Below are 56,473 nucleotides of genomic sequence, written 5' to 3' on the forward strand. Positions count from 1 at the left end.
GCGGAACATGCCTCATGTGGCGGCCAGGACGGCCAGCCGGGATCGGGATACTGGTCGTTACCAGAGCCACCGACCCGAGCAAACCCTTCTCTATCAGATCGTTGACGAGTATTACCCGGCATTCGCTGCGCTTATGGCAGAGCAGGGAAAGGAATTGCCGGGCTATGTGCAACGGGAATTTGAAGAATTTCTCCAATGCGGGCGGCTGGAGCATGGCTTTCTACGGGTTCGCTGCGAGTCTTGCCACGCCGAGCACCTGGTCGCTTTCAGCTGTAAGCGTCGCGGTTTCTGCCCGAGCTGTGGGGCGCGGCGGATGGCCGAAAGTGCCGCCTTGCTGGTTGATGAAGTACTGCCTGAACAACCCATGCGTCAGTGGGTGTTGAGCTTCCCGTTTCAGCTGCGTTTCCTGTTTGCCAGCCGGCCCGAGATCATGGGGTGGGTGCTGGGCATCGTTTACCGCGTCATTGCCACGCACCTGGTCAAGAAAGCGGGCCATACCCACCAAGTGGCCAAGACGGGCGCGGTCACCCTGATCCAGCGTTTTGGATCGGCGCTCAATCTGAATGTTCACTTCCACATGCTGTTTCTCGACGGTGTGTATGTCGAGCAATCCCACGGCTCAGCGCGTTTCCGCTGGGTCAAGGCGCCGACCAGCCCAGAGCTCACCCAGCTGACGCACACCATCGCCCACCGGGTGGGTCGCTATCTGGAACGGCAAGGCCTGCTGGAACGGGATGTCGAAAACAGCTATCTGGCCTCGGATGCGGTGGATGACGACCCGATGACACCCCTGCTGGGGCACTCGATCACTTACCGTATCGCTGTCGGTTCACAGGCGGGGCGAAAGGTGTTCACTTTGCAAACTCTGCCGACCAGTGGTGATCCGTTCGGTGACGGGATTGGCAAGGTAGCCGGGTCCAGCCTGCACGCCGGCGTGGCGGCCAGGGCCGATGAACGCAAGAAGCTCGAACGGCTGTGCCGGTACATCAGCCGCCCGGCGGTATCCGAGAAGCGGCTGTCGTTAACACGAGGCGGCAACGTGCGCTACCAGCTCAAGACGCCGTACCGGGACGGCACCACGCACGTCATTTTCGAACCATTGGATTTCATTGCAAGGCTGGCCGCCCTGGTACCGAAGCCCAGAGTCAACCTAACCCGCTTCCACGGGGTGTTCGCACCCAACAGTCGGCACCGGGCGTTGGTCACGCCGGCAAAACGGGGCAGGGGCAACAAGGTCAGGGTGGCTGATGAACCGGCAACACCAGCACAACGGCGAGCGTCGATGACATGGGCGCAACGGCTCAAGCGTGTTTTCAATATCGACATCGAGACCTGCAGCGGCTGCGGCGGCGCCATGAAAGTCATCGCCTGCATTGAAGACCCTATAGTGATCAAGCAGATCCTTGATCACCTGAAGCACAAAGCCGAAACCAGCGGGACCAGGGCGTTACCCGAAAGCCGGGCGCCACCGGCTGAGCTGCTCCTGGGTCTGTTTGACTGACGAGCCTGAAGGCCAACGATACCAATCAAAATGCTGCGTTCACAGCGCCGCGGCAGGGATCCGCCGTGCTGGTTGTCGGAAAAGGAGCCGCTAGTGGGAAAGAGGAGGGTAAATTTTCAGCGTTGCTGGCTCCCCGTCAGCCGGATTGGGTTGCATCGCAGGGGTGTCGAAAGAGTCAACTGCGGTCCAAAGCTGTTGGACTTGGGTGAAAAGGGCGTTTATTCTTCCTATACGTGCCGCGTTCCAGGCGGCGACTATGAGGGCTATGTCGATGCCCATGTGCGCCGGCTGGAGGCGCTACGCCGGGCCGGTATCGTCGAGCGGATCGACGCCGACCAATGGCGCATCCCCGATGATCTGGTCAGCCGTGCCGCCGCCCATGACGCCGGCCGAGACAGTCAGGCCAGCGTTCGCGTCCTTTCCCCGGTCGATCTGAACAAACAGATCGGATCGGACGGCGCGACCTGGCTGGACCGGCGGCTGATCCACGGCGAGACGGCCGACCTTGCGCCAACCGGCTTCGGGCAACAAGTCCGCGAAGCCATGGACCAGCGCCGCGAGCACCATATCGAACAGGGCGACGCCACCCGCAGCCGGGACAGCCGCGTCTTCTACCGGCGCAACCTTCTCGCCATCCTGCGGGAGCGCGAGGTAGCCGGCGTCGGATCGGATATGGCTTTGAGTAAGGGCCTGCCGTTCCGCGCCGCCACGGACGGCGAGAGCGTCAGCGGCAAGTTTACCGGAACCGTGCATCTATCGAGCGGCAAGTTCGCCGTGGTCGAGAAATCCCATGAGTTCACCCTTGTCCCGTGGCGGCCGATCATCGACCGCCAACTCGGCCGCGAGGTTATGGGCATCGTGCAGGGCGGGTCGGTGTCGTGGCAGTTAGGGCGGCAGAGGGGGCTGGAACGCTGAGTGCGCCCATGCCGCATTGCGAAGCAAAAGATAATCGGATAAAATGTAGCAATTCATATTCGTAAGCGTGGAGTAATCAGATGGGAAATTCCAAGTCAGCAGACAAGTAAGCCGCAACAACCAGTATTGTTGTTGCGGCGCTCTGTAAGGCTAGTCTCATCTGATTGCTGACGAGCAGACGTCGCCCGGTATTCCTTAATCGAGGGTTGATTCGTCATGACCACCACACGCCCCGCGTGGGCCTATACGCTGCCGGCAGCACTGCTGCTGATGGCTCCTTTCGACATCCTCGCTTCACTGGCGATGGATATTTATCTCCCTGTCGTTCCAGCGATGCCCGGCATCCTGAACACGACGCCCGCTATGATCCAACTCACGTTGAGCCTCTATATGGTGATGCTCGGCGTGGGCCAGGTGATTTTTGGTCCGCTCTCAGACAGAATCGGGCGACGGCCAATTCTACTTGCGGGCGCAACGGCTTTCGTCATTGCGTCTCTGGGAGCAGCTTGGTCTTCAACTGCACCGGCCTTTGTCGCTTTCCGTCTACTTCAAGCAGTGGGCGCGTCGGCCATGCTGGTGGCGACGTTCGCGACGGTTCGCGACGTTTATGCCAACCGTCCTGAGGGTGTCGTCATCTACGGCCTTTTCAGTTCGATGCTGGCGTTCGTGCCTGCGCTCGGCCCTATCGCCGGAGTATTGATCGGCGAGTTCTTGGGATGGCAGGCGATATTCATTACTTTGGCTATACTGGCGATGCTCGCACTCCTAAATGCGGGTTTCAGGTGGCACGAAACCCGCCCTCTGGATCAAGTCAAGACGCGCCGATCTGTCTTGCCGATCTTCGCGAGTCCGGCTTTTTGGGTTTACACTGTCGGCTTTAGCGCCGGTATGGGCACCTACTTCGTCTTCTTCTCGACGGCTCCCCGTGTGCTCATAGGCCAAGCGGAATATTCCGAGATCGGATTCAGCTTTGCCTTCGCCACTGTCGCGCTTGTAATGATCGTGACAACCCGTTTCGCGAAGTCCTTTGTCGCCAGATGGGGCATCGCAGGATGCGTGGCGCGTGGGATGGCGTTGCTTGTTTGCGGAGCGGTCCTGTTGGGGATCGGCGAACTTTACGGCTCGCCGTCATTCCTCACCTTCATCCTACCGATGTGGGTTGTCGCGGTCGGTATTGTCTTCACGGTGTCCGTTACCGCGAACGGCGCTTTGGCAGAGTTCGACGACATCGCGGGATCAGCGGTCGCGTTCTACTTCTGCGTTCAAAGCCTGATAGTCAGCATTGTCGGGACATTGGCGGTGGCACTTTTAAACGGTGACACAGCGTGGCCCGTGATCTGTTACGCCACGGCGATGGCGGTACTGGTTTCGTTGGGGCTGGTGCTCCTTCGGCTCCGTGGGGCTGCCACCGAGAAGTCGCCAGTCGTCTAACCGACGACTGGTAGCAGGCCCGCTCCGATGCGGCGCACTAACCATCGAAACCTCGTGAATGTCGGTATCCTGTCTGGCAGGATACCGCTCATTTCCCTTGTTCAGTTCATCGCCGTCGCCGAGCATCTGAATTTTCGGCATGCGGCCAAGGCACTTGGTATCAGCCAGTCGAGCGTCAGCGCGCGTGTGAAAGCGCTGGAGGATAACCTTGGTGTCCTGCTATTTGAGCGCCATGCGCGGGGCGTTCGGCTAACAGACGCAGGCAGGCACTTCATGGAGCGTGTCACGGCGGGTGTCGATCAACTCGATCACGCAGTGAAGACCGCGGAGTGACGGGCACTGGCTGGCAATGTCTAGCAACGGCAGGCATTTCGGCTGAGGGTAAAAGAACTTTCCGCTAAGCGATAGACTGTATGTAAACACAGTATTGCAAGGATGCGGAACATGCCTCATGTGGCGGCCAGGACGGCCAGCCGGGATCGGGATACTGGTCGTTACCAGAGCCACCGACCCGAGCAAACCCTTCTCTATCAGATCGTTGACGAGTATTACCCGGCATTCGCTGCGCTTATGGCAGAGCAGGGAAAGGAATTGCCGGGCTATGTGCAACGGGAATTTGAAGAATTTCTCCAATGCGGGCGGCTGGAGCATGGCTTTCTACGGGTTCGCTGCGAGTCTTGCCACGCCGAGCACCTGGTCGCTTTCAGCTGTAAGCGTCGCGGTTTCTGCCCGAGCTGTGGGGCGCGGCGGATGGCCGAAAGTGCCGCCTTGCTGGTTGATGAAGTACTGCCTGAACAACCCATGCGTCAGTGGGTGTTGAGCTTCCCGTTTCAGCTGCGTTTCCTGTTTGCCAGCCGGCCCGAGATCATGGGGTGGGTGCTGGGCATCGTTTACCGCGTCATTGCCACGCACCTGGTCAAGAAAGCGGGCCATACCCACCAAGTGGCCAAGACGGGCGCGGTCACCCTGATCCAGCGTTTTGGATCGGCGCTCAATCTGAATGTTCACTTCCACATGCTGTTTCTCGACGGTGTGTATGTCGAGCAATCCCACGGCTCAGCGCGTTTCCGCTGGGTCAAGGCGCCGACCAGCCCAGAGCTCACCCAGCTGACGCACACCATCGCCCACCGGGTGGGTCGCTATCTGGAACGGCAAGGCCTGCTGGAACGGGATGTCGAAAACAGCTATCTGGCCTCGGATGCGGTGGATGACGACCCGATGACACCCCTGCTGGGGCACTCGATCACTTACCGTATCGCTGTCGGTTCACAGGCGGGGCGAAAGGTGTTCACTTTGCAAACTCTGCCGACCAGTGGTGATCCGTTCGGTGACGGGATTGGCAAGGTAGCCGGGTCCAGCCTGCACGCCGGCGTGGCGGCCAGGGCCGATGAACGCAAGAAGCTCGAACGGCTGTGCCGGTACATCAGCCGCCCGGCGGTATCCGAGAAGCGGCTGTCGTTAACACGAGGCGGCAACGTGCGCTACCAGCTCAAGACGCCGTACCGGGACGGCACCACGCACGTCATTTTCGAACCATTGGATTTCATTGCAAGGCTGGCCGCCCTGGTACCGAAGCCCAGAGTCAACCTAACCCGCTTCCACGGGGTGTTCGCACCCAACAGTCGGCACCGGGCGTTGGTCACGCCGGCAAAACGGGGCAGGGGCAACAAGGTCAGGGTGGCTGATGAACCGGCAACACCAGCACAACGGCGAGCGTCGATGACATGGGCGCAACGGCTCAAGCGTGTTTTCAATATCGACATCGAGACCTGCAGCGGCTGCGGCGGCGCCATGAAAGTCATCGCCTGCATTGAAGACCCTATAGTGATCAAGCAGATCCTTGATCACCTGAAGCACAAAGCCGAAACCAGCGGGACCAGGGCGTTACCCGAAAGCCGGGCGCCACCGGCTGAGCTGCTCCTGGGTCTGTTTGACTGACGAGCCTGAAGGCCAACGATACCAATCAAAATGCTGCGTTCACAGCGCCGCGGCAGGGATCCGCCGTGCTGGTTGTCGGAAAAGGAGCCGCTAGTGGGAAAGAGGAGGGTAAATTTTCAGCGTTGCTGGCTCCCCGTCAGCCGGATTGGGTTGCATCGCAGGGGTGTCGAAAGAGTCAACTGCGGTCCAAAGCTGTTGGACTTGGGTGAAAAGGGCGTTTATTCTTCCTATACGTTGTCGGCAGCGGGCCAAAAAGGAATACGTCCATGCCCATCGAGGTGAAACCGGCTGTGAGCGCGGGTTCAAGCATATAGCCCGACAGGCGCGTATCCTTGCCGATCACGACACGATGGCGGTGGTCACCGCGACGAAAGACACGGCCAGCCGCCATGCCGACGCGCAAGGCGGTTTCCGCCGTCATCGCGCCTTCGTTGGCTTTGCCACGAATACCGTCTGTGCCGAAATATTTGCGCACCATAAGGTCGATTATCCTGTCGTCGGGTCGCCCTCAAAGGGGACATGCCTGCTGAACCGCGAATATAGAGAAATATCCCGAATGTGCAGTTAACGAATTCTTGCGGTTTCTTTCAGCGCCGCCAATACCGCCAGCCCGTCGCGCAAGGGGCGCGGCTCGTGTGTGCGGATGAAGTCAGCTCCACCTGCGGCGGCGGCAAGCTCTGCAGCGAGTGTCGCGGCCCCGACATCCCCCGGACCACGGCCTGTGAGCGCGCGCAGAAAGGATTTGCGCGAAACAGACAGAAGCACCGGCAAATCGAAGCGCAGCCGCAATTCATCGAACCGCGCCAGCACCGAGAGCGAGGTTTCGGGAGCAGCCCCCAGAAAAAACCCCATGCCGGGATCAAGGACAAGGCGGTTGCGTTTGATACCGGCACCCGTCAGCGCCGCGATGCGCGCGTCAAAGAACGCCGCAATGTGATCCATGATGTCGCCAGCGGGTGCCTCGCGCCGATCTGCCTGCCCGTCTTGCACCGAATGCATAACGACGAGTTTGGCAGATGATTTCGCCAATTGCGGATAGAACGCAGCGTCTGGAAAACCGCGAATATCATTGAGATAGGCCACACCACGCGACAAGGCATAGGCTTGCGTCGCGGGTTGATAACTGTCGAGCGAGACGGGAATGCCATCTGCCTTGAGCGCGTCCAGCACCGGCGCGATACGCGCGATTTCTGTGTCGGACGAAACAGGCGCGGCGTCGGGATTGCTGGATGCCGGACCGAGGTCGATCACATCTGCCCCCTCGGCCATCAGCTTACGCGCCTGCGCAATGGCTGCGTCTGGCGCCAGATACCGGCCTCCATCGGAGAAACTGTCCGAGGTTATGTTGACGATGCCGAAAATGATGAGCGATTTATTCATGGGGGCTTCTATAATAATAATAATCGAGCATGAGTCTCATACGGATGCTCGGGTCGAAAGGGAATCCCCAGGCGAGTAACCTGTTTGCGGTGATCCATTAGCTGCAGGAGCAGAAGAGCATACATCTGGAAGCAAAGCCAGGAAAGCGGCCTATGGAGCTGTGCGGCAGCGCTCAGTAGGCAATTTTTCAAAATATTGTTAAGCCTTTTCTGAGCATGGTATTTTTCATGGTATTACCAATTAGCAGGAAAATAAGCCATTGAATATAAAAGATAAAAATGTCTTGTTTACAATAGAGTGGGAGTAGGGCGCCTCTGGACGCCCTCGTTCAGAACGCCCAGGTCAGCAGCAGCGCCGCGCGGCCGTCGGCCAGGCGCGAGTCGCCCACGGACTCCGCCAGCAGCTCGCTGTAGCCGGCGGTGTCGGTGTACTGCAGCCTGGCGTTGATCGGCCCGAAGTCGCGATCGAGCGACACCAGCCAGTCGCTGTAGCTGTCGCCGGCGGCGTCGTCCAGGTCGTAATGGCCGGCCTGCGCGCCCAGGGCGAAGCCGCTGTCACCGAGCGGGAACGCGGCGCCTGCGTAGTAGTACCAGCCCCTGCCGCCGAGGTTGAAGATGTCCGGCGAGTACGCCACGCCGACGCGGTAGTTCTCCGCGAAGCCCAGCGTCGCCTCGATCTCGGTGTAGTCGATGTCGTAGTCGGCGCCGTTGTGGCCGGGGTAGGCCACGCGCGACAGGAACACGTCGAGATCGGCGCCGCCGCCGAGTTCGCCGGCCCAGCCGATGTAGGCGTTGACCTCATGGTCGATGCCGTCGTCGCTGTCGCCGAAGTCGACGTTGGAGGCGAACGCGCCCGCGTAGAAGCCGCTCTGGTGCTCGACATAGCCCTCAAGCTGCAGCGCCGGGTCTTCCATGGTCTGGGAGACGCCCCGCCAGACATAGTCGCTGGCCGCGACCACCTCGCCGCCGAACGACCAGGCGCCCTCGGCGGCGCTTTCAGCCTCCTGCGCCTGGGCGGGCAGGGTGCAGGCGAGGGCGGCCGCGAGCGCGGCGCACAGCGGGAACTTGCGCATTTCTTCCATCTCCGGGGCCTGTTCGCGGGCAAGGCGCGGGAAGATACCGCATTGCGAGCCTGATGCGGGTCAATCCCGTTGACACCGTCCGGACGCGCTACGAACAATGCTCTGCTTCCACACCGTTCCGGAGAACCGCCGTGTCCCTGCGCCTCGCACCGCTCGCCTGTGCACTGATCCTTGCCGCCTGCGGTGGCAGCCAGACCGGCGATGCCGGCGGCAACGCGCCGGCGGGTGCCGAGGAAAAGGTGCTCAACGTCTACAACTGGTCGGACTATGTCGCCGACGACACCATCGCCAACTTCGAGGCGGCCACCGGCATCAAGGTCAATTACGACGTCTACGCCGACAATGAAACGCTGGAGACCAAGCTCACCGCCGGCGGCTCCGGCTACGACGTGGTGTTCCCGTCCGCGCGCCCCTTCGCACAGCGCCAGATCCGCGCCGGCCTGTACGCGGAGCTGGACAAGTCGAAGCTGCCCAACCTGCAGCACCTGGACACCGCGATCATGGACGGCCTGTCCGATATCGATCCGGGCAACGCCCACGCGGTGCCCTATATGTGGGGCACCACCGGCCTGGGCGTGAACGTGGACAAGGTCCGGGCCGCCCTGGGCGACGGCGCGCCGCTGGACTCCTGGAGCCTGTTGTTCGACCCCGCCAACGCGGCGAAGCTGGCGTCCTGCGGCATCCACGTCCTCGACGACGACCAGGAGACCTTCGGCGCGGCGCTGCTGTGGCTGGGCCGCGACCCGAACGCGGGCGCCGCCGACGAGATCGACGCGGTCAGGCAGGTCTATGCCGCGATCCGGCCGCACATCCGCACCTTCAACAATGCCGAATACAAGGACGCCCTGGCCAACGGCGACGCCTGCCTTGTGATGGGCTATTCGGGTGACATCGGCCAGGCCCGCGACGTCGCGGCCGAGGCCGCGGAAGCGACCGGAAAGCCCGTCCCCGACATCCGCTACGTGATCCCGAAGGAGGGCGCGATCCGCTGGACCGACCTGGTCGCGATCCCCACCGATGCGCGCCACCCGGGCAACGCCCACGCCTTCGTCAACTACCTGATGGAGCCCGAGGTGATTGCCGCGATCACCGACCACGTTGCCTACGCCAACGCCAACCAGGCGGCCACGGCGCTGATCGACCCGGAGATTGCCGGCGACACGGGCGTGTATCCGCCGGACGACGTGCGCGCCAAGCTGGTCGACCCGACGTCGCTTCCGGAAGACGTGCAGCGCCAGCGCGTGCGCGCCTGGACCGGCATCAAGAGCGGCCGCTAGGCGATGCCGGTCCCCGTGCGGAGCCTGGCGTCCGAACCCTGGCGTGACCCGGCGGCACAGCCCTTCGTGCGCATCGAGGGGGTCACGCGGACCTTCGGCAAGGTCTATGCCTGCGACGACGTCACCCTGGACATCTACCGCGGCGAGTTCTTCGCGCTGCTGGGCGGCTCCGGCTCCGGCAAGAGCACCCTGCTGCGGATCCTGGCCGGTCTGGAGGCACCCGACCAGGGGCGCATCCTGATCGACGGCGTGGACGTGACCGACCTGCCGCCCTACCAGCGGCCGGTCAACATGATGTTCCAGAGCTACGCGCTGTTCCCGCACATGAGCGTGGCGCAGAACATCGCCTTCGGCCTGCGCCAGGACCGGCTACCCGCTAGCGAGATCCGCGAGCGCGTGCAGGCGATGCTGGAGCTGGTGCGCATGCCGCAGCTGGCCAACCGCAAGCCGCACCAGCTGTCGGGCGGCCAGCGCCAACGCGTCGCGCTCGCCCGCGCGCTGGCCAAGCAGCCCAAGCTGCTGCTCCTGGACGAACCGCTGGGCGCGCTCGACCGGCGCCTGCGCGAGCACACCCAGTTCGAACTGGTGAACATCCAGGAGCGCGTCGGCACCACCTTCATCATGGTCACCCACGACCAGGAGGAGGCGATGACGATGTCGTCGCGCATCGCGGTGATGGACACCGGACGCATCGTCCAGGTGTCCACGCCGGCGGTGCTGTACGAGTATCCGGCCACGCGCTTCGTGGCCGAGTTCATCGGCGGCATCAACATCTTCGAGGGCCGCGTGCTGGGCAGCGACGAGGCCACGGGCCAGGTGCGGGTCCAGTGCGATGCGCTCGACGCCGAACTGCTTGCGCGCCACAGCGACCCGCTGCCCGAAGGCACCGCGGTCAGCGTGGCCGTGCGCCCGGAGAAGATCGACGTGCACGAGGCGCCGCCGCCGCGCGGCAGCGTGGCCACCGAGAACGTGGTGGTCGGCAAGGTCCGCGACATCGCCTACCTGGGCGATGTCTCGATCTACCAGGTCGAGACGGAGGCCGGCGCCATCGTGCGCGTGCAGGAGACGCACGTCGCCCGCAGCTCCGAGCCGCACTACGACTGGGACGACACCCTGTGGCTCAGCTGGGAAGCGGCCAGCTCAGTGGTGCTGACGGCATGAACCAGGTCCGCAACGCGGGGCTGTGGGACTTCTGGTTCGACGTGGTGCGCAACCTGTTCGGCTGGTTCCGCGCGGTCGGCCACGAATTCCGCACCCGCCGCGGCCGCTTCCTGGTCACCGCGCTGCCGATGCTGTGGCTGGGGCTCTTCTTCCTGGTGCCGTTCCTGATCGTGCTCAAGATCAGCTTCGCGCAGGCGGTGTTCGGGCAGGCACCGCCGTACACGGCCCTGGTCGAGACCGCGGCCGACGGCGCGGCCTCGTTGCGCCTGCACGTCTCCAACTACGCGATGCTGCTGTCCGACCCGCTGTACGTGTCGGCCTATCTCAAATCGCTGCTGTTCGCGTCGGTGTCCACCGTGTTCTGCCTGCTGCTGGGCTATCCGATCGCCTATGGCATCGCACGCGCCACGCCGGCGAAGCGCCTGCTGCTGCTGGTGCTGGTGATCCTGCCGTTCTGGACCAGCTCGCTGCTGCGCACCTATGCGCTGATCGGCATCCTGAAGGCCAATGGACTGCTGGCCCAGGCGCTGATGGCGGTCGGGCTGGCCGGCCCGGACTTCGCGCTGCTGCACACCGACATCGCGGTCTACATCGGCATCGTCTACAACTACCTGCCGTTCATGATCCTGCCGCTGACCGCCACGCTGATGCGGCTGGACTTCACCCTGCTGGAAGCCGCCGAGGACCTCGGCGCCAAGCCATGGCACGCGTTCCTGCGAGTGACGCTGCCGCTGTCGATGCCGGGCATCATCGCCGGCTCGCTGCTGGTGTTCATCCCCGCGGTCGGCGAGTTCGTGATCCCCGACATCCTCGGCGGCCCCGACGCGCTGACCATCGGCCGGGTGCTGTGGATCGAGTTCTTCACCAACCGCGACTGGCCGCTGGCGGCCGCGGTGACCATCGCCATGCTGGTGATGATCGTGCTGCCGACGCTGCTGTTCGAATACTTCGAGAACCGGCGCAGCGAACGCGAGGCGGAGGCATGAAGCGCAATCCCTTCCTGCTCTACACCGCCATGGTGCTGGGCTATGCCTTCCTGTACATCCCGATCCTCTCGGTGGTGGCGTACTCGTTCAATGCCTCGCGCGTGGCGACGGTGTGGGGCGGCTTCTCGACCCGCTGGTACAGCGCGCTGCTGGCCAACGACCAGCTGCTGGATGCGGTGCAGCGCAGCTTCCTGATCGCCGGGATCACCGCGACCGCCGCCGTGTTCCTGGGCACCGCCTGCGGCCTGGCGCTGTCGCGCTTCGGCCGTTTCCCGGGGCGCGGCCTGCTGAGCCTGATGAACTCGGCGCCGATGGTCATGCCCGACGTGATGATGGGGCTGTCGTCGCTGCTGCTGTTCGTGACCCTGCAGCAGGCCTTCGGCTGGCCCGACCGCGGCATGGTCACGATCACGCTGGCGCACATCACGCTCACCGCCTGCTACGTCACCGTGGTGGTGCGCTCGCGCATGGCGGGCATGGACGACAGCCTGGAAGAGGCGGCCATGGACCTGGGCGCGAGGCCCTGGCGGGTGTTCTTCGTGATCACCCTGCCGCTGATCGCACCGGCGCTGCTGGCAGGCTGGCTGCTTGCCTTCACGCTGTCGCTGGACGACCTGGTGATCGCAAGCTTCACCTCCGGCCCTGGTGCAAGCACCATGCCGATGGTGATCTATTCCAAGGTCAAGCTCGGCGTGACACCGGAGATCAACGCGCTGGCCACGATCATCGTGGTGCTGGTCGCGGCGGGCGTGAGCGTCGCAGGGGTGTTGATGCATCGCAGGCAGGGCGCGGGCTGATCCGCACCGCACGCGCGTGGATCAGGCCTCCGGCGCCGGGTCGGGGAAGACCAGCATTTCGGCGCTGCCGGCGGCGCGGGTGGTGGCCAGGACTTCAAGCACGCGGTCGCAGGCGCGCCTGGCTGCATCGGCAACGCCGCATCCGGCAAGCCGGTGTCCGGCGAGGGTCGCGCTGAACAGGTCCCCGGTTCCCTTGGGCGTGCTGTCCAGGCGCGGGTGCTCGATGACTTCGACGGACTCACGGGTCACCACGGCCACCCGCATCGTGCCGGCCCGCCAGCTGGCCGGCGCCGCGCTGGTGGCGACCACGCAGCGGGTTCGTCCGCCGAGCAGGGCGCGCGCCGCATCCACGACCTCGTCGACGCTTGCCACCGGCCGACCGGCCAGGAGCCCGAGCTCGAAGCCGTTGGGCACCAGGCCGTCGGCCAGCGGCAGGAGATGGGTGCGATAGGCCTCGACCATGCCCGGATCGACGTACACGCCGACGTCTTCATCGCCGATCACCGGATCGATGAAGAGCTGGATGCCCGGGCGCTCGTGCACCAGGGCCTCGATCCAGCGTGCAAGCGCCCTGGCCTGGGCGGGACCGCCGAGGTAACCCACGACCACGGCTTTCAGGCGCCGCAGCGAGTCGCGCGCGTGCAGGTCCGCCAAGTAGCCTTCGAACCACTCCAGCGGGATCGCGCCGCCATGGATCGTCGGATGGTGCGGTGTATTGCTCAGCACCACCGTCGGCACGGCGGCCACGCGCAGGCCCAGCGCCTGCAGCGTCGGCACCGCGATGGTGTTGCCGACCTGGCCATAGACGACCTGCGACTGCACCGAGACGACGTCGACCTGCATCGGCCGCAGTGGTGCCTGTCCGCCATGCCCGGACGGCGCGGGTGCGTTGCCTGTGTCCATCCGCTGATTCTAGGCCCCGCGGCTGCGGGTGCCGCTGATGCCGGTCAGGTCCGGGCCATCTAGAATGCGCGGGATGCACCCGGATGACGCCAGCAGCCCCGACGAACGCGACCAGGCCTGGATGCGCCATGCACTGGCGCTGGCCGACCGCGCCGAGCGCGAGTTCGACGAGATCCCGGTGGGCGCGGTGCTGGTGGGGCCGGAGGGCGAGGTCGTGGCCGAAGGCTGGAACCGGAACATCGGCGAGCACGACCCCAGCGCGCACGCCGAAATCGTGGCCATGCGCAAGGCCGGCCAGGCGCTGGGCAACCACCGGCTCATCGGCTGCACGCTGTACGTGACGCTGGAGCCCTGCGCGATGTGCGCGATGGCGATGGTCCACGCCCGCATCGCACGCGTGGTCTACGGGGCCGCCGATCCCAAGACCGGCGCCGCCGGCAGCGTCTTCGACCTGCTGGCCGATGCGCGCCACAACCACCGCGTCGAGGTGAGCGGCGGCGTGCTTGACGTGGAGGCCGGAACCCGGCTGCGCGACTACTTCCGGCGCAAGCGCGGGCGCGCCGCGGGCTGAGACAGCTGCAGGCGCCACGTTATGATGTGGGATTGCCGCGCCGGGCCCCGCATGCCCGCCGCGAACCGACACCCGACAAAGGAACGACGTGAGCGAAAGCAGCAACCGCCTGGCGTGGATCGACCTTGAAATGACCGGCCTGGACACCGACCACGACTCCATCCTGGAGATCGCCACGGTGGTGACCGACGCCGACCTCAACATACTGGCCGAAGGCCCCGAGCTTGCCATCGCGCATCCGCTGGCGCGGCTCGAGGCGATGGACGACTGGAACCGCAACCAGCACGGCAAGTCCGGGCTGTGGCGGCGGGTGCTGGAGGAGGGCGTGCCGATGGCCGAAGCCGAGGCGCGCACGCTGGAGTTCCTTGGCCGCTGGCTGAAGCCCAACGAGTCGCCGATCTGCGGCAACTCCATCTGCCAGGACCGCCGCTTCCTGCACCGCCGCATGCCGCAGCTCGAGCGCTTCTTCCACTACCGCAACCTCGACGTCAGCACCGTCAAGGAGCTGGCGCGCCGCTGGGCGCCCGACGTGCTGGCCGGCATCCGCAAGCAGGCCGCACACACCGCGCTGAGCGACGTCCACGACTCGATCGCCGAGCTCCGCCACTACCGCGGCGCCATGGGCACCTTCGCCCCGCACAAATAACCTTGTGCTCCTCATTGTAGGAGCAGCTATAGCTGCGACCCGGCATAGCACGCGTGCCACGGATTCGCGTCACTCGGGTCATGCGCGGAAAAGAGAAAGGCCGGGCTGCGAAGCCCGGCCTTCCAATCTTGCTGCCGCGGTGATCGCGGCCATGGCCGCTCCCACAGGGGACGCGGCGCGGGCGCTCAGCCGGTGGCCTTGGACTTGGCCAGCTTGAGCCAGGTGTCGACCACGGTGTCGGGGTTGAGCGACAGCGACTCGATGCCCTGCTGCATCAGCCATTCGGCAAGGTCGGGATGGTCGCTCGGGCCCTGGCCGCAGATGCCGATGTACTTGCCCTTGGCCTTTGCCGCCTGGATGGCCATCGACAGCAGCTTCTTCACCGCCGGGTCGCGCTCGTCGAACAGGTGCGCGACCACCGCCGAGTCGCGGTCGAGGCCAAGCGTCAGCTGCGTGAGGTCGTTGGAGCCGATGGAGAAGCCGTCGAACATCTCCAGGAACTCGTCGGCCAGCAGGGCGTTCGAGGGCACCTCGCACATCATGATCACCTTGAGCCCGTTGACGCCGCGGCGCAGGCCGTTGGCGGCCAGCACCTCGAGCACGCGGCGGCCCTCGTCGAGCGTGCGCACGAACGGGATCATCACCCACAGGTTGTCCAGGCCCATGGTCTCGCGCACCTTGAGCACCGCGCGGCATTCCAGGGCAAACGCATCCGCGAAGGCCTTGTCGACGTAGCGGCTGGCGCCGCGGAAGCCGATCATCGGGTTCTCTTCCTCGGGCTCGTAGCGCGAGCCGCCGATGAGGTTGGCGTACTCGTTGGACTTGAAGTCCGACATGCGCACGATCACCGGGTTCGGCGCCACCGACGCGGTCAGCGTGGCGATGCCCTCGGCCAGGCGGTCGACGTAGAAACTGACCGGGTCCGCGTAACCCGCGGCGCGCTCGTCGATCTTCTTCTTCGTTTCCGCATCCTGCGCGTCGTACTGCAGCAGGGCGTTGGGATGCACGCCGATATGCGCGGCGATGATCATCTCCAGTCGCGCCAGGCCGATGCCGGCGTTGGGCAGCTGGCCGAAGTCGAACGCGCGCTCCGGGTTGGCGACGTTCATCATGATCTTGAGCGGTGCCTCGGGCATCGAGGTCAGGTCGGTGGTGATGCGCTCGAAGGGCAGGGCGCCGGCGTAGATGAAGCCGGTATCGCCCTCGGCGCAGCTGATGGTGACCGTCGCGCCGTCCTCGATCGCGTCCAGCGCGTTGCCGGTGCCGACCACGGCAGGCACGCCCAGCTCGCGGGCGATGATCGCCGCATGGCAGGTGCGGCCGCCGCGGTTGGTGACGATGGCGGCGGCGCGCTTCATCACCGGCTCCCAGTCGGGGTCGGTCATGTCGGCGACCAGGACATCGCCGGGCTGCACGCGATGCATGTCGTCCAGGGTGCGCACCACGCGCGCCACGCCGCTGCCGATCTTCTGGCCGATGGCGCGGCCTTCGCAGACCACGGGGCCGCGGCTGCCGAGCATGAAGCGCTCGATCTGGGTGGCCTTGGCGCGCGACTTCACCGTTTCCGGGCGCGCCTGGACGATGAACAGCTTGCCGGTCACGCCGTCCTTGGCCCACTCGATGTCCATCGGGCGCTCGTAGTGCTGCTCGATGGTCAGCGCCTGGCGGGCAAGCTCGTGCACGTCTTCGTCGCTGATCGAGAACTTCGAACGCAGGGCGTCCGGCGTGTCCTCGTTGCGCACGCGCTCGCCGGGCTGGTCGGAATAGACCATGCGGATCTGCTTGGCGCCGAGCGAGCGGCGCAGGATGGCCGGGCGCTCCTTGCGCAGCGTCGGCTTGTAGACATAGAACTCGTCCGGGTTGACCGCGCCCTGCACGACGTTCTCGCCCAGGCCATAGCTTGAAGTGATGAACACCACGTCGCGGAAGCCGGACTCGGTGTCGAGGGTGAACAGCACGCCGGACGAGCCGACGTCGGAGCGCACCATCAGCTGCACGCCGGCGGACAGGAACACGTCCTCGTGCTTGAAGCCGTGGTGCACGCGGTAGGCGATGGCGCGGTCGTTGTAGAGGCTGGCGAACACCTCCTTGACCTTGACCACCACGTCGTCGGCGCCGGTGACGTTGAGGAAGGTTTCCTGCTGGCCGGCGAAGCTGGCATCGGGCAGGTCCTCGGCGGTGGCCGAGGAGCGCACGGCCACCGCCACGTCCTGGCCACCGTTGTCGGCGCAGAGCTTGGCGTAGGCGGTGCGGATGTCGGACTCGAGCGCAGGGTGCAGCGGTGCGTCGATCACCCAGCCACGGATCTCGCCGCCGGCGCGCGCCAGCGCGGGCACGTCCTCGACGTCGAGCGTCGCGAGCTTGTCGAAGATCCGCTGGTGCAGGTTGTTGTGTGCGACGAAGTCCTTGAAGGCGTCGGAGGTGGTGGCGAAGCCGCCGGGCACGGATACGCCGAGCCGGGCCAGGTTGCCGATCATCTCGCCAAGCGAGGAATTCTTGCCGCCCACCTGTGCAAGGTCGGTCAGGCGAAGGTCGTCAAGCCACAGGATGTTGGCGCTCAAGGCGGACTCCGGAGGGAAATCGGTGGATCAGCGGGAAAGGTGGCCGGCAGCGGCACCGGGCGTCGAGTCCGGGTATTTTAGCAAGCCATCCCGCCGCGGGGCCCGCGGCGCAGCAGGAAAAAACGCATGTCGACGCCGCGCCCGGTCTTTTACGTCTCGGATGGCACCGGAATCACCGCCGAAACCATCGGCCACAGCCTTCTCACCCAGTTCCGCGACACGGCGTTCGCCCCCGAGCGCATTCCTTTCGTCGACAGCATCGAGCGCGCCGGGGAGATCGCCCTGCGCATCCGGGCGGCGGGCGAGGCCTGCGGGCTGCGGCCGATCGTGGTCAGCTCCTGCGTCAACGTCGACTTCACCGCGGCCATCGCCGCCAGCGGCGCCATGCTGCTGGACGTGTTCGAACCGTTCATGAGCCTGCTCGAGGCCGAGCTGGGCGAAACCCGCCAGGCCCGCGTCGGCCAGGCGCACGGCATGGTCGATTTCGACGCCTATCACAAGCGCATCAACGCCATGAACTATGCGCTGACCCACGACGACGGCATGTCGATCAACTACGACGCGGCCGACGTGATCCTGGTGGCCGTGTCCCGCGCCGGCAAGACGCCGACCTGCGTCTACCTGGCGCTGCACCACGGGATTGCGGCGGCCAACTACCCGCTGACCGAGGAAGACCTGGAGCACGACCGCCTGCCGCCGCGCCTGCGTGCGCACCGCGCCAAGCTGTTCGGGCTGACCATCGATCCCGTGCGCCTGCAGCAGATCCGCCAGGAGCGGCGCCCGAACTCGAAGTACGCCGAGCTCGAGACCTGCAAGCGCGAAGTGGCGGCGGCGGAATCGCTGTTCCGCGCCGAGCGCATCCCGGTGCTGAGCACCACCCACACCTCGATCGAGGAAATCTCGAGCAAGGTGATGTCGACCCTGGGGATCCGCCGCGGCATGTTCTAGCCGAGCGTGTAGCATCGTTGGCATGTCGCACGTCGTCGCCCGCCGCCTGCATGTCCCCGGTCTCAGCCGCCTCGGCTGGCTGATGGCGCTGTACGCGGAAAACCATTCGCGGCTGGTGCGCCTGTTCGAAGCCGGCGACCTGGCCGTCGGCGGATACGTTTCCAGCATCGGAGACGGCCTCGACCTGCGCCTCGACGTGGTCGAGCGCCACGCCTACACCAGCGAACTGCGCATGGCCTACGTGGCACTGCCCGATCCGGTCACCGGCCAGCCGGACCCTTCCGCGTTCCTGCGGCTGTATCGCGATGCGCGCCAGGTGGAGGCCACCCACTGCTACGTCGGGCGCCGCTGGCAGGACGCGATCGGCATGTTCCCGCCGCCGGCGCAGCTGCTCGGGCACCGGATGCGGATGAACACCTTCCTCGGCAAGTGGCTGCAGTACCTGGCCGAAAGCGGGCATGGCGTGGCCACGCTGGCGCCGCTGCCTTCATGCCCCGCGCCGGGGGCGATGCTATCTTCGAAACGCAGTTCCCCCGACAGCAAAAGGTGAACCCATGACGACGAAGCTCGACAAACCGCTCAAGCGCGAAGTGCAGATCGGCGACAAGGCCTACACCCTGACCATCGACCCGACGGGTCTGAAGCTGGTCGAAAAGGGGCATCGAAAGGGCGTGGAAATCGACTGGCCGGAGATCGCCGCGCGCGAAGGCAGCGGCTGAACCACCAGCGACACGGACCGGCAACGCAGCCCTGCCCACAAAGAAAAAGCCCGCCATGAAGGCGGGCTTTTTCCGTGTTGGCGTCCCCACGGGGATTCGAACCCCGGTGTCCACCGTGAAAGGGTGGTGTCCTAGGCCTCTAGACGATGGGGACTTTGAAACCGTCCGCACTCATGACCGGCCCTGGTCGATGAGTGGTGGAGCCAGGCGGGATCGAACCGCCGACCTCCTGCATGCCATGCAGGCGCTCTCCCAGCTGAGCTATGGCCCCACGTTGCTGAGCCCGAAATTGTAGGGGCGGGAAATCGTTCCGTCAACACATGTTGTCGCGTTGCGCCTCGATGTCCTGTGCAGCAGGCGGGCGGCGTACATCATAGGGACAGTCATCGCCAACGCTTGCAAAGGATCCCCATGGAGACCGACCCGCAGTTCCCCCGCCGCCCCTCGACCGACGCCGCATCCCTGCCTGCCAGGGTCCAGGCGATCCTGACGTCGCCGCGCACGGAGTGGCCGGTGATCGCCGCCGAAGACGCGAGCATCAAGGGGCTCTACACGCGCTACATCATGATCCTTGCCGCCATCCCGGCGGTGTTCGGCTTCATCAAGGGCAGCCTGATCGGGCACAGCATGCTCGGCATCAACGTGAGCACGCCGATCCTGATGGGCCTGTTCGGCATGGTGCTTGGCTATGTGCTTGGCCTGGTGGTGCTGTACGTCGTGGCGATGATCGTCAACGCGCTGGCGCCGTCGTTCGGCGGCCGCAAGGACCACGTGCAGGCGCTCAAAGCGGTCGGCTACGCATGGACGGCGGCATGGGTGGCCGGCATCGGGGTGGTCATCCCCTGGCTCGGCTGGCTGATCGCCCTGGCCGGTGCCGCGTACAGCATCTACCTGCTGTACCTCGGCCTGCCGCACACCATGAAATGCCCGCCGGAGAAATCGCTGGGCTACACGGCGGTCAGCGTGGTCATCACCTTCGTGCTGAGCCTGGTCCTGGGCGCGATCCTGGCCGGGATCACCGGCGCGGGCGCGCTTGCCACCGGGGCACTGGGCGGGAGCAGCGGCAGCGACGTGACCTTCGACGAGGACAGCCGGCTCGGCCAGCTGGAGCGGATGGGCAAGCGGATGGAGGCCGCTGCCCGCGACGTTGAAGCGGCCAAGGCCAGCGGCGACGGCGATGCGCAGGCCAAGGCGCTGGGCGCGATGATGGGCGCCATGTCCGGCAGCACCGGCGCGGACGGCGAGCCGGTGCCGGCGCTTGCACCCGAAGCGCTCCGTGCGCTGCTGCCTGACAGGCTTGGAAACAGGGCCCGCACCGCCATTTCCGCCAGCCGCAACAGCGGCATGGGCATGGAGATCAGCCAGGCATCGGCCACGTATGCGGCTGGCGACGGTTCCGGCGAGATCCAGGTCGAGATCGTCGACCTTGCCGCCATGGGCTCGATGATGGCGATGGCCAGCGCCTTTGGCGTCGAAGAGAGCACCGAGACCAGCGATGGCTTTGAACGCACCTACAGCCGCGACGGCCAGCTCTTCAGCGAAGAGTGGAACAGTGCCGGGAAATACGGCACGTACAGCGTCACCGGGGCCGACCACTTCAAGATCGAGGCGAGCGGCAACGTCGACAGCTTCGACGAGCTCCGCAGCGTCGTCGGCCAGATCAAACCGCGCCGCGACTGATCCGGCAGTGGCCCGCAAGGGGCGCCCGGACCGGGCGCCCGCATCCGCTCAGTCGCCGTGGCGGGCGTATTCGGTCGTGCTGCCATCGTGCTGGACCAGCTCGACCGCGTAGGGATGGACCGTGCCGTCGGGCAGCTCCATCCCCGGTGATCCGGCCGGCATTCCGGGCACCGTCAGGCCGCGGGCATCCGGACGTTCTGCCAGCAGGCGCTTGACGTCGTCCGCGGGGACATGGCCTTCGACGAAATAGCCGTCGATCTCGGCGGTGTGGCAGGAGCCCTTGGCGTAGGGCACGCCGGCCCGCTGCTTGATCGGGCCCATGTCGTCGTGGTCGTGGACTTCGACGGCGAAGCCGGCGTCGCGCATGTGCTCGATCCAGGCCACGCAGCAGCCGCAGCTGGGGCTCTTGTGCACCACCAGCAGCGACGATTCGGCAGTGTTCGCCGGCGCAACGGGACTGTGCGCAGGCACGGACGGCGGACCCACGGGCGCAGCCGAGGTGCTGCTGTCGGCCGTGCAGGCCGCAAGCAGACCGAAGATACCCGCCAGCACCACGGCGAAACTCTTGTTGATGTCATTCATTGCAAATATCCTTTATGTGACTGTTTCAAAACCAGAATCTGAAACCGATAACAGCGCGTGTGTCGCGGCTTGAGCCGCCGTCGCTGCGACGCAGCCGGCTGGTGCCGCCGAACGTCCGCTCATGGACCACGCCAATGTACGGCGCGAAGTGGCGGTTGAGCTCGTAGCGCACGCGCAGGCCTGCTTCCATCGAGGACAGTCCCGAACCCACGCCGCGCGCCGGGTCATCCTTGCCGAACAGGGTGGCTTCGACCACAGGCTGCAGGATCAGGCGATTGCTGAGCAACAGCTCGTACTCGGCTTCCGCAACCAGCGCCGTGCGGCCTGATTCGCCCACGTAGCCGGTCACCGAGACCTCGAACATATAAGGCGCGAGTCCCTGCACGCCGAACGCCGCCCAGGTCTGCGAGTCGTCGGGGGCGAATTCGCGCTTCACGCCCGCAACCACGTCCCACCAGGCCGAGACGCTGCGCCCGTAGAGCAGCTCGAGGTCGGCGGACTCCGTCGTGCCGCCACTGCGTTCGCCCTCTGTACGCAGCCACAGCCGATGCAGGTCGGTGCCGAACCAGCCTTGCGCCTCCCAGGCCTGGCCGCTGCCGGGGTCGGCGTCCCAGGCCTCGAAGCGGTTGAACAGCAGATAGCTGTTGATCGCCGACGCGTGGGTCATGTGTCGCTCGAGCTTCGGGAAGGCGGCCGCGCGATCGGCGTCGGTGAGCGTCGGGATCGGGGTGACGGGGGCCGGGGAGCCTGATGGGCTGGCATGACCGGAGTGGTCCGTGGTCGAGTGATCCATGGCCGAGTGGTCCATGGTCGAGTGGTCCATCGTGGAATGGTCCATCTGCGAATGGCCCGTCGTCGAGTGATCCTGTGCCTGCGCCTGGCCGGTCGCAGCCGTCGCCAGCACGATGGCCAACGAAAGCAGGGTGGCATGCATGCCGCTCATGCCTGCTCCTCCACACGCACTTCGCGCATCATGCCCGCCTCCATGTGGTACAGCAGGTGGCAGTGGAATGCCCAGCGGCCGAGCGCATCGGCGCGCACGCGGAAGCTGCGCCTGGTGCCTGGCGGCATGTCCACGGTGTGCTTGCGCAGTTGGAAATTCCCGTCCGCGCCTTCAATGTCGCTCCACATGCCGTGCAGGTGGATCGGGTGCGACATCATGGTGTCGTTGACCAGCACGACCCGCAGGCGTTCGCCGTAGGTCATGCGCAGCGGCTCGGCGTCCATGAACTTCTTTCCATTGAACGACCAGGCGAACTTCTCCATGTGCCCAGTCAGGTGCAGCTCCACCTCGCGGCCCGGATCACGGCCGTCAGGATCGTCGAACAGGCTGCGCATCGCGCCATAGGTCAGCACGTCGCGGCCGTTGCCGCGCAGGCCGACGCCGGGATCATCGAGCTTCGGCGCCAGCGACATCGCCTGCATGTCGATCAGCGGATTGCCGTCCTCGCTGGCCGGGTGCTGCTGCATGCCGCCGGGGCCATGGTCCATGCCCGCCATCGGCTGCGTGCCGTGGCCGGCGTGCGCGGAGTGGTCCATGGCCGCGTGGTTCATCGCCGCGTGGTTCATCGCCCCGTGATCCATTGCCCCGTGATCCATTGCCCCGTGATCCATTGCCCCGTGATCCATCCCGCCGTGGCCCATGTCGTCCATGGTCAGCAGCGGGCGCGGGTCCAGCGCCGGCACCGGCGGCGCCAGGCCGTGGCGCACGGCCAGCGTGCCGCGGGCATAGCCGGTGCGGCCGCTGTCCTGGGCAAAGATCGCATACGCATCCTGGCCGCGCGGTTCAACCAGCACGTCGAAGGTCTCGGCGGTCGCGATCCGGAACTCGTCCACCGTGACCGGGTGGATGTACTGCCCGTCGGCCGCGACCACGGTCATCTTCAGGCCGGGGATGCGCACGTCGAAATAGGTCATCGCCGAGGCGTTGATGAAGCGCAGCAGCACCTTCTCGCCGGGCTGGAACAGGCCGGTCCAGTTGCCCGCCGGCGCGGCGCCGTTGAGCAGGTAGGTGTAGGTGTGGCCGTTGATGTCGGAGATGTCGGTCGGCGTCATCCGCATCCGGCCCCACATCGCGCGGTCGCGCAGCGTGGCTGCAAGGCCATCGGCACGCGCGTCGCGGACGAAGTCGCCCGCGGTTCGCTGGTAGTAGTTGTCGAAGGCGGAATCCTTTTTCATCCGCCGGAACAGCGCCTCGGGATCCATGTCGGTCCAGTCCGACAGCAGCAACACGTGCTCGCGGTCGTAGTGATAGGGCGGCGGCTGCAGCGGATCGATGACGATCGCGCCGTACAGTCCGGCCTGCTCCTGGAACATCGAATGGCTGTGGTACCAGTACGTGCCCGACTGGTTGACCTGGAAGCGGTACTGCCAGGTTTCACCGGGCGCGATGCCATCGAAGCTCAGGCCCGGCACCCCGTCCATGTTCGCCGGCAGGATCAGGCCGTGCCAGTGGATCGAGGACCAGCCGTCACGCAGGCGGTTGGCCACCCGCAGGGTGACGGTGTCGCCTTCGCGCAAGCGCAGGAGGGGGCCGGGCAGGCTGCCGTTGACGGTGGTCGCCAGGCGCGGGCGGCCGGTGAAATCCACCGCCGATCGGCCGATCGACAGATCGAAGCGGCTGCCGCTGAGGGTGGTCTGCACGGGAGCCGCGGCATGGCCTGGCCGGGCACCGAGGCCCAGCGCGGCCATGGCCCCGCCTGCGGCCAGGCCCTGCACGAAACGACGTCGGGGAATGCTCGCGCCAGTGCGCCGGGGAATGTGTCGCATGGAATCTCCGGATCACGCTGCAACGCCGCGGGCCTTGCCGCGGCATCGGGAGTCAGTGGATTGCGGCCCGGGCAATGCCGGGCGACAGTCGGGAACGCGCGCCAAAAGGCGCCGTGTTCAGGCGATCGGGGGACGGATGGGGCTCGGCAGAGGCGGCGCCGGATGGCCAGCGGCCAATCGATGCAGGCTCGCATCCGCGCGCGGCCGGATGACAGCGCAAGGCACGGCGGGCGCAACCGCCAACGAAGCGTGCATGCAGGCCTGGCGGCACTGCGGACTGTCGCTGCAATCGGAGCCATCGGCGCAATGGCAGTCGGATGTGGAGGCAGGGGCGTGAGCCTCGGCCTCGGCGGCGACGGCGACGGCGACGGCATCGGCATCGGCATGATCGGCACAATCGTCGGACTGGGCCGACAGTTCCACGGTTGCCTCGACCTTGGCCGAAGCCACGCCATGCATCGGCAGCCCGACAAGCACGCCCGCCATCGCGCCACCGATCCCGTTCAGGACCAGGGCAATGGCAAGAAGTATCTGCAGGGGCAGGGCATGCGCGCGCACAGTGCCGCCAGTCTAGCGCGTCCCGTCGCCGTCCGGCGGCTGCGAGCCGCGTGCCATGGGCAGCTGCCAGCCCCAGCGCAGGGCCGCCATCCGCAGCCCGAAGCAGACCAGGCCGCCGATGACGGCCGGCAGCAACATCGGCACGTCCAGCATGTGCCCGGCCACCACGATGCCCGCGCCAGCGAGCGCTGCCACCGCGTAGAGGTCGGCGCGCAGCACCACCGGCACGTCGGCCAGCAGCAGGTCACGCGCGATGCCGCCGCCGATGCCGGTGAGCATGCCCATCAGCGCGGCCATGACCGGGCTGAGTCCGAAGGCCAGCGCCTTTTCAGTGCCCGCAACGGCGAAGAACGCGAGGCCCACCGCGTCCAGCATCCGCACCGGGTTGCGCAGCCGTTCGATCATGGGCGCCCAGTAGAACGTGATCACACCCGCCGCCATCGCGACCGCAAGGTAGCGCCAGTCCTGGAACGCGGCCGGCGGCGTCGCGCCGATCAACACATCCCGGCTGATGCCGCCGAAGGTCGAAGCCGCGAACGACAGCACCAGCACGCCGAACAGGTCCAGGCGCTGGCGTACGCCCGCGGTCGCGCCGCTGACCGCGAACGCAAAGGTTCCGCACAGGTCCAACACCAGCACCAGGGTGCGGTGGAATTCAAGGGAACCCTGTAGTTCGGCGGGAATCATCGCCGGCAGCTTACACAAGCCCGGCATGGTGCCGAAATGTGAAACGGAGCAAGGGCTTAGGGGGGTCCCTAGGTTGTCGCGCGGTTCCGGTTGCAGGACTGTCCCGATATCGCCGAAAGGACGCGCCGCCCATGACCTTCGACTCCATCGCCGCCTCTCCATCCCCCACCGCCAACGCTGCGTTCGTCGACCGGCCCGGCGATTTCACCAGCCCCAGCGGCTACGACTACAACGACATCGCCGGCGTGCGCGGCAACCCGCACGTGACCCAGGCCTTCATCGACAAGGTGGAAGCGATCTCGGCGCGGATCGGCACCAAGCCCGAGTACCTGATGGCGGTGATGAGCTTCGAGTCCGCCCAGACCTTCAGCCCAGACGTGGTGAACCAGCTCAGCGGCGCCACGGGGCTGATCCAGTTCATCCCGCCGACCGCACAGGGACTGGGGACCTCGACCTATGCGCTGTCGCAGATGAGCGCGATCGAACAGCTGGACTACGTCGAGAAATACTTCAGCACCTACAAGGGCGAACGGCTGGGCACGCTGGAAGGCCTGTACACCAACGTGCTCGCCGGCCGTCCGATCACCGATCCGAACGCCACGCTGTTCGACACCGGCGATGGCAAGGCCTATACCCAGAACATCGGCCTGGACGCCAACCGCGACGGCCGCATCACCTCCGGCGAGGCGACCGACCGCGTGCGCCAGCAGGCGACCACGCCGCTGCCGCCGCCGGGCGGCAACGTCGCCAATCCGGGGCCTGCGCCCGATCCGGGTCCGGCGCCCGATCCCGCTCCGACGCCCACGCCGTCCTCAGGCAGCTACACGGTGCGGGCGGGCGACTCGCTGTGGGCAATCGCCAATGCCAACAACACCGACTGGCAGACCCTGGCCCAGCTCAACGGCCTGCGCGACGCCAACATCATCCATCCGGGCCAGGTGCTGCAGCTTCCGGGCGGTGGCGGCCAGGCCGATCCGGGTTCCTATACCGTTCGTGCCGGCGACACGCTTTCGGAGATTGCCAGCGGACTGGGTACCGACTGGCAGACGCTGTCGCGGCTGAACGGCCTGGGCAATCCGGACATGATCTATCCCGGCCAGGTGCTGCGGACCCCGGGCAGTGGCGATGCCGCGCCGCCGGCGACGGGCACGCACACCGTGCAGCCCGGGGAAAACCTGTCGACGATCGCCGCGGCCAACAACACCGACTGGCAGACCCTGGCCCGACTCAACGGCCTGGGCAACCCCAACCTGATCTTCGCCGGGCAGGTGCTCAGAATACCGGGCGGGGGCGATGTGGCTCCGGTTCCGGACCCGGATCCGGTGCCGGGTCCCGGCGGTGCCAGCACCGACCGCAGCAGTTTCTACCTGCAGCAGCCCGATGGCTGGTCCTGCGGCCCGGCCTCGCTGACCATGGCGCTGGCCGCCTGGGGCGTGCGTCCGAACAACATGACCACGCGCAATGAGGCGGTGGGCCTGATCGGGCAGAGCTGGGGTGAGGGCGTGCCGGGTGACGCCTCGCTGATCGCAGCGGGTGCACGCAAGGCCGGCCTGCAGGCCAGCTTCAATCCCAGCGGCTCCGCCGCATCGGTGCGCAGCGCGCTCGAGTCCGGCCAGACCGTGATCCTCAACGGCGGCCTGCCCGGCGGCGGCGGACACTTCATCTACGTCGCCGGCATCGACGGCAACGGCAACTTCATCGTCGGCGATCCCGCGCGTCCGGAGATCACCACCATGACCGCCGGCCAGCTGGAAACGTTCTCGTATGCCAACCCGGGCCAGCATCCGAACGGCTTCGCGGCGATCTGGAAGTAACGAGGAGCAGGCGCGAAGGAATGCCCGGCGGCGCCTGACCCGGTGGCGCAACAAGCAGGGCCGCGGGTGTGCGGCCCCTGTGCGCGGGTTACAGCGCCATGTCCTCATAGCTGCGGGGATCGGCGACCGGCTCAAGGTGCCCCGTCACGCGCATGGCCGGGAACTCCGCCACGATCTTCTCCACCAGGTCTTCCATGGCGTCGTGTCCGCGCAGCACCGTCCAGTCGCCGGGCACCAGCATGTGCATCTCCATGAACTGGCGCGCCCCCGCCTCGCGCGTGCGCACGGCGTGGAATTCGATCCGCCCCGGCTCGGCGTGCGCGTCCAGGATGGCCTGGATCCTAGCGTTGTCCTCGGCGGACAGGGTCGCATCCATCAGGCCCGAGGCGGATTCGGACATCAGCCGGTAACCGGTCACCAGGATGTTCACGCCCACCAGGATCGCGATCACCGGATCAAGCCAGTTCCAGCCCGTCAGCCACGCCAGGCCCAGGCCCACCACGACGCCGACCGAGGTGTACACGTCGGCCATCAGGTGCTTGCCATCGGCACGCAGGGTGATGGAGCGATGCCGGGTGCCGACCTTGATCAGGATCCGCCCGACGACGCCGTTGAGGACAGCGGCCACGATCGAAATGGCGAGGCCGATGCCGAGCGATCCCAACGGCCGCGGGTTGAGCAGGCGGTCGATGCCGAGGTAGATGATCGAGGCCGCGGCGACGAAAATCATGATCCCTTCCAGCGCGGCGGAGAAATACTCCGCCTTGCCGTGGCCGAAGTGGTGGTCGTCATCGGCCGGCCGGGCGGCAATGGTCAGCGTGACCAGGGCGACGATGGCGGCCACCAGGTTGACCATCGACTCGGCGGCGTCCGACAGCAGGCCCACCGAACCGGTGATCGCCCAGGCGCTGCCCTTGAGCAGGACCGTCAGCACCGCGGTCGCGATGGCGAGCCAGGCGTATTTCCTGAGGTCGGGCGTGGTTGTGGTCGGTCGGGCTTGGGGTTTCATGGGGACTATTGTCGGCTGTGTGGAGGGTCGGCAGGGATTCGTGTAAAAACGGGCCGAAAGTGAGCTAACTGCCTGTCGCAGCTGGCTTTCTTGGCCGCTCCAGAAAATCGAGGGTTGGGCAGCACTCTCCCGCCGGCACTTGGGCGCACCGCGCTATTTTCTGTTCGAGATCCCTCTCCAGCTGTCGCAGCTCGCGGATTCGTAGACGGACATCGACGAGCTTTCGCTCGGTCAGCTGACGGGTCTGCTCGCAAGAACGTTCGCCTGTGATCTCTAGCAGGCCAGCGATCTCGTCGAGGCTGAATCCCATCATCTGAGCGCGCCGGATGAACTGAAGCCGATTGACATCGTTTTCGTCGTAACGACGCACGCCTCCTATGGGTCGCTCGGGTTGACGCAGCAGCCTACGTCGCTGGTAGTAGCGCACGGTTTCGACGTGCACATCGGCCGCCGCCGCCAGCCGGCTGATCGTAAACGTGTTCGGACGCACGGCTTGACTCCGTACCTAGGTACAGAGGCTAGTATGCTCTGATGCAAACAACCCCGGCCAAATCGTCTGTTCCAGCCATCGTTGGCGCGAGCATCGCCGCCATTGGCGCATCGGTCTGCTGCGTCGTGCCGCTGGTGCTGGTCCTGCTGGGCATCAGTGGCGCCTGGATCGGCACCCTGACAGCTCTCGATCCCTTGAGGCCCTGGTTCAGCGCCGCCGCCGTACTGTCCTTGGCCGTGGCGTTTTGGATGCTGTATCGACCGGCGGCACGGTGCGGTGTGGATGGCAGTTGCATCGCCCCGGACGCTCTGCGACGCAGGCGACGTTGGCTCTGGTTGGCGACAGCCCTCATCGTCCTGTTGCTGCTGTTTCCCTATTACATCGTCTGGATTCTGTAGGAGGCGCGATGCACAAGTGGATACTGGCCCTGGTGGCTGCTCTGTCGGTCGGTGCCGCTCTTGCGACGCCCGCAACCGTAGTGATGCTCGATGCTGAGAACATGACCTGTCCCGCCTGCGGCATCACCATCAGGAAGGCGCTGGAGAAGGTGCCGGGCGTGGCCGATGTGAAGGTGGACACCCGGGCTGAAACAGTCACGGTGACGTTCGAATCGAGCCAGACGGATGCAGCCGGAATCGCGCGTGCAGTCACGGAAGCAGGCTTCCCGGCCAAGGTGCGGACTGGCGGTGAGTGACGTCAAGCTGGAAAGCATCTTGACCTGCCCGGAGTGCGGCCATCGGGCGACCGAGACAATGCCCATCACAGCGTGTCAATTCTTCTATGAGTGCACGGGCTGTGGAGCGGTTTTGCGTCCGCATCAAGGCGACTGCTGTGTGTTCTGCTCGTTCGGAACAGTGCCATGTCCACCGATCCAACAGAACAATCCCTGTTGTGGTTGAACCGCGGACTCCGATAATAGTTGGACAGACAGGCTGCGAGATCGACTGTGCCACCCTGGAAAGCGCGCCGCTCAACCAGCGGTGTGCATGCGAAGTGGTCGACATCCTCCGTCTGCACGAGTCGATCCGGGGTGCCTTTCCGGAGTTCACGACTGATCCCGCCGTACACGCGCACTTATTTTCACCCTATGCCTTGTTCGTTGATCGGCCCGCGTTGGAGGCCATGGGACGAGTCGCGGCGGCGGTCTTCGACGTCGCAGGAAACCCGGGATATAGCCAACGGGTCCTGCAATGGGCCCCTGACATTGCAACCCATGATCCGGGTTCGGCGGGGGGGCGTCCTGGGTCTGGACTTTCACCTGACGGTCGATGGCCCGCGGCTGATCGAGGTCAACACCAATCCAGGCGGTCTGCTCCTCAATGCCTTGTTGCTCGATGCCGTGCGGTCTTGCGCGCCGCCAGCATGGGCCACCTGGACCAACGCGGCCCAAGCGCGTGATGCGGCCGTCACGGCCTGGATGGAGGATGCTCGGCAGCAATCCGGGCGCACGCCGTCGCGCCTGGCCATCGTGGACAGCACTCCGCGAGCGCAGTTCCTTTACCCCGAGTTTGAGCTGTACGCGAACGCGTTTCGGGACCATGGCGTGGACTGCGTGATCAGCGCTCCCGAGGATTTGTCGTTTGGTCCGGACGGGCTTGAGGATGCCCACGGTCGAATCGACACTGTCTACAACCGGTTGACCGATTTCGCGCTCGAGGATGCCTCGCATGCAGACATTCGTGAGGCTTACCTGGCAGGGGACGTCGCGCTGATGCCGCATCCCCGAGCACACGCGCTGTTTGCCGACAAGCGCAACCTTGCGTTGCTCGGGGACCCGGCCCTGCTCGGCGGGTTCGGGGTCGATGCGGGTTCGACGGCACTGCTGGTCCAGGTGATCCCGCCCACGGTCGAACTCGTGCGCGCGAACCGGGATGCGTTGTGGGCAGTGCGCAACGGATATTTCTTCAAGCCTGCAGCAGGGTTTGGCAGCCGTGGGAGTTATCGGGGCGACAAGTTGACCCGGCGGACTTGGGCGTCTATGGCGTCGGCGACCTACATCGCACAGGCCTTCGCGCCACCGAGCATGCGGATCGTGCATGGGGGCCAGTCCCTCAAGGCGGATGTGCGCTGCTTCGCGTCCGAGGCGGGTGTCCTGTTGTTCGCGGCCAGGCTGTACCAGGGCCAGACCACGAACATGCGCACCCCCGGTGGTGGATTCGCAGCGGTGCTCACGTCGTCACGGATCGAGGAGTGATTCCCCACCGGAGCCGACCCTTGGGGCGTGTCGTGGCTACAGCCAGGCGAGTGCCGATTCAGCCAGTTCGCGCTCCTCCTCGATCGCGACGTTCCATATGCTCGGCCCGCCCCCGCGGTCGATCCGCGTGGCTCCAGCATCGTTGACGTCAGGTGCCAGCGCCAGGCCGAGCCAGGCCAGTCGCGCGACGATGCGAGCCCGCAAAACCGGCGCGCGATGGCCGATGCCGCCGGAAAAGACGACATGGTCGAGACCGCTAATTGCCGTGGCCATGGCCGCGATGGACTGCGCAGTCCGGACTGCAAAGAGCTCCACGGCAAGCTGGGCCTGCGGGCCGGGATCCGTCAGCAACACGCGCATGTCGCCATGGCCGGCGATTCCGGTAAGGCCTGCACTGCGGTACAGGCCGTTTTCAAGCGCCTGCGCATCCAGGCGTTCATGCCTCAGCAGATACAGCAACGCGCCGGGATCGAGATCTCCGGAGCGGGTAGGGCTCGGGATTCCACCCAGCGGAGTGAGCGCCATGGTGGTGTCGCGGCTGCGGCCGCCCTCGACGGCGCAGACGCTGCAGCCACCCCCCCCAGATGCGCGAAGACAGCGCGGCCCTTCAGGATTCCAGCGTCGTGGCTGGCCACTATGCGGAGCGCGGAGGCAAAGGCGAGTCCATGGAAACCGTAGCGGCGGATGCCCAGCGCATCCCATGCTTCAGGGACAGGCAAGCGCCGGCTCCGGGGCGCGAGCGACGCGTGGAAGTCGGTGTCGAAGGCCACGCCTTGGCGCGCGTGCGGCCAACGCATGCGCGCGGCACGCGCGAAAGCGAGGGCTACCGGCAGGTGCAAGGGTGCGAACGGCACCAATGCATCCAGTTTCGCGAGCACGGTTTCGTCGAGTTCGCGGGCGTCGTGCAGGTCACCGCCATGTACGATTCGGTGCACCACCACGTCGGGGCTGGGCCACGGCTCCGACAATGCCTCGAGCAGGGTGGCAAGGCGCTCCTGCGCATCCACGCCGACTGGAATTTCGGCCCGGGAGCGCTCGAGCAGACGAGACTGCGCGCCGTGTCCCTCAGTGTTGAACAGATAGGACGCGCCCTTGAGGTTGGACGAGCCAACGTTGAGTGCAAGAAGCCGGCGCGTGGTCACAGGTGTCCCCGAATCATGTTCATGGGGACCGCACCGCCCGGCGCAACAACTGCGCATTGATTGCCACAACGACGGTGCTCAGCGACATGAGCACTGCCCCAAGCGCAGGTTGCAGCAGGATCCCCCATGCGGCGAGAACGCCAGCGGCGAGAGGGATGGCGACGATGTTGTAGCCGGCGGCCCACCACAGGTTCTGGATCATCTTGCGATAGGTGGCCTTGCTCAATTCGATGATCGCTGGCACGTCGCGCGGGTCGCTGCGCACGAGTACGACGTCGCCGGCCTCGACCGCGACGTCCGTCCCTGTGCCGATGGCGATGCCGACGTCGGACGTGAGCAGCGCCGGAGCGTCATTGACACCGTCACCCACCATCGCGACGCGCTTGCCCTGGGCCTGCAGCTCCTCGATCTTTGCCACCTTGTCCTCGGGCAATACCTCGGCGAAGACGGTGTCGATGTTGAGTTCCTTCGCGACCGCGTTTGCGACCGCCGTGGAATCACCCGTCAGCAGGACAACCTCCAGTCCTTCGTCGTGCAGCCGCTTGACCGCGTCGAACGATTCGGGACGGATGGCATCCGCGATCGCAAATACGGCGAGCACCCGGTCGCCTTCCACCAGGTAGGTTGCAGATTGACCATCGGCTGCCGCTGATTCGGCAGCCCGCCGAAGCGTCTCCGGCGGTTCGACCGCGAGCATTCTCAACAGACCCGGCCCGCCAACGTGAAGCGAGCGCCCCTCGACGACTGCGCGCACGCCGCGTCCCGGCATGGACTCGAAGTCCTGCGACATCGGAACGTCGATGCCATGTTCCTTGGCGCTGGTCATCAGCGCCTGCGCGATCGGATGTTCAGCGTCGCGCTGGACCGACGCGGCCACGCGAAGCACCTCGTCGTCGGTGAGTCCATCGGCGGCAGTGGTCTTCACGACGCGGTGCGAACCGAGCGTGAGCGTGCCTGTCTTGTCGAACACGACCGTGTTCAGCAAACGGGCCTCTTCCAGGCCGCGTCGATCGCGCACGAGCAGGCCGTTCCGTGCGCCAATCGTGGTCGAGATGGCGGTCACCAGCGGGATGGCCAAACCCAGCGCATGGGGACAGGCGATCACGAGCACGGTCACTACGCGCTCGATCGTGAAGCTCCACGGTCGACCGAGGAGTGGCCAGACAATGGCGGTAACCGCGGCGGAGACGATGGCGATGATCGTGAGGTAGAACGCCGCCCGGTCCGCCAGGGCCTGGGCGCGCGAGCGCGACGTCTGGGCCTGCTCGACGAGCCGCATGATACCCGCGAGCGCGGTCTCGTCGCCGGTTCCCGTCACCTCGACACGCAACGAGCCCTGTCCGTTGACGGTGCCGGCGATCACCCGGTCGCCCGTCGACTTGTCCATCGGCTTGGACTCGCCGGTGATCATCGCTTCGTTGACGGCGCTGGTCCCTTCCTTCACGACGCCGTCGGCGGGAATGCTCGCGCCGGGCCTGATGAGCAGCAGGTCGCCGCGCTTCAGTTCCGCGACAGGGACTTCCTTCGCGGTACCGGCCTCATCCAACCGCACCGCCATATCAGGCAGCAGCTTCGCGAGTTCCTTGAGAGCGCCCTGTGCCTGGTTGATCGAACGCATCTCGATCCAGTGGCCGAGCAACATGATCGCCACCAGCGTCGCCAGCTCCCACCACAGGTCCAAGCCCTCGACAACGCCGAGCGTGACCAACGCGCTGTAAAGGAAGGCGACGGTGATCGCAAGCGAGATCAGCGTCATCATGCCCGGCAGGCGATTTCTCAGCTCGTGGTATCCGCCGCGGAGGAACGGCGAGCCGCCGTAGAAGTACACGATCGTGCCGAACACCGCCGGGATGTACGCCGACCCCGGGAACTGTGGTGCGGTGTAGTCGAACCAATGCTGGATCATCCCGCTCCAGATCAGAGTGGGGATGGTCAGCAGCAGCGTGAGCCAGAACTTGTCGCGGAAGCTCGCCACGCTGTGGCCGGCATGCTTGTCGTGCCCGGCATGGACGTCACCTTCAGCACCCGTGCGGGGATGCGGCGGTTGCTCGCCGTGCGCCTGATGATCTTGATGATGATGATTGTGTTGCGTCATGGGTCTGCCTTCCTGGATGCACTGATGCGCCGGGCACCAGCGGGGAGATAGATCAGTGTTCTGTTACAAGTGTCCCGATCTGGCGATGGCCATCACCAGCCGCAGTGAGAGCAATCCCGCAGCAGCGAAAGCCACCATAGCCAGGAAAGGCATGTGACCGAACACTTGCGGGCCGTCGGAATGCAGGCTCAACAGCGCACCGCTTACGTACAGGCCCAAGGTGACCAGGGCCAACGCCAGCCGGTTGCCCGTGCGCGCGATTGCCTCCTGCGTGGAACTCAGGCCATGGTGGTGTACGGAGAAGGCGGGTCGTCCGTCGCTCAGTTGCGCCTGCCGCAACAGGTCGGTGGCGATCTGTGGCAGTTGGCGCGCAGTGCGGGCCAGCCGCATGGCAAGCGGCCTGTTGCCGCTGGGGCGGCTGGCTTCGGCAATGTCGGCGATCGCGGCCGCCTGCGCGGACAGCGTCCCCAGCAGGTCCAGATCCGGATCCAGCGCCCGCAGCGTGTTCTCGACCAGGAACAGCGTCCGGATCAGGGACAGCAGGTGGGCCGGAAGCCGGAAGCCAGCGCCCTGCCCAATGCGTGCCACGCGCCAGATTGCCTCGGCAATGGACCACTGCGCCAGCGGACGGCTGGCCATCTCGGCCAGGATCAGGTGGATCTCGCGCACATGCGAGCGGCGGTCGACCTGCGGCGGGAAGAAGCTCATGGCGATCGCTGCATCCAGCACGCCCTCGGCGTCGTCGGCCGCAATGGCCTCGACCATGCCGCCGAGCGCGAGCCGGGATGCAGGGTCGAGCACGCCGATCGAGCCAAAGTCATGCAGGCACAGGCGACCGTCGTCAAAGAAGAACAGATTCCCCGGGTGCGGGTCGGCATGGAAGACGCCGGCGCCGAAGAGCTGATGCACGTAGGCACCGAGCAGCGCCCTTGCCAGTGCGGGAGCGGCCGCTGTGCCGTACGCGGCCTCCAGACGGGTCCCGTGGCTTCGATCCTGCACAAGCACGTTGCGGGTGGCATACGGCTCGACGACGTGCGGCTGGGTGATGCCGGGCAGGGCATCCAGCACCTTGGCCATGCGCCGCATGTTCTGCGCCTCGTGACGCATGTCGATCTCGTCACGCAGGAATGCGCCTAGTTCGTCCACCAGTTCGAGCGGCCGGTGGCGTTTCAGTGGCGGCCAGATCCACTGGGCGACGCGCATCGTGCGCCGCAGGAGCAGCAGATCCGCCTGCACCTGGGCATGGATCCCGGGGCGGGTGATCTTGACGACCACATCGCGACCATCATGCATGCGCGCTGGATGGATCTGGGCCACTGAAGCCGCGGCCAGGGGCTTGTCATCGAAGCTGGCGAAAAGTTCGCCGACCGGCGCGCCAAACGCCTGTTCGACGATACGCATGGCCTCCTCCGCCGGGAAGGGGGGCACATCGCTGTGCAATCGCGACAACGCCTCGCGGTAGGGTGCCGGCAGCAGGTCCCAGCGCAGACTCAAGCCTTGGCCCAGCTTGACGAAGGTGGTGCCCAACCCCACCAGGGTGGTGCTGACGTATGCGGGGAGCAGGTCGGGTGCGCGCCGGCGCAGGCGCAGCACGGCGACTCCGAGCTTCAGTCCGGCCCAGGCAATCTGACCTCCGCGCCGCACTGTACCCGCCATCAGCGCGAGGTCCTGGCCGGGCGACTCACGACGCTGGCCCCGTGGCAGGGCGCAGGATCGTGGCCGGATCGCCGCGGCCATCCACTGCCGCCAGCTCCGCTTCGGACAGCAGGCTGCCACGGGACTGGCCGAGGACGTGCGCAGCCGCGTCGACCACGTGCGCCCAGGTGCTGCGGTTGGCGAACAGCAGGCCCGGCACGTCCAGTGTGCCGCCCCGGTTGACGAAGCCCAGCGCCGCGGTGGTGGTGGGGCCGGTGTCGAGTCGGCGCAGCGCACCGAGGAAGGGCTCCGGACGGGTGTGGGTAACGAATACGCGCGGCCGGCCCACCGGAAACAGCGCTTGGACCGCACTGTCGGAGTGCACGTACCTTGCCTCCTCCGGATCGCGCGGGGCGCGAAATCGGCCGGGTTCGGCGAGATAGACGATCGCGGCCGACATTCCGCGTGCGGCCAGACGCGCCTGTGCGCGGCGCACTTCCTGCATCTGGTACGCGCCGGTGGCCACCAGCAGGATCGCCGCCGTCTCCGGATCGCCGGCGAGGCATGTTGCGCCGGTCTCGGCCAGTGCCTGGGCCTGCTGCGGGGTCAGCTCATGAGGCACCGGACGCTTGGGAACGACCAGTGTGGTGACCGTGCCCCGTTGCGCGTAGGCGCGGGCGAGGGCGGCGGCAGCGCCATTGGCGTCCGGCGGGAACACCACGCGCGAAATGTCGGCCATTTCGCCCATGAGTGCCTCGGCCATGGTCGGATCCTGGTGGGACTGTTCGTTCTTCGCGTTCTCCCACGTGTGCGAGGTCAGCACCAGGGGCACGCCCAGCCAGCCGGGTGGGCGCCCGGCCTGGGCCTGGTGGCGGGCGAAGATCAGTTCCTGACGTACGGCGCCGAGCATCTTCGGTGCAAACGCCTCGTAGGTGACCACCAGGTTTAGCCCGCCCTTGTTGCCGAGCGCCGCGCAGACCACGGCTTCTTCGTTGAGCGCAGTGATGACCGCGCCGGTTGGCGATTCGGCGACGCCGGGCTCGGGCTCGTGCACCCGGTGCTTCATCGCGTCCAGGGTCCGGTCGAGCTTGTTGCTGCGCAGCTCATCGGGATTGCCCACGCGCACCCGCAGTCCCGGATTCGCCTCGGCGATGGCGACGAACTGCTCGTCGAGTGCGGTCATTGGCGAGCTCTCACCGCCGGCGCCGCGGTCGGCGATCGCCGGGACGCGGGGCGGTTCCACCTGGCGATCGGCCAGCGCATGGTCGCGCTCGCGCACCCGCTGCTGGAGATCGTGGCTGTTGAGTGCGGCAACGGCCTGCTCGAGCTCCGACGCGGCCACGAACAGCGCCGCTGCGCCTTCATTGAAGAGCGTGCGCGCCGCGGCATCCTTCGCCGGATTCCCCGGCAGCGGCAAGTTGTGCGAGGCGTTGGTCCCGGCGCCGGGGAAGCCGAAGCCCTTGACGGTTTCGGCGATGCCATAGGGCAGCCGCACGTCGGCGGGAACAGCGGCGCCCGCTTGCAGGCGCGACTCCATCACGTGGATGCCCCACGCGATGCTGGCCGGATCGCGCCCGTCCAGCGCGATCGGATCAAAGCCGTTCAATCGCAGGTGCCGGTCCAGCCACCGCTCGCCGCCCTGCTGGGTGATCTGGCTGCGCTGTTCGATGCGGCGCCCGTTGAGGATGATGATCGGGCTGACCAGTCCGCTGTCCTCGGCGCGCCACCAGCGTGGCGCCCAGTCGCTGCCACGCTGTTCCTCGAACGCACCGTCGCTGAGGAAGGCGACCAGGCGTTCATCCTTGAGCGGCGCATGCACGTACTGCAGCTCGGCAAAGCCGAGATAGCCGCCTTCCATCACGCCCCCGGCGGTGTGCGCATTGACGTGGGAGCCGAGGGGCGACGCCGGCGTTCCGTCCGGATTGAGGGTGTAGGCATAGAAGTCGCTTACGAACCGGCTCAGCCCTTCGCCGGTGCGGTCGTAACGTTCGGCGTGCCGGTCGGTCATGTTGCCAACCAGCACGTTCAGCGCGTCGATGGCGGCCACGCAGTGCCCCTGGCCCATCATCCACGCGCGGGTGACGCCATCCAGGGAATCCATCAGCAGGTAGCCGGCGTAGGCGGGCACCATGTTGAGGGACCCGCCGGTGTGGCCTTCAGGCGTGGTCTTGAAGTCATCGACCTCCAGGGCCGCGCCGTCGGTACGAACGCGCTGGCTGTAGGTCATGTGCGCCACCAGCCACATGCCGGCGCTGGTGACGCGGTCGGCCGCGGCGAGCCGCTGCCATGCGGTGCCGGCATCCGGCGTGCGGCCCAGGGCGACCAGCTCGTGCACCATCTGGCGGACCCGGAGCTGGGTAAGCGGGTCATGTCGGATCACCCCGTAGCCGGCCGCCCAGTGGGCGAACGCGGGATCGGCCTGCCGGTGGGCGTCGGCGAGTTCAAGGATCCGCTGGCGCTCGGCGGCCGACAGCTGGTCGGCGGTGCAGCAGTTGAGATGCAGGTTCATGGGTCCTCCGGGGAATCGGTCGAAGCGGTCATCAGGGTCGATGCCGCGGCGGCGAGGTCCGCACCCAGCGCGATGGCGTTGGAGGGGTGGGAAATGGTGTCAGTGCTGACGATGCGGGCCAGGCCCGCCTCCTGCAGGCGGGCATAGGCGTCGCCTGCGAACACCGGATGGATGGCGACCAGCAACGGCGACGGCAACGACAACCGGCGCAGGTGTGCGAGGGTCTCCAGGATCGTGTGGCCGGACGACACGATGTCGTCGATCAGCACCGGAGTCCGACCAGCCACGGCTGCCGGGTCGGGCAGGCTGACGCGCACGTCGTAGTCGCCGTGCCGCTCCTTGGCCAGCACCTGGTAGGGCATGCCGGACAGGGCGGCGATGTCCGCTACCCACTGCTCGCTCTCGCTGTCAGGGCCGATCAGCACAGCGTCGGGGACGGTCTCAGCGATCCAGCGGGCCACGGCCGGCGTCGCCGATACGTGGACCGTCGGAATGCGGTAGAGCGACTGCAGGCGCTCGACGCGGTGCAGGTGCGGGTCCACGGTCACCAGCCAGTCGAAAGCCTCTTCGAGGAATTGCGCAAACAGCGGTGTACTGACCGCCTCGCCGCGATGGAAGCGGGTGTCCTGGCGCATATACCCCAGGTAGGGTGCGATGAGGCCGACCGAACGAGCCCCGAACTCGCGCGCGGTCCGGGCGGCGAAGCGCAACGGGAGGGCCGTGGCATCGGCGTTGCGCAGGCTGGCCAGGAGCGCCACATCGGCTCCGGCCAGTGCGTCGTCCAGGGTGACCAGCGACTCGCCATCTGGGAAGTGCCGCCAAGCCACGGGTGCAATGCGCGCCTGCAGGGGCTGGTTGATGGTGCCGGCCAACACTGCATCGGCCGGGAAGGGCATCAGCACACGGGTCATGGAACCTCTCCAAGCACAAAGGGTTGCAGCGTCGCGGCGTGCTCCAGGGCGTAGGCCAGTTCTCCCGGCGACTCCGCATGCAGGGTCATCATGGGCTGTCCGCGCTCGACCGTATCGCCGATCCGCAGACCGGTTTCGAGGCCGGCGGTGGGGGATGTCGGGGCGCCGGCCAGCTTGGCCAGTTTGGCCAGCCTGCGGTTGTCGATCGCCGCGATGCGGCCCGATGCAGGCGCCGGGACGTCGGCGGTGAACGCCGCCCGTGGCGGTTCGCGGAAGCCTCCCTGGGCCTCGCAGATCGCCAGGAACTTGGCCAGCGCCGCCCCGGAATCCAGCACGCCGCGCGCGCGCTCCAGTCCGGTGCCGGCGTTGCTGCCCGGTGCCATGTCCAGCAGCGCCGCGGACAGCGCAAGTGCGCGTTCGCGAAGGTCGGCGGGTGCATCGGCTGCGTTGCGCAGCACCTTGAGCACATCGTGCGCCTCGAGCGCCGGACCGATTCCCCGCCCCACCGGCTGGCTGCCGTCGGAGCGATGGATGCCCAACTGCAATCCCAGCGCGCCCGCGGTGTGGGCAAGCCGCGTGCCGAGGCTGTGGGCCGCGGCCTCACCTCGCACCTTGGCCGTCGGACCCACCGGCATGTCGATCAGGACGTGGGTGGAGCCCGCGGCTATCTTCTTCGACAGCACGCTGGCCACCAGTTGACCGTCGCTGTCGAAATCCAGCGGGCGCTGCACCCGGATCAGGATGTCGTCGGCCGGACTCAGGCGCACGTTGCCACCCCAGACGATGCAGCCGCCCTCGCGCTCCACCACCCGGCGCATCGCCGCCAGATCGAGCGCCACCGGCGCCATGACCTCCATGGTGTCGGCGGTGCCCGCGGGCGACGTGATCGCGCGCGAGGACGTCTTCGGGATGCGGTAGCCCAGCGCAGCCACGATGGCCACCACGATCGGCGTGGTGCGATTGCCGGGCAGGCCGCCGACGCAATGCTTGTCCAGCACCGGCCCATCGCCCCAATCCAGGCGCTGGCCAACGGCGATCATGGCCCGTGTCAGCGAGGTCGTCTCGGCGTTGTCGAGGCGGTCGCCCGCGCTGGCCGTGACGAAAGCGGCAAGCTCCAGGTCCGACAGCCTGCTTTCCATCACGTCCTGCACCAGGGCGAGGTACTGCGCGTCGTCCAGCCGTGCCCCGAACACCTTGGCGCGGAGCGCGCCTGCCGACGACGCGGGTTCCGCATGCCGCACCCGGGCGAGGGCATCGCGCATGGGATCGAGGAGCGTCCACGCGGCCTCCGACAGCGCCACCTCGTCGAGGCCGAGCCGATCGTCGACGACCACGTTCAGCGTCGCCACCAGCGTGCGCGCGCCGACGTCCAGCCTCACGCGCGTCATCGCGGCAAAGCCTTCCGAGCGGCAGACTTCGCAGTCACGGTGCATATAGACCACCGGCTGCTGGTAGGTGTCGATGCCGGCACGGGTGACGCGCAGGCGGGTGTGGCCCGGGGCCTGCGTGGTCATCTCGCATCCTCCAATCCGACTTGCTCCAGGTGCTCCGGCACGCGCGCACGCCAGCCCAGTTCACGCTGCACGCGCGCGCGCAGTGTGTCGGCTGCATCGGGCTCGCCATGGGTGAGGTACACCACGCGCGGCGCGGACGGCGCGGTGCGCATCCAGTCCAGCAACTCCCCGGCGTCGGCGTGGCCGGAGAAGCCTTCCAGCTGCACCACTTCAGCGCGGATGGGGACCTCGCGGCCGAACATGCGCAACGTGCGCTTGCCTGCCGCCAGCGCGGCACCGCGTGTTCCTCCGGCCTGGTAGCCCGCGAGCAGGATCGCGTTGCGGTCATCGGGGCCGAACGCCTCGATGTGGTGCAACACGCGCCCGCCGGTGATCATGCCGCTGGCCGAGATGATGATCATCGGCCCGCGCTGGCGGTTGAGCGCCTTCGACTCTTCTACAGTGTTGACGAAGGTGGCCACGTCGAACATCCGCTGGCAGTCCTCTTCGGACACGTGGTGCTCGGAATGGTGGGCGTGGTAGTGCCGGGTCGCGTTGATTGCCATCGGGCTGTTGAGGTAGACCGGCACGCGAGGGATGTCCTTGCGCTCGCGCAACCGGGCGATATGCAGCATGAGCGCCTGGGCGCGACCGATGGCAAAGGCCGGAATGACGATTACGCCCCCACGGGCAGCGACGCGGCGGATGATGGGGGCCAGCTCCGCCTCCTGGTCGATCGGAACGTGTTCCCGATTGCCATATGTGGATTCGCAGACCAGTACGTCACAGGCGGGCAGGGGCGTTGGCGGGTTCATCAGAGACTCCTGCTGCCGGCCCAGGTCACCACTGAAGTGCAGGCGCTGGCCCTGGACGTCCAGGCTGACGTGGGCAGCGCCCAGGATGTGGCCGGCAGGATGGAAGCGGATCGTGACGCCTGATGCGACCTCGATGTCGCGACCATAGTCATGCCCCTTGAGCTGCTTCAGGCTGCGGCGGGCGTCATCCTCGGTATAAAGCGGTCGTGGTTCCTTGTGCTTGGAGTACCCTTTGCGCGCTGCATACTTAGCATCCTCTTCCTGCAGGTATCCACTGTCGGGAAGCAGCAGGCCGCACAGGGCCACGCTGCCATGGGTGCAGTGGATCCGGCCGCGGAACCCTTGTTTGACCAGTGCGGGCAAGTAGCCCGAATGGTCCAGGTGGGCGTGGGTCAGGACTACCGCGTCGATCGATGACGGCTCGACGGGAAACGGAGCCCAGTTGCGGTCGCGCAATTGCTTGTAGCCCTGGAACAGGCCGCAGTCCACGAGCACGCGCTGACCGTTGGCCTCAACCAGGTAGCGCGAGCCAGTCACAGTGCCCGCGGCACCGAGGAATTGCAGGGTGGGGCTGGAAGACGATGTCATGTTGTGGCTCCTGTCCTGGAAGGGAAGTGATTGCTGATGGCATGGCGAGGGCCGAGGCGCATCTGCATCGCCTGCGCGCTTGTCAGGGGCGGATCAGCTCCACTGTGTCGTTGACCTTGGGGCTGCCGGAGATCACTTCAGCCTCCGCGTAGTGGCTGTCGAACAGTTCGGCGATCCGTACTTGACCGATGTTCTCGCGGCGATAGCGTGGACCGCCGGCCCGCGAATGCCGGATACGGCGCTTGTGCCGGATCACATCCAGCACCTGCCCGACCTGGGCGCCGTCGGCCTGCCCGACGCAGACCACGAGCGTCTCGTCCCCCTTCTCCAACACCTGGCCGCGCATCAAGACGTTGTGGCGGAACCCGCCCTCGCTCGCGGATGCGACGCCCGGCAGTGCGAAGGAGAATGCGAGTGCGCCCACCAGCGCCAGTGCGGCGAACCAGCGGTAGGAATTGGTACGTGGGGCTGCGGAACAGGCAACGGGTGTGACCGTATTCATTGAGTGGACTCCTTGGATGGGCCTGAACGGAGACGGAGATCTGCGGCGACAACACGAACGGAGAGACCATGCAGGTGGGCAACTTGAACGGCGGAGCGTTGCCCAGGCAGCTCCTCAACCTGCGTCATCATGCTTCTCCCGGCGATGGCGCGGGGCCGCGCCGGCGTCGCGGGAGGAAGGCCGGGACCTCCTGCATGTAGCGGGCGTAGTCGTCGCCAAAGCGGCTCAGGCAATCTTTCTCCTCACGGCGAGCGAGGCGGGCATAGGCCCACACGAGCACCGGAAAGCTGATGAGTGTGAGCAGCGTCGGCCACTGCAGCAGGAAGCCGGTCAGCACCAGCACGAAGGCAACGTACTGCGGGTGGCGCATGCGCGCATACACGCCCTCACGGGCAAGCCGACCCTCTCGCTGTGCCCGATACAGCACGGGCCAGGCGGTCGACAACAACCAGAACCCTCCGCCGATAAACACGAAACTCGCGATGTGGAATGGACCGAAATGCGGATTGGCGCGCCAGCCGAACCACATCTCCAGCAAATGGCCCGCGTCATGGCTGAGCCAGTTCACCTGCGGATAGTTAGCGCTGAGCCAGCCGCCCAGGACGTACAGTGTCAGCGGGAAGCCATACATTTCCGCGAACAGCGCCACGACGAAGGCGGAGAACATCCCGAACCCCCGCCAGTCCCACCGCGTCAACGGCTTGTAGAAGCTCCAGGCGAAGAAGATGAAGAAGGCGGCGTTGATGGCGGCGAGGAGCCAAAGACCGTAGCCAGCGTCAGATGCGTGCATGTCATTGCCCTCCGTTCGAGGTGTCGGACGTTTCGTCGGTCAGCGCCCGCTTGCTGCCGCCAAGGCCCCCATTGGATGAGTCGTCGGCATTGCCGCCTTGTCCATGTCCGCCATGTCCGCCATGTCCTTTGTGCATGAACACATGCATGAGGGGGCACAGCAGCAGGATGGCCAATGGCAACCAGCGGAGTGCTCCAGCAAGGTGGGCGCGATGCTCGACGCCAAGATAGAAGACGGCGAGCGCAAGGAAAATCCAGAAGACCCAACGTCCGGACCCCGACGTGGTTGGAGAGCGGGGGGCAGTCATGGCAAATCCTGAGTGAGGCGTCCGAGAAGGCGTCGCGGGGTGGACCTGACGAACTTGCCGCCTTCTGTCGCGGCAACGGCTTCGATCAATGCGCAGACGTCATTGCCAGTCGGAATGGAGTCCGGCAGCGCGGCCCAAGCGTGGATGGCACGCTCCATCCGTTGGTGCATGGCGAGGAGCCTGTCCAGTTGCTGGCGGGTGTCGTCGAGCCTGCGCCGGATGATGTCCCGCACGAGCGGGCAGGGACTATGTCGCTGCAGGCTGTGGCGGATGATTTCCTCGATTTCGGCCAGCGTGAAACCAAGCTGCTGTGCCGTACGAATGAAGTGCAGGCGCTGGAGCTCCGAAGCCGCGAAGAGCTGATACCCGCCCTCGGTATGCGTGGCCGCCTGCAGCAGGCCGCGCCGCAGATAGTTGCGCACCACATGCACCGTGACGTCGCCCTGCTGTGCCAGCTGGCGTACCGTCATCAGCGGCGGCGCTGCTTCGTCTTTGCCCATCATTGGCGCGCTCCAGGAAAGATGGTGATCACGCTAGACCTGTGTCCCGCACACAGGTCAAGCTCGGCTGACACGCCTCCATCCACACCAAGGCATCGAGTGCTCCCGCAGCGATAATCTTGGGTCAACGCACACGCGGACCGCCTTTGCCCTGGCGCGTTGAAGGTCGGCCACATCACGACACGTCCGCCGGCAGCGCAGCAGGTGTTGGCCGCTTCCTGGCCAGCTGCCGCTGCTTGATCAACGAGTACAGCGCCGGGATCACCACCAGCGTCAGCACCGTGGACGAGACCATGCCGCCCACCATCGGCGCGGCGATGCGGCGCATGACCTCCGAGCCTGTGCCGCTGCTCCACATGATCGGCAGCAGGCCGGCCATGATCGCGACCACGGTCATCATCTTCGGGCGCACGCGGTCGACCGCGCCTTCGATGATCGCCTCGCGCAGGTCGCGTGCATCCAGCGAGCGGCCTTCGGCCTGGCGCTGCGCGGCGCGAGCCTCCAGCGCGTGGTCGAGATAGATCAGCATCACCACGCCGGTTTCCGCGGCGACGCCGGCCAGCGCGATGAAGCCGACGATCACCGCGACGCTGACGTTGTAGTTGAGCATCCACATCAGCCACACGCCGCCGACCAGCGCGAACGGCACCGACAGCATCACGATCAGCGACTCGGTGACGCGGCGGAAGTTGAGGTACAGCAGCAGGAAGATCAGCGCCAGGGTTACCGGGACGACGACGCGCATTTTCTCGGCGGCGCGCTGCATGTACTCGTACTGACCGCTCCAGGTCACGTAGTAGCCGGGCGGGAACTGCACCTGCTCGGCGACGGCATCCTGCGCGGCCTTCACGTAACGGCCGAGATCGCTCTGACGCGTATCGACGTAGATGTAGGCCGCCAGCATCGCGTTTTCGGTGCGGATGCTCGGTGCCCCTTTCGTGACCTCGATTCGCGCCAACTCGCCGAGGGGCACCTGCGCGCCGCCGGGCACGGGCACCAGGACCTGGTTGCCGATCCGGTGCGGGTCGTCTCGCAACTCGCGCGGATAGCGCACGATCGCACTGAAGCGCTCGCGGCCCTGCAGGATGGTGGTCACGATCTCGCCGCCCAAGGCGGCCGCGACCACGTCCTGCACCTCGCCCAGGGTCACGCCGTACTGCGCCAGGCTGGGCAGGTCCGGCGTGATGTCGAGGTAGTAGGCGCCGGTCAGGCGCTCGGCGAACGCGCTGGTCGTCCCCGGCACTTCGCGCACAACGGCTTCGATCTCGGTGGCCAGCGCGTCGAGTTGCTCAAGATCCGTGCCGAACAACTTGATGCCCACGGGCGTGCGGATGCCGGTGGCCAGCATGTCGGTGCGGGCCTTGATCGGCATCGTCCAGGAGTTGGCCACGCCCGGGAACTTCAGCGCCTCGTCCATCTCCGCGATCAACTTGTCGGTGGTCATGCCGTCCCGCCACTCGTCCTCGGGCTTGAGGTTGATGACGGTTTCGAACATCTCCAAAGGTGCAGGATCGGTGGCGGTCAGGGCGCGGCCCGCCTTGCCGAACACCGACTCCACCTCCGGGAAGCCCTTGATGATCCGGTCCTGCTGCTGCAGCAGCTCCGACGCCTTGGTCACCGACATGCCCGGCAGCGACGCTGGCATGTACAGGAGGGTGCCCTCGTTGAGCGTGGGCATGAACTCGCTGCCCAGGCGTGACGCCGGCCACAGGCTGGCGAACAGGGCGACCAGCGCGATCGCGATCGTGGCCATGCGGTGCCGCAGCACGACGTCGATCACGGGCCGATAGGCCGCGACCAGGAACCGGTTCACCGGGTTCTTCTGCTCGGGCATGATCTTGCCGCGCACGAACAGGAGCATGAGCACCGGCACCAAGGTCACTGAAAGCAGCGCACCACCGGCCATGGCGAAGGTCTTGGTGAAGGCCAGCGGCTTGAACAGGCGGCCTTCCTGCGCCTCCAGGGCGAACACCGGAAGGAACGAGACGGTGATGATCATCAGGCTGAAGAACAACGCCGGCCCGACCTCGCGGCAGGCATCAATGATCAGCTGGGCTCGGCTGCGGGAGCCGTCGGAGCGCTCGATGTGCTTGTGTGCGTTCTCGATCATCACGATCGCCGCGTCCACCATTACGCCGATCGAGATCGCGATGCCGCCCAGGCTCATGATGTTGGAGTTCATGCCGAGCGCACGCATCGCGATCACTGCGACCAGCACGCCGACCGGCAGCATGACGATCGCGACCAGTGCGCTGCGCGCATGGAACAGGAACAGCAGGCAGACCAGCGCGACGATGAGGCTCTCCTCGAGCAATGTCGTGCGCAGCGTCTTGATCGCACGCACGATGAGGTCGGACCGGTCGTAGACCGTCTGGACGCTGACGCCCTCGGGCAGGCCGCGTGCAAGTTCCGCGATCTTGTCCTTCACCCCGCCGATCACGGCCAGAGCGTTCTCGCCGAAGCGCGCAATGACGATCCCGGCCACGACATCGCCTTCGCCGTCCAGGTCGGCGATGCCGCGACGCTCGTCGGGCACCAGTTCGACCCTGGCGACGTCGCCAATCAGCACCGGTGCGCCCCCTTCGGCGCGCAGCACGAGGCTCTCGATGTCCTCGATGCCGCGCAGGTAGCCGCGGCCGCGCACCATGTATTCGGTCTCGGCCATTTCGATCACGCGGCCGCCAACGTCGCGGTTGCTAGCGGCGACCACCTCGGACACCCGCGAGATCGGGATGTCGAACTCGCGCAGGCGGACCGGATCCACCGTGATCGAGTACTGGCGCACGAAGCCGCCGACGCTGGCGACCTCGGCCACGCCGGGCGCGGTGGTGAGCTGGTAGCGCAGGTACCAGTCCTGCATCGCACGTAGTTCGTCCAGCGAATGCTCATCGCTCTGGAGCACGTACTGGTAGACCCAGCCCACGCCCGAGGCGTCGGGCCCCAGCGCCGGCGCTACTCCCGCTGGCAGGTTCTTGGTGGCGACGTTGAGGTTTTCCAGCACCCGTGAGCGAGCCCAGTACAGGTCGGTGCCTTCCTCGAAAATGACGTAGATGAAGGAGGCGCCGAAGAACGAGAAGCCACGGACATCCTTCGACTTGGGAACCGACAACAGCGCACTGGTCAGTGGGTAGGTCACCTGGTCCTCGACCACCTGGGGCGCCTGCCCCGGGTACTCGGTGAACACGATCACCTGGACATCCGACAGGTCCGGCTGCGCGTCCAGCGGCGTCTGCATCAGTGCGTAGACGCCGCCGGCGACCACGGCCAGCGTCATCACCAGCACCAGGAAGACGTTGCGGACCGACCACTCGATGAGGCGACCAAGCATGTCAGTGCCCCTCGTGGCCGGTGGCGGAGGGCGGAGCCTCCTCCGGGGTGGCCGGCATCGAATGACCCGCGTGCGGATCAGCGGCTTCGTCACCATGGCCTGCGTGCGGGTCGGAGGCGCCATCACCGGACCCGGGCTGCGGATCCTCGCCGGTGCCCGAGGGCGCCCCGTGTCCTGCGTGTCCCTCAAGTCCCTCGAGTGCCGACTGCAGGTTGCTTTCGGCGTCGATCAGGAAGTTGGCGGAGACCACGACCTGTTCGCCCTCTGCCAAGCCGTCGAGGATCTCGATACGATCGCCGCCGCGCCGCCCCAGGGTGACATCGCGCGGAGCAAAGCGGCCGGGACCGGTCTCGACCAGCACCACCTGGCGTGTGCCACTGTCGAGCACCGCCGAGCGCGGCACGTTCAGGAGCGGGCCGGCCCCGGGCTCCTCGAGCAGCACCGTCCCGTAGAGTCCCGGCCGCAGGTCGCCATCGGGATTGGGCAGCGCGATGCGTACGTCCACGGTGCGTGTCATCGCATCGATGACGGGCTGCACGAAGGTGACTTCGCCCTCGGCCACCTGGCCCGGCAGGGCCACGGTTTCAAAGCGGGCCGGCTGGCCGACCCTGATGTCCGCGGCCTGCGCCGCCGGCACCTTGGCGATCACCCACACCGTCGACAGGTCGGCCAGCAGCAGGATGGTTTCGCCGGGCTCGAAGCGTGCGCCCTGGACCACCGGCTTCTCGATCACGACCGCGTCCGCGGGCGCCGTGAGGACCAGCCCCGTCTTGCCCAGCTGCGCGTCGCTGATTTCCCAGTTGCGCAGACGGGTGCGGGCGGCATCGCGCAGGCGGACCATCGACGCCGCGCTCGCGGGATCGGACCCGGCCAGCCGGCGGGCGGTCTCGTCCGCCAGTCGGTATTCCTGCTGCGCCGCGGCCAGCTCCGGGCTGTAGACAGACAGCAGCGGCTGCCCGGCGCGGACCCGCATGCCGGTCTGGTTCGCGTACAGCCGCTCCACCCAGCCTTCGAAGCGCGGGGCGATCGCGTACTGCCGGGTCTCGTCGACCTCGACCGTGCCGCTGGTGCGCACGGTGGCGGCCAGGGCCCCCCGCTTGACCGCTTCGGTGCGCACGCCCAGCGCCTGCACCTTGTCCGGCGGCAGCACCACCGTGCCCGGTGCCGCCGGCGGTGCGTCGTCGGCATAGACCGGAACATAGTCCATACCCATCGAGTCCTTCTTGGGCACTGGCGAGGTGTCCGGAAGGCCCATGGGATTGCGGTAATAGAGCACCTTGCGTTCCGCGGCCGGCGCCTCGGCGGACGTGGTTGCGGTCGTGGAATCGTTCGTGGCGCGGCCGGCCACCCATCCGACGGTGAGAGCGGCGAGTGCGACGCCGATGGCGAGCGACAGGGTCTGGACACGGGTCATCGGATATCTCCTTCGATGGCGCGCACGGCGGCGGCGCCCAACAGTTCGTCACGCAGTGCATCGACCCGTGCGAGGTCGGCGCCCTGCCATTCATTGAGTGCTTCCAGCAGCGTCCCGAAGTCGACTTCGCCGACCTGGTAGCTGGCCAGCGCGGACTGCCAGGTGGCGTCGGCCTGCGGCAGCAGCGTGTTCTCGATCAGTTGCCGGCGTTCGCGTGCGCTCGTCCACCGCGCCCAGGCGGAGGCGCCGCGTTCCTCCACGGCCCGCAGGGTGGCGTCCATGCGCGCCAGCGCCGCGTCTTCGAGCAGGCGCGATTCGCGCTCGCGCTCGCGGCGTGCACGCTGCTGGAACGGGATCTCGACCTCCAGCATCAGCTCGGTGCTTTCGATGCCGTTGCCGAGCTGCATCGCACCCACGCCCACGGTGATGTCCGGGAACCGGTTGCGACGCTCCAACACCACGTTCGTGCGCGCGGCTTCGGCGCGGGCCTGCTGTGAGCGGACCGCGGGGTGCGCGTCGGCGCCATCCAGTGCTTCGGCCAGGGAGGCACTTTGAACGACTAGGCGCGGCGCCTCATCGGGGGTCGCCAGCGGTGAATCGGACCGGCGCCCCAGCACCGCGTTCAAGGTGGCGGCCGCCTCCTGCTTGGCCGCGAGGCGTTCGATCCGCTCGCGCTGCAGGCTGGTCTGCTCGACCTGGGCGCGGATGGCATCCTGCTGCGCCGCGCGGCCCAGGGCGTAGCGCACGCCGGCCATCTCTTCGACTTGGCGGAGCAGGGCGATGCGGCGATCGAGCACGGCCACGGCCTGATCGGCATGCCAGTAGCGTGCGTAGGCCGCCTCGGCGTCAGACAGCAGATCGCGCGCCGTGGTGATGCGGTCTAGCCCGACCGCGACCGCGTCCTGGGTGGCCGCGGTCCGCGCCAGGCCGCGCTTGCCCCAGAGCGGGAAGCGCTGGCGCAGTGCGTAGCCGACTTCGCGGTCGGCACCGGCGCTGCGCCAGGGCTTGTCCGGATCCAGGCCGCGGAATCCAACGGAAGCCATCGGGTCGGGCAGGGCGCCCGCCGGCAGAATCCGTGCTTCGGCGGCCTGGGCCTCGAAGTCCAGTGCCCGCAGCTCGGGGTTGTGTTCGAGGACCCAGGCGCGGATCGACTCGAGGCTGTGCCCTGGGACGGGTTCGGTTGCGGTAACGGGCAGCGCCAGCGTCCACAGGGCGCCGGCGAGCACGCACGGAAACAGGTGCCGGAGCGGTGGCCGGCGGCGGAACAGCGGGCGAGGGTGCAGGCGCCTGGCCTGCAGTTGGTCGAACAGGAATGCCATATCAGTGTCCTTGGGCCGACGCGACGGAAGTCGCTCGGACGAGGGCAGGAACACATGCCGTGACGCAGCCACGGCGCGAACGCACAGGACTGCGCCGCACAGAGGTGCGGAGCAGTCAGCGTCCGGGCATCAGATCAGCAGGAGCGCCGCGGGATGGGCGGTAGGTCGGTGCCAGGCGGGCCTGGGCGGTGAATCCACCCATGTGGCCGTGACACTTGGTGAAGCATCCGCAATCGCGGCGATCGCAAGCCAGGAGAGCCATGCTTCGGCCAGCAGCGGCGGAATCGAAGGGATGCGCCCACTGTCCGCCGAGAGGTCACCCTCGGTGCAGTGCGCGTCGCACAGTGCCTTACTCGCCGAGGGGAGCTCCGCCTCGCAGCCGTGGCCATGGTCGTGCCGGGTGTCGGTGGCAGCAGCGACAAACGCCGCCGGCGTGCCTGGGAGATCCAGGCAGTCGCCATGGCCCGCGAGCACAAGTTGGGACCAGAGCAGCGCCGCCATCGCGAGGAGGGCGGTGCGCCGGAACCAATTCCGATGGCGGATGCGGACCATGACGTGAGCTTACCTCTTACCGGGACAGACGCAATTGATCCAAGTCAATCCTTGGCCAAGCCCAAGGGCGGGTCCGGCGGCGACTTGGCAGGACTAAGTGCATTGGCCACCACCGATACCGACCTCAGGCTCATTGCCAGCGCCGCCACCATCGGAGCCATAAAAAGACAAAGGCGTGGTTGGAAGAGTGCACGCGTAAGCCGCCATTGCCACCTGTTGGAACAGGAGGCACAGCAGGACCGCGAGGGCGATCCGTAAGCGGTGGCGGCTGCGAAAATGCATGATCAGGATGTTACTCCGTCATTTAGCCCAAAGCGTCGGCAAATACTTGGAATTCATGCCAGTACTTGACACTGATCGAGCCGAACCGGCGTACTCACTCGGTGCTGCGCTGTTCCAGATCCGCGATCAGCGCCTCCATCTCCCGGATCTCTCGGCGTTGGGCGGCAATGATCTCATCGGCCAGTTCACGCACCCGTGGGTCGGAAATGTTGGCCCGTTCGCTCGTCATGATCGCAATGGAGTGATGCGGAATCATCGCTCGCATATACGACACGTCCTGGACGGTTGCCTGACTGCGCATCAGCCACAACGCCCCGGCAAACACCAACGCGCAACCGAGCAGGATTCCCGTGTTGAGCTTCCTGTTCTGGTACATGCCCAGCATGAAGAGCAGCATGATCACGCCCATGGTGGCGCCCATGACAAAAGCCATGTACACGCGGGTTTCGCTGAAAGAGACGTGATCGAGTTGGTAGGTATTGAGGTACATCAACCCGAACATGACCACCGTCGAGGTGGCGATCATGAGCCCGAACCTGGCGTACTTCGGCATGGCGGTTTCTCCTTTCTACGTGGTCGTACTAGGTGGCGGATGTTGTTTCGCGGGGAGGGTTGGAGTCGCTGGCGCCCCGGAGTGGCGAGCGGGAGAGCCGCAGCGCATTGCCGACCACCGAGACCGAGCTCAGGCTCATCGCCAGCGCCGCGATCATCGGGCTCAGCAGCAGCCCGAACACCGGGTACAACACGCCAGCGGCGATCGGCACGCCAAGCGCGTTGTACAGAAACGCGAAGGTCAGGTTCTGCTTCATGTTGGACACGGTCGATTCCGAGATCATCCGCGCGCGCATGATTCCTCGCAGATCGCCCTTGACCAGGGTCACCTGGGCACTGGACATCGCGACGTCCGTACCGGTGCCCATCGCAATACCGACGTCGGCCGCGGCCAGCGCCGGCGCATCGTTGATGCCGTCTCCGGCCATCGCCACCCGGTGTCCTTCGCTCTTGAGGCGCTGCACGAGGTCGGCCTTGTCCTGCGGCCGCACTTCTCCATGCACCTCGTCAAGGCCGAGTTCCGCGGCCACCGCGCGGGCGGTGGTGAGCCCATCGCCAGTAGCCATGATGATTCGCACGCCGGCCGCCTGCAGTTCTCGGATCGCTGCAGCGGTGGACGGCTTGATGGGGTCCGCCACGGCAATGACACCGGCAAGCCGCCCGTCCGCCGCCAGGAACATGGCGCTCGCGCCCTCGCCACGGAGCCGTTCGGCGACGTCGACGTGGCGCTCGACATCGGCACCGATCTCCTGCATCAGCACGGTATTGCCCAGCACGAGATCCTGGCCGGCGACCCTGCCACGCACGCCCATGCCGGTGACGGAGTCGAATCCCTCGACGTTATCGAGGCGCAGGTCCCGACGCCGCGCTTCGGCGACAATCGCATCCGCCAGCGGATGCTCGCTGCCCTGGTCGAGGCTCGCGGCGAGCTGCAGCACTTGCTCGTCCCGGTAGCCCTCGAAAGCCACCACCTCCTTGAAGGTAGGCCGGCCTTCGGTCAGGGTGCCGGTCTTGTCCACGATCAACGTGTCGATCTGGCGCATCTGCTCGATTGCTTCGGCATCGCGGAACAGCACGCCTGCCTGCGCCGCCCGCCCGGTGGCGACCATGATCGACATCGGTGTCGCAAGCCCAAGAGCGCACGGGCAGGCGATGATCAGCACCGAGACCGCGTTGAGCACTGCGAATGTCCACGCCGGTGCCGGGCCAAACAGGCCCCAGACGAAGAACGTGAGCACCGCCGCGGCCAGCACGGCCAGGACAAACCAGAAGGCGACCTTGTCGGCCATGCGTTGCATCGGCGCGCGCGAGCGTTGCGCCTGCGCGACCAGTTGCACGATCTGCGACAGCACCGTATCCGACCCGACCTTGCCGGCACGGATGACCAGCGCGCCGGTGCCGTTCTGGGTGGCACCGATGACACTGGCGCCTACCGTCTTCTCGACCGGGATCGGCTCGCCCGTCAACATCGATTCATCAACGCTGGAGCGTCCTTCGATCACCTCGCCATCGACCGGCACCTTCTCGCCTGGGCGGACGCGCAGGCGGTCGCCGACGTGGACGTGGGTCAGCGGGATGTCCTCTTCGGAGCCATCGTCGTTGAGTCGTCGGGCCTCCTTCGGCGCAAGGCCGAGCAACCCCTTGATTGCGGCGGAAGTCTTGGAGCGTGCGCGCAACTCGAGGATCTGCCCGAGCAGTGTCAACGAGACGATCACCGCTGCGGCCTCGAAGTACACGCCGACACGACCGTGCTCACGGAACGAGGCGGGAAACAGGTCTGGTGCGACCGTCGCCACCACGCTGTAGCCGAACGCCGCCGCCACGCCGATCCCGATGAGCGTGAACATGTTCGGGCTGCGGTTGCGAATGGACTGGACGCAACGGACGAAGAACGGCCATCCCGCCCACAGGACAACCGGCGTGCTCAGGACCAGCTCGACCCAGGTCTGCACGTCGATCGACAAGGGCAGGATCTGCACGTCGTCCAGCACGACACGCGGGAGGTACTGGCCGAACATGGCCAGCACCAGCGTCACCACCGTCAGCGGAAGCGTCCACCAGAACCGGCGCGAGAAGTCGCGAAGTTCCGGATTGTCATCGTCCTCCAGGCTCGGCATTTCCGGCTCCAGCGCCATGCCGCAGAAAGGACAGTTACCCGGACCCTGTTGCCGGACTTCAGGGTGCATCGGGCAGGTGTAGATGGCGCCGGGCTGGGCCACCTCAGGCTCATCCCGGGACGTCAAGTAGCGCTCGGGATCAGCCACGAACTTCGCGCGGCATCGCTCCGAGCAGAAGTGAAAATGGGCGCCGGCGTGGTCCGCATGATGCGGCGTAGTGGCGGGATCTACCTGCATACCACAGACCGGGTCGGTTACCCGTCCATCCGCAGTCTCGACAGGGGCTTCGCCTGTGGAATGGTGATGGTCATGGGACGACGGTGAGTTCATGCCGATGCTCGCTTTACTGGAGATGGACTGCCAAGGCAGTGTGCCATTGCGGGTTAAACAGCTATTCGGGGCTGAGCGTCCCGAGAACTGAAACAACAATCAGGATCAAGATGGCTAGCGCGGCCTCAGCCGTAACACTTTGCCGCAAAGCACGCGCCTCCTGTGCAGGATCTCCGCTGGTCAGCGCCCGTCCCAGGCGCGGCACCAGCGTCCATCGGTGCAGCGCCCCTAGGCCCAGCATTCCGCCGAACAGAGCCAGTTTGAACAGCAGGAACTTCCCGTAGGTGCTCTGAAACAGGGCCGAAAACGACCACGCGGTGAGATCCCCGTAGTGCACGATGCCGGACACGACGAGCGCAGCAACGAAAATCGTTCCCAGCGTCGAAAATCCATGCAGAAAGTCATGCGTTGATCGCAGACGCCCGCTGCCGGAGGCCTCCTTGCCGCGCAGGAGCATCCCCAGGAACATCAGGACCGCTGCGATCCAGCCGCCTGCCGCAAGAAGATGGACAAGGCCCGCAGCAAGCCGGACCGCGCCTGCCACGCCCTCACCAGCGGCCGCGTGGCCGTTCCATGCCAGAGAAGCGAGTGCGCCGCCCGCCAGCGTCGCCGCCAGCGGGAAGGCGGTCTCCACCTTCCCGCGGCGACGATGCCATCCGAGCACGAACATCAGGGCGACCAGCAGCGCGCCTCTCGCCATGGCTGCCCGGCCCGCGGACGTCTCGAGCAGATACCAGCCAAGCGATGCGCGATCAACGTCGGCAACCGGCATTCCCATGATGCCCGCGGTTTTGAGAACGATATCGGCCCCGGTGAGCACAGTACCGACGGCGGCACTCACCAATAGAACGCCCATGAGTGGCCACCCGGCCAAGGCGTCGGCGAGTGTCGATCGACGCGAACCGTACCAACCGAACAGTGGAACCCCGAAAAGCACCATGAGAACAAGGTGTTCCAGGAATCTCAGTGCATAAGCCGACAGGTCGAACATTTGTGGCTCCTCAGCGCACCGTGAAGCTGAAATTGCCCGTCATGGGGTGGTTGTCGCCTCCCACGGCGCGGTATTCCACGGTATAGACGCCCGGAGCGAGCGGTCCAGGCAACTTGGCACGCAGGGTCTTGCCGTTGTTGACGATCTCGGTCGTGAAATTCTCGATCGGCATGGTGGAACTGCCGTGCTTCATGAGCAACTTGAGACGCGACGCCCGCGGAATCAATGTCTCGTTGAACACGAGATCGATCTGGCCTGGCGAGGCCACCACCGCATTTGCCGCCGGTGTGGACTGCTGCAGCGCGGCGTGGGCGTGCGCGACCTGCAGCGAAAACTGCCCGGCCGCGATTGCGAGGACGAGCGCGAAGGAGCGAATGACGTTGGACGACTTCATATGGATAAATCCTCATTGCGAATGTGATGCAAAGCCCCGTTCGGGAGGGCCGCGCTGTGTTCGATGCGACAAGCGTTAGGTGTCGGGCTGTCACCGAAACCACGGTTGGTCGGCTTTTGATATTTGAGATGAGGATCCCGCCGCTCAGGCGGGATCCTCGACGCGTCAAGCCGCCATGGCGCTGCAGCTTTCCGCGCAACGGCGACAAACTTCGGCGCAGCGCGCCATCTCCGGGTCGTTCATGGCGTCGCATGCATCGGCGCACTGGCGGCAGATCTCCGCGCAGGCACCGCAAACCACGTCGTGAGCGCTGGCACCGCGCAGCATCGCGTCGGCACTGGTTGCGCAGATATCGGCACACGTCGCAAGTAGTGCAATGTGCTCTGGGGTCGCGTGGGCACCTCCTTTGGTCAGGCAGTAGTTGATGGTCTCCAGGCAGATGTCATGACACTGCGTGCAGTTGTCGATGCACTCGTTCATGGCCTGGGACCGGTGTGCGGCGGAATGGTGAGTCATGTAGTTCTCCTTCTTCCTCGCGGGCGAGAATCGGCGCGCCCGCAACACCGTCCCCTGTTGCTGCGACGGATCAGTGCTGTGCGAACGGTTCAGTGGTTCCGTCGCGATGGATCAGCTCGACCGTGTACGGCTGCTGGCGCCCCTCCGGGACCTCCATGCCCGGAGAACCAAGCGGCATCCCTGGGAGGACCAGGCCGCGTGCGTTCGGCTTTTCTTCGAGGAGACGCTTGATGTCCGCGGCCGGAACGTGGCCTTCGATGACGTATCCGCCGATCTCGGCCGTGTGGCAGGAGCCCTTTGCATAGGGGACACCCAACCGCTCCTTGACCGGACCGAGGTCATCCATGTCGTGCACATCCACGGTGAAGCCCGCCTTCTGCACGTGGTCGATCCAGGCACCGCAGCACCCGCAGGTCGGGGTCTTGTGGACGGTCATGCGTGGCAGGGCTGCTGGAGTCGCGTCGGCTGATTGGACGACAACCTGTGCGGAGGGCGAGGTTGTGGGTTGCGCGGATGAAGCATCCTGGGCGCAAGCACCCAGACCAGCCACGGCAAGGACCACAAAAGTCAGACGGTGCAATGTGAGCGTAGTCATTTCAATCTCTCGACTCAGCGCTTGGTCCGCGAGGACCAGTGGATGTGGACGATCCGCCAGCCGTCGGCGGTCTGCTTCAGCACCATCGTTTCGGTGCTCTGGACGGTCAGTGGCTTGCCGTCCTTCTGGGCGTGCAGCTCGCTTTCGGTTCCGACCCACGCGAACTCGCCAGCGGTTCGTGCACGCTGACGGAGCAGC

At 66.3% G+C, this 56,473-nt stretch carries 55 protein-coding genes and 2 tRNA genes (1 of these 57 cut by a window edge); 20 read left to right on the forward strand and 37 right to left on the reverse strand.

Annotated elements, in window-relative coordinates; translation table 11 throughout:
* Positions 1-7: 7 nt before the first annotated feature.
* The 5 genes from WCD84_RS02410 (at position 8) to WCD84_RS02430 (ending at position 5,785) form a co-directional block, all read left to right on the forward strand.
* Positions 8-1,501 carry an IS91-like element ISCR2 family transposase gene (locus tag WCD84_RS02410; RefSeq protein ID WP_001120888.1) on the forward strand — a complete coding sequence of 498 codons (1,494 nt, stop codon included), beginning with the start codon at positions 8-10 and terminating at the stop codon, positions 1,499-1,501.
* A 30-nt stretch (positions 1,502-1,531) separates the two neighbouring features.
* Positions 1,532-2,416, forward strand: coding sequence for a DUF3363 domain-containing protein (locus WCD84_RS02415; RefSeq protein WP_001447541.1), 885 nt, complete (start codon positions 1,532-1,534; stop codon positions 2,414-2,416).
* A 216-nt stretch (positions 2,417-2,632) separates the two neighbouring features.
* Complete coding sequence (floR, locus tag WCD84_RS02420) at positions 2,633-3,847, forward strand: chloramphenicol/florfenicol efflux MFS transporter FloR (protein WP_000214122.1); 1,215 nt, start codon at positions 2,633-2,635, stop codon at positions 3,845-3,847.
* A 54-nt stretch (positions 3,848-3,901) separates the two neighbouring features.
* A complete protein-coding gene (locus WCD84_RS02425) occupies positions 3,902-4,180 on the forward strand; it encodes a LysR family transcriptional regulator (protein ID WP_001100557.1) in 279 nt (92 codons plus the stop codon).
* Positions 4,181-4,291: 111 nt separating this feature from the next.
* Entirely contained in the window at positions 4,292-5,785 is a 1,494-nt protein-coding gene (locus WCD84_RS02430) for an IS91-like element ISCR2 family transposase (protein WP_001120888.1), read from the forward strand.
* A 175-nt stretch (positions 5,786-5,960) separates the two neighbouring features.
* Here the strand turns inward: WCD84_RS02430 and WCD84_RS02435 are convergent, their stop codons facing one another.
* The 3 genes from WCD84_RS02435 to WCD84_RS02445 form a co-directional block, all read right to left on the reverse strand.
* Positions 5,961-6,263 carry a phosphoglucosamine mutase gene (locus tag WCD84_RS02435; RefSeq protein ID WP_000251875.1) on the reverse strand — a complete coding sequence of 101 codons (303 nt, stop codon included), beginning with the start codon at positions 6,261-6,263 and terminating at the stop codon, positions 5,961-5,963.
* 86 nt (positions 6,264-6,349) lie between these two features.
* Positions 6,350-7,165: a sulfonamide-resistant dihydropteroate synthase Sul2 gene (sul2, locus tag WCD84_RS02440; RefSeq protein WP_001043260.1), complete on the reverse strand. Its 816-nt coding sequence runs from the start codon at positions 7,163-7,165 to the stop codon at positions 6,350-6,352.
* 328 nt (positions 7,166-7,493) lie between these two features.
* Positions 7,494-8,237 carry a TorF family putative porin gene (locus tag WCD84_RS02445; protein WP_343280300.1) on the reverse strand — a complete coding sequence of 248 codons (744 nt, stop codon included), beginning with the start codon at positions 8,235-8,237 and terminating at the stop codon, positions 7,494-7,496.
* A 140-nt stretch (positions 8,238-8,377) separates the two neighbouring features.
* On the opposite strand from WCD84_RS02445, the gene WCD84_RS02450 reads away from it, so the two are divergent.
* The 4 genes from WCD84_RS02450 to WCD84_RS02465 all read left to right on the forward strand — a co-directional run bounded on the left by WCD84_RS02450 (position 8,378) and on the right by WCD84_RS02465 (position 12,467).
* The gene (locus WCD84_RS02450; protein ID WP_343280301.1) at positions 8,378-9,523 is read left to right on the forward strand and encodes a polyamine ABC transporter substrate-binding protein; all 1,146 of its coding nucleotides are present in this window, start codon (positions 8,378-8,380) and stop codon (positions 9,521-9,523) included.
* A 3-nt stretch (positions 9,524-9,526) separates the two neighbouring features.
* On the forward strand, positions 9,527-10,684 hold the full coding sequence (locus tag WCD84_RS02455) for an ABC transporter ATP-binding protein (protein WP_343280302.1): 1,158 nt from the start codon (positions 9,527-9,529) through the stop codon (positions 10,682-10,684).
* A 128-nt stretch (positions 10,685-10,812) separates the two neighbouring features.
* Positions 10,813-11,670, forward strand: a complete 858-nt coding sequence (locus WCD84_RS02460; protein WP_343280397.1) for an ABC transporter permease subunit — start codon at positions 10,813-10,815, stop codon at positions 11,668-11,670.
* Positions 11,667-12,467, forward strand: a complete 801-nt coding sequence (locus WCD84_RS02465; protein ID WP_343280303.1) for an ABC transporter permease subunit — start codon at positions 11,667-11,669, stop codon at positions 12,465-12,467. The genes WCD84_RS02460 and WCD84_RS02465 overlap by 4 nt, the downstream gene beginning before the upstream one ends.
* A gap of 21 nt (positions 12,468-12,488) precedes the next feature.
* Here the strand turns inward: WCD84_RS02465 and pdxK are convergent, their stop codons facing one another.
* Positions 12,489-13,370 (reverse strand): pyridoxine/pyridoxal/pyridoxamine kinase, encoded by an 882-nt coding sequence (gene pdxK, locus WCD84_RS02470; protein WP_343253980.1) that lies wholly within the window; start codon positions 13,368-13,370, stop codon positions 12,489-12,491.
* 73 nt (positions 13,371-13,443) lie between these two features.
* On the opposite strand from pdxK, the gene tadA reads away from it, so the two are divergent.
* Together tadA and orn are read left to right on the forward strand one after the other, a co-directional pair.
* Positions 13,444-13,941 (forward strand): tRNA adenosine(34) deaminase TadA, encoded by a 498-nt coding sequence (gene tadA, locus WCD84_RS02475; RefSeq protein WP_343280304.1) that lies wholly within the window; start codon positions 13,444-13,446, stop codon positions 13,939-13,941.
* A gap of 88 nt (positions 13,942-14,029) precedes the next feature.
* On the forward strand, positions 14,030-14,587 hold the full coding sequence (gene orn / locus WCD84_RS02480; RefSeq protein ID WP_343253978.1) for an oligoribonuclease: 558 nt from the start codon (positions 14,030-14,032) through the stop codon (positions 14,585-14,587).
* A gap of 185 nt (positions 14,588-14,772) precedes the next feature.
* Here orn and ppsA read toward each other — a convergent pair whose 3' ends face one another.
* Positions 14,773-17,148, reverse strand: coding sequence for a phosphoenolpyruvate synthase (gene ppsA, locus WCD84_RS02485; protein ID WP_343253977.1), 2,376 nt, complete (start codon positions 17,146-17,148; stop codon positions 14,773-14,775).
* 126 nt (positions 17,149-17,274) lie between these two features.
* On the opposite strand from ppsA, the gene ppsR reads away from it, so the two are divergent.
* Genes ppsR through WCD84_RS02500 form a run of 3 tightly spaced genes read left to right on the forward strand, consistent with a single transcriptional unit; the run spans position 17,275 to position 18,815 of the window.
* Complete coding sequence (gene ppsR, locus WCD84_RS02490; RefSeq protein ID WP_343253976.1) at positions 17,275-18,096, forward strand: posphoenolpyruvate synthetase regulatory kinase/phosphorylase PpsR; 822 nt, start codon at positions 17,275-17,277, stop codon at positions 18,094-18,096.
* 22 nt (positions 18,097-18,118) lie between these two features.
* The gene (locus WCD84_RS02495) at positions 18,119-18,646 is read left to right on the forward strand and encodes a DUF1249 domain-containing protein (protein ID WP_343253975.1); all 528 of its coding nucleotides are present in this window, start codon (positions 18,119-18,121) and stop codon (positions 18,644-18,646) included.
* A 4-nt stretch (positions 18,647-18,650) separates the two neighbouring features.
* Positions 18,651-18,815, forward strand: a complete 165-nt coding sequence (locus tag WCD84_RS02500) for a hypothetical protein (RefSeq protein WP_343280305.1) — start codon at positions 18,651-18,653, stop codon at positions 18,813-18,815.
* Positions 18,816-18,893: 78 nt separating this feature from the next.
* Here WCD84_RS02500 and WCD84_RS02505 read toward each other — a convergent pair.
* Positions 18,894-18,969: transfer RNA gene (locus WCD84_RS02505), tRNA-Glu, on the reverse strand.
* 41 nt (positions 18,970-19,010) lie between these two features.
* Positions 19,011-19,086: transfer RNA gene (locus tag WCD84_RS02510), tRNA-Ala, on the reverse strand.
* 140 nt (positions 19,087-19,226) lie between these two features.
* Here WCD84_RS02510 and WCD84_RS02515 point away from each other — a divergent pair.
* Entirely contained in the window at positions 19,227-20,495 is a 1,269-nt protein-coding gene (locus WCD84_RS02515) for a Yip1 family protein (protein ID WP_343280306.1), read from the forward strand.
* Positions 20,496-20,543: 48 nt separating this feature from the next.
* On the opposite strand, the gene WCD84_RS02520 is transcribed toward WCD84_RS02515, so the two are convergent.
* The 5 genes from WCD84_RS02520 to WCD84_RS02540 all read right to left on the reverse strand — a co-directional run bounded on the left by WCD84_RS02520 (position 20,544) and on the right by WCD84_RS02540 (position 25,091).
* On the reverse strand, positions 20,544-21,077 hold the full coding sequence (locus tag WCD84_RS02520) for a DUF411 domain-containing protein (protein ID WP_343253972.1): 534 nt from the start codon (positions 21,075-21,077) through the stop codon (positions 20,544-20,546).
* Between the two features lie 25 nt (positions 21,078-21,102).
* On the reverse strand, positions 21,103-22,020 hold the full coding sequence (locus WCD84_RS02525) for a copper resistance protein B (protein ID WP_343280307.1): 918 nt from the start codon (positions 22,018-22,020) through the stop codon (positions 21,103-21,105).
* Positions 22,017-23,846 (reverse strand): copper resistance system multicopper oxidase, encoded by a 1,830-nt coding sequence (locus WCD84_RS02530; protein WP_343280308.1) that lies wholly within the window; start codon positions 23,844-23,846, stop codon positions 22,017-22,019. Before WCD84_RS02530 ends, WCD84_RS02525 begins: the two co-directional genes overlap by 4 nt.
* Positions 23,847-23,963: 117 nt before the next feature.
* Positions 23,964-24,404, reverse strand: coding sequence for a CopL family metal-binding regulatory protein (locus tag WCD84_RS02535; RefSeq protein ID WP_343280309.1), 441 nt, complete (start codon positions 24,402-24,404; stop codon positions 23,964-23,966).
* A 12-nt stretch (positions 24,405-24,416) separates the two neighbouring features.
* Positions 24,417-25,091, reverse strand: a complete 675-nt coding sequence (locus WCD84_RS02540; protein WP_343253968.1) for a trimeric intracellular cation channel family protein — start codon at positions 25,089-25,091, stop codon at positions 24,417-24,419.
* Between the two features lie 131 nt (positions 25,092-25,222).
* On the opposite strand from WCD84_RS02540, the gene WCD84_RS02545 reads away from it, so the two are divergent.
* Positions 25,223-26,905 carry a LysM peptidoglycan-binding domain-containing protein gene (locus tag WCD84_RS02545; RefSeq protein ID WP_343280310.1) on the forward strand — a complete coding sequence of 561 codons (1,683 nt, stop codon included), beginning with the start codon at positions 25,223-25,225 and terminating at the stop codon, positions 26,903-26,905.
* Positions 26,906-26,993: 88 nt separating this feature from the next.
* On the opposite strand, the gene WCD84_RS02550 is transcribed toward WCD84_RS02545, so the two are convergent.
* Together WCD84_RS02550 and WCD84_RS02555 are read right to left on the reverse strand one after the other, a co-directional pair.
* Positions 26,994-27,914: a cation diffusion facilitator family transporter gene (locus WCD84_RS02550; RefSeq protein ID WP_343280311.1), complete on the reverse strand. Its 921-nt coding sequence runs from the start codon at positions 27,912-27,914 to the stop codon at positions 26,994-26,996.
* 64 nt (positions 27,915-27,978) lie between these two features.
* On the reverse strand, positions 27,979-28,404 hold the full coding sequence (locus WCD84_RS02555; RefSeq protein ID WP_043766636.1) for a MerR family transcriptional regulator: 426 nt from the start codon (positions 28,402-28,404) through the stop codon (positions 27,979-27,981).
* A 41-nt stretch (positions 28,405-28,445) separates the two neighbouring features.
* Between WCD84_RS02555 and WCD84_RS02560 the strand changes: the two genes are divergently transcribed.
* From WCD84_RS02560 to WCD84_RS02575, 4 genes are all read left to right on the forward strand, one after another.
* Entirely contained in the window at positions 28,446-28,802 is a 357-nt protein-coding gene (locus WCD84_RS02560) for a mercuric transporter MerT family protein (RefSeq protein WP_017355168.1), read from the forward strand.
* Positions 28,803-28,810: 8 nt separating this feature from the next.
* Entirely contained in the window at positions 28,811-29,098 is a 288-nt protein-coding gene (locus tag WCD84_RS02565) for a heavy-metal-associated domain-containing protein (protein WP_017355169.1), read from the forward strand.
* The gene (locus WCD84_RS02570) at positions 29,091-29,303 is read left to right on the forward strand and encodes a GDCCVxC domain-containing (seleno)protein (RefSeq protein ID WP_080354540.1); all 213 of its coding nucleotides are present in this window, start codon (positions 29,091-29,093) and stop codon (positions 29,301-29,303) included. Before WCD84_RS02565 ends, WCD84_RS02570 begins: the two co-directional genes overlap by 8 nt.
* A gap of 314 nt (positions 29,304-29,617) precedes the next feature.
* Complete coding sequence (locus tag WCD84_RS02575) at positions 29,618-30,598, forward strand: hypothetical protein (RefSeq protein WP_343280312.1); 981 nt, start codon at positions 29,618-29,620, stop codon at positions 30,596-30,598.
* 36 nt (positions 30,599-30,634) lie between these two features.
* Here the strand turns inward: WCD84_RS02575 and WCD84_RS02580 are convergent, their stop codons facing one another.
* From WCD84_RS02580 to WCD84_RS02690, 23 genes are all read right to left on the reverse strand, one after another.
* A complete protein-coding gene (locus WCD84_RS02580; RefSeq protein WP_343280313.1) occupies positions 30,635-31,123 on the reverse strand; it encodes a hypothetical protein in 489 nt (162 codons plus the stop codon).
* Positions 31,042-31,740: a hypothetical protein gene (locus WCD84_RS02585; protein WP_343280314.1), complete on the reverse strand. Its 699-nt coding sequence runs from the start codon at positions 31,738-31,740 to the stop codon at positions 31,042-31,044. Before WCD84_RS02585 ends, WCD84_RS02580 begins: the two co-directional genes overlap by 82 nt.
* A gap of 19 nt (positions 31,741-31,759) precedes the next feature.
* Complete coding sequence (locus WCD84_RS02590) at positions 31,760-33,835, reverse strand: heavy metal translocating P-type ATPase (RefSeq protein WP_343280315.1); 2,076 nt, start codon at positions 33,833-33,835, stop codon at positions 31,760-31,762.
* 63 nt (positions 33,836-33,898) lie between these two features.
* Complete coding sequence (locus tag WCD84_RS02595) at positions 33,899-35,428, reverse strand: ABC1 kinase family protein (RefSeq protein WP_343280316.1); 1,530 nt, start codon at positions 35,426-35,428, stop codon at positions 33,899-33,901.
* 88 nt (positions 35,429-35,516) lie between these two features.
* Positions 35,517-37,979 carry a phosphoketolase family protein gene (locus WCD84_RS02600; protein ID WP_343280317.1) on the reverse strand — a complete coding sequence of 821 codons (2,463 nt, stop codon included), beginning with the start codon at positions 37,977-37,979 and terminating at the stop codon, positions 35,517-35,519.
* A complete protein-coding gene (locus WCD84_RS02605) occupies positions 37,976-38,890 on the reverse strand; it encodes a ribose-phosphate diphosphokinase (RefSeq protein ID WP_343280318.1) in 915 nt (304 codons plus the stop codon). The genes WCD84_RS02600 and WCD84_RS02605 overlap by 4 nt, the downstream gene beginning before the upstream one ends.
* Entirely contained in the window at positions 38,887-40,404 is a 1,518-nt protein-coding gene (locus tag WCD84_RS02610) for a thymidine phosphorylase family protein (protein WP_343280319.1), read from the reverse strand. The genes WCD84_RS02605 and WCD84_RS02610 overlap by 4 nt, the downstream gene beginning before the upstream one ends.
* Complete coding sequence (locus WCD84_RS02615; RefSeq protein WP_092410651.1) at positions 40,401-41,786, reverse strand: MBL fold metallo-hydrolase RNA specificity domain-containing protein; 1,386 nt, start codon at positions 41,784-41,786, stop codon at positions 40,401-40,403. Before WCD84_RS02615 ends, WCD84_RS02610 begins: the two co-directional genes overlap by 4 nt.
* Before the next feature lie 82 nt (positions 41,787-41,868).
* Complete coding sequence (locus WCD84_RS02620; RefSeq protein WP_092410649.1) at positions 41,869-42,288, reverse strand: hypothetical protein; 420 nt, start codon at positions 42,286-42,288, stop codon at positions 41,869-41,871.
* Between the two features lie 127 nt (positions 42,289-42,415).
* Entirely contained in the window at positions 42,416-43,078 is a 663-nt protein-coding gene (locus WCD84_RS02625; RefSeq protein ID WP_339399327.1) for a methyltransferase family protein, read from the reverse strand.
* Position 43,079: 1 nt separating this feature from the next.
* On the reverse strand, positions 43,080-43,385 hold the full coding sequence (locus tag WCD84_RS02630; RefSeq protein ID WP_343280320.1) for a DUF2933 domain-containing protein: 306 nt from the start codon (positions 43,383-43,385) through the stop codon (positions 43,080-43,082).
* Positions 43,382-43,888 carry a MerR family DNA-binding protein gene (locus WCD84_RS02635; RefSeq protein WP_343280321.1) on the reverse strand — a complete coding sequence of 169 codons (507 nt, stop codon included), beginning with the start codon at positions 43,886-43,888 and terminating at the stop codon, positions 43,382-43,384. Before WCD84_RS02635 ends, WCD84_RS02630 begins: the two co-directional genes overlap by 4 nt.
* A gap of 172 nt (positions 43,889-44,060) precedes the next feature.
* The gene (locus WCD84_RS02640; protein WP_343280322.1) at positions 44,061-47,213 is read right to left on the reverse strand and encodes an efflux RND transporter permease subunit; all 3,153 of its coding nucleotides are present in this window, start codon (positions 47,211-47,213) and stop codon (positions 44,061-44,063) included.
* Between the two features lies 1 nt (position 47,214).
* Entirely contained in the window at positions 47,215-48,627 is a 1,413-nt protein-coding gene (locus WCD84_RS02645; RefSeq protein WP_343280323.1) for an efflux RND transporter periplasmic adaptor subunit, read from the reverse strand.
* Entirely contained in the window at positions 48,624-49,946 is a 1,323-nt protein-coding gene (locus WCD84_RS02650) for a TolC family protein (protein WP_343280324.1), read from the reverse strand. Before WCD84_RS02650 ends, WCD84_RS02645 begins: the two co-directional genes overlap by 4 nt.
* 129 nt (positions 49,947-50,075) lie before the next feature.
* Complete coding sequence (locus tag WCD84_RS02655; RefSeq protein ID WP_343280325.1) at positions 50,076-50,498, reverse strand: hypothetical protein; 423 nt, start codon at positions 50,496-50,498, stop codon at positions 50,076-50,078.
* Between the two features lie 376 nt (positions 50,499-50,874).
* Positions 50,875-51,333: a DUF305 domain-containing protein gene (locus WCD84_RS02660; RefSeq protein WP_233740732.1), complete on the reverse strand. Its 459-nt coding sequence runs from the start codon at positions 51,331-51,333 to the stop codon at positions 50,875-50,877.
* Positions 51,334-51,361: 28 nt separating this feature from the next.
* The gene (locus WCD84_RS02665; protein ID WP_343280326.1) at positions 51,362-53,779 is read right to left on the reverse strand and encodes a heavy metal translocating P-type ATPase; all 2,418 of its coding nucleotides are present in this window, start codon (positions 53,777-53,779) and stop codon (positions 51,362-51,364) included.
* A 61-nt stretch (positions 53,780-53,840) separates the two neighbouring features.
* The gene (gene copD, locus WCD84_RS02670; RefSeq protein ID WP_343280327.1) at positions 53,841-54,770 is read right to left on the reverse strand and encodes a copper homeostasis membrane protein CopD; all 930 of its coding nucleotides are present in this window, start codon (positions 54,768-54,770) and stop codon (positions 53,841-53,843) included.
* Between the two features lie 10 nt (positions 54,771-54,780).
* The gene (gene copC, locus WCD84_RS02675; protein WP_272763999.1) at positions 54,781-55,164 is read right to left on the reverse strand and encodes a copper homeostasis periplasmic binding protein CopC; all 384 of its coding nucleotides are present in this window, start codon (positions 55,162-55,164) and stop codon (positions 54,781-54,783) included.
* A 165-nt stretch (positions 55,165-55,329) separates the two neighbouring features.
* Positions 55,330-55,680, reverse strand: coding sequence for a four-helix bundle copper-binding protein (locus WCD84_RS02680; RefSeq protein WP_024867865.1), 351 nt, complete (start codon positions 55,678-55,680; stop codon positions 55,330-55,332).
* Positions 55,681-55,750: 70 nt separating this feature from the next.
* A complete protein-coding gene (locus WCD84_RS02685) occupies positions 55,751-56,275 on the reverse strand; it encodes a DUF411 domain-containing protein (protein WP_449280052.1) in 525 nt (174 codons plus the stop codon).
* Positions 56,276-56,289: 14 nt separating this feature from the next.
* Positions 56,290-56,473, reverse strand: partial view of a nuclear transport factor 2 family protein gene (locus tag WCD84_RS02690; protein WP_024867863.1) — the 3' end only. 326 nt of this gene lie beyond the right edge of the window; the window shows 184 of its 510 coding nt (coding positions 327-510); its start codon lies off the right edge, out of view; it ends in the stop codon at positions 56,290-56,292.

It is taken from the genome of Luteimonas changyuni (genome assembly GCF_039548395.1).
Lineage (GTDB): Bacteria > Pseudomonadota > Gammaproteobacteria > Xanthomonadales > Xanthomonadaceae > Luteimonas.

Coding starts and splice junctions, on each gene's coding strand:
- sul2 (WP_001043260.1), bottom strand. CDS start 7,165: ATGAATAAATCGCTCATCATTTTCGGCATCGTCAACATAACCTCGGAC.
- WCD84_RS02650 (WP_343280324.1), bottom strand. CDS start 49,946: ATGGCATTCCTGTTCGACCAACTGCAGGCCAGGCGCCTGCACCCTCGC.
- WCD84_RS02410 (WP_001120888.1), top strand. CDS start 8: ATGCCTCATGTGGCGGCCAGGACGGCCAGCCGGGATCGGGATACTGGT.
- ppsR (WP_343253976.1), top strand. CDS start 17,275: ATGTCGACGCCGCGCCCGGTCTTTTACGTCTCGGATGGCACCGGAATC.
- WCD84_RS02590 (WP_343280315.1), bottom strand. CDS start 33,835: ATGACGCAACACAATCATCATCATCAAGATCATCAGGCGCACGGCGAG.
- WCD84_RS02545 (WP_343280310.1), top strand. CDS start 25,223: ATGACCTTCGACTCCATCGCCGCCTCTCCATCCCCCACCGCCAACGCT.
- WCD84_RS02520 (WP_343253972.1), bottom strand. CDS start 21,077: ATGAATGACATCAACAAGAGTTTCGCCGTGGTGCTGGCGGGTATCTTC.
- WCD84_RS02635 (WP_343280321.1), bottom strand. CDS start 43,888: ATGATGGGCAAAGACGAAGCAGCGCCGCCGCTGATGACGGTACGCCAG.
- WCD84_RS02465 (WP_343280303.1), top strand. CDS start 11,667: ATGAAGCGCAATCCCTTCCTGCTCTACACCGCCATGGTGCTGGGCTAT.
- WCD84_RS02500 (WP_343280305.1), top strand. CDS start 18,651: ATGACGACGAAGCTCGACAAACCGCTCAAGCGCGAAGTGCAGATCGGC.
- WCD84_RS02610 (WP_343280319.1), bottom strand. CDS start 40,404: ATGACCACGCAGGCCCCGGGCCACACCCGCCTGCGCGTCACCCGTGCC.
- WCD84_RS02565 (WP_017355169.1), top strand. CDS start 28,811: ATGCACAAGTGGATACTGGCCCTGGTGGCTGCTCTGTCGGTCGGTGCC.
- WCD84_RS02640 (WP_343280322.1), bottom strand. CDS start 47,213: ATGCTTGGTCGCCTCATCGAGTGGTCGGTCCGCAACGTCTTCCTGGTG.
- WCD84_RS02630 (WP_343280320.1), bottom strand. CDS start 43,385: ATGACTGCCCCCCGCTCTCCAACCACGTCGGGGTCCGGACGTTGGGTC.
- WCD84_RS02540 (WP_343253968.1), bottom strand. CDS start 25,091: ATGATTCCCGCCGAACTACAGGGTTCCCTTGAATTCCACCGCACCCTG.
- WCD84_RS02655 (WP_343280325.1), bottom strand. CDS start 50,498: ATGGTCCGCATCCGCCATCGGAATTGGTTCCGGCGCACCGCCCTCCTC.
- WCD84_RS02665 (WP_343280326.1), bottom strand. CDS start 53,779: ATGAACTCACCGTCGTCCCATGACCATCACCATTCCACAGGCGAAGCC.
- WCD84_RS02575 (WP_343280312.1), top strand. CDS start 29,618: ATGATCCGGGTTCGGCGGGGGGGCGTCCTGGGTCTGGACTTTCACCTG.
- floR (WP_000214122.1), top strand. CDS start 2,633: ATGACCACCACACGCCCCGCGTGGGCCTATACGCTGCCGGCAGCACTG.
- WCD84_RS02460 (WP_343280397.1), top strand. CDS start 10,813: ATGCTGTGGCTGGGGCTCTTCTTCCTGGTGCCGTTCCTGATCGTGCTC.
- WCD84_RS02495 (WP_343253975.1), top strand. CDS start 18,119: ATGTCGCACGTCGTCGCCCGCCGCCTGCATGTCCCCGGTCTCAGCCGC.
- WCD84_RS02560 (WP_017355168.1), top strand. CDS start 28,446: ATGCAAACAACCCCGGCCAAATCGTCTGTTCCAGCCATCGTTGGCGCG.
- WCD84_RS02415 (WP_001447541.1), top strand. CDS start 1,532: ATGCTGCGTTCACAGCGCCGCGGCAGGGATCCGCCGTGCTGGTTGTCG.
- copC (WP_272763999.1), bottom strand. CDS start 55,164: ATGAAGTCGTCCAACGTCATTCGCTCCTTCGCGCTCGTCCTCGCAATC.
- WCD84_RS02645 (WP_343280323.1), bottom strand. CDS start 48,627: ATGACCCGTGTCCAGACCCTGTCGCTCGCCATCGGCGTCGCACTCGCC.
- WCD84_RS02660 (WP_233740732.1), bottom strand. CDS start 51,333: ATGCCGAAGTACGCCAGGTTCGGGCTCATGATCGCCACCTCGACGGTG.
- copD (WP_343280327.1), bottom strand. CDS start 54,770: ATGTTCGACCTGTCGGCTTATGCACTGAGATTCCTGGAACACCTTGTT.
- WCD84_RS02600 (WP_343280317.1), bottom strand. CDS start 37,979: ATGAACCTGCATCTCAACTGCTGCACCGCCGACCAGCTGTCGGCCGCC.
- WCD84_RS02430 (WP_001120888.1), top strand. CDS start 4,292: ATGCCTCATGTGGCGGCCAGGACGGCCAGCCGGGATCGGGATACTGGT.
- WCD84_RS02435 (WP_000251875.1), bottom strand. CDS start 6,263: ATGGTGCGCAAATATTTCGGCACAGACGGTATTCGTGGCAAAGCCAAC.
- WCD84_RS02445 (WP_343280300.1), bottom strand. CDS start 8,237: ATGCGCAAGTTCCCGCTGTGCGCCGCGCTCGCGGCCGCCCTCGCCTGC.
- WCD84_RS02605 (WP_343280318.1), bottom strand. CDS start 38,890: ATGACCCGTGTGCTGATGCCCTTCCCGGCCGATGCAGTGTTGGCCGGC.
- WCD84_RS02620 (WP_092410649.1), bottom strand. CDS start 42,288: ATGAATACGGTCACACCCGTTGCCTGTTCCGCAGCCCCACGTACCAAT.
- WCD84_RS02455 (WP_343280302.1), top strand. CDS start 9,527: ATGCCGGTCCCCGTGCGGAGCCTGGCGTCCGAACCCTGGCGTGACCCG.
- WCD84_RS02615 (WP_092410651.1), bottom strand. CDS start 41,786: ATGACATCGTCTTCCAGCCCCACCCTGCAATTCCTCGGTGCCGCGGGC.
- WCD84_RS02685 (WP_449280052.1), bottom strand. CDS start 56,275: ATGACTACGCTCACATTGCACCGTCTGACTTTTGTGGTCCTTGCCGTG.
- WCD84_RS02580 (WP_343280313.1), bottom strand. CDS start 31,123: ATGGCGCTCACTCCGCTGGGTGGAATCCCGAGCCCTACCCGCTCCGGA.
- tadA (WP_343280304.1), top strand. CDS start 13,444: ATGCACCCGGATGACGCCAGCAGCCCCGACGAACGCGACCAGGCCTGG.
- WCD84_RS02525 (WP_343280307.1), bottom strand. CDS start 22,020: ATGAGCGGCATGCATGCCACCCTGCTTTCGTTGGCCATCGTGCTGGCG.
- WCD84_RS02625 (WP_339399327.1), bottom strand. CDS start 43,078: ATGCACGCATCTGACGCTGGCTACGGTCTTTGGCTCCTCGCCGCCATC.
- WCD84_RS02550 (WP_343280311.1), bottom strand. CDS start 27,914: ATGAAACCCCAAGCCCGACCGACCACAACCACGCCCGACCTCAGGAAA.
- pdxK (WP_343253980.1), bottom strand. CDS start 13,370: ATGGACACAGGCAACGCACCCGCGCCGTCCGGGCATGGCGGACAGGCA.
- WCD84_RS02530 (WP_343280308.1), bottom strand. CDS start 23,846: ATGCGACACATTCCCCGGCGCACTGGCGCGAGCATTCCCCGACGTCGT.
- WCD84_RS02515 (WP_343280306.1), top strand. CDS start 19,227: ATGGAGACCGACCCGCAGTTCCCCCGCCGCCCCTCGACCGACGCCGCA.
- WCD84_RS02680 (WP_024867865.1), bottom strand. CDS start 55,680: ATGACTCACCATTCCGCCGCACACCGGTCCCAGGCCATGAACGAGTGC.